This is a genomic window from Chelativorans sp. ZYF759 (genome assembly GCF_012911015.1).
GTDB lineage: Bacteria > Pseudomonadota > Alphaproteobacteria > Rhizobiales > Rhizobiaceae > ZYF759.
Genome location: NZ_WVVV01000001.1, coordinates 114,635 through 172,305 on the forward strand (window position 1 = coordinate 114,635; position 57,671 = coordinate 172,305).

Here is a 57,671-nt window from a genome sequence, read left to right on the forward strand (position 1 = left end):
TCTTTTGATGGACGAGCCTTTCGGAGCGCTCGACGCGCAGACGCGGGGGATGATGCAGGAACTGCTGCTGAAGGTCTGGGACGAGCACAAGGCGACGGTTCTGTTTGTCACGCATGACGTCGAGGAGGCGCTTTTTCTCGCCGACCGGGTGGTCGTCATGGCGTCGCGCCCGGGGCGGGTAAAGTCCGACATCACGGTCGGATTCGAACGTCCCCGCTCATACGAAGTCGTCACGGAACCGGAATTCGGCAAGCTGAAACGCGAGGTGCTTCAAGACATCCGCGAGGAGACCATGAAAATGATGGCAGGCGCGGGAAGCTGACCATGACGACACAGCGACACTCTGACCGTCCGGCATCCTCTACGACTGCGTTCCATGACCTGACAGCAATGACGCGCGACGAGATCTCCTGCCTATTCGTACGTGCCGAGCAGGATCTTGAGCCCTTCGTTGAAAAGGCGCGGCCGATCGTCGACGCGGTCCGAAACGATGGCGATGCGGCCGTCATCCGCTACGCCAGGGAATTCGACGGTGCCGACCTTACGAAGACCGGAATAGTGGTGTCCGATCGGGAGTTTGCCGACGCCTTTGACGCGGTCGATCCGGCTATGATCGAGACGCTTGAGTTCGCCGCCGACAACATCCGGCGCTTTCACGAGGCGCAACGGCCTGGCGAGATGTGGATGAAGGAAATGAGCCGCGGCGTCTTCGCCGGCGAACGCTGGACGCCCGTCGATAGCGCCGCCGTCTACGTTCCTCGCGGCAAGGGGTCCTTTCCTTCGGTCGCCCTGATGACGGCCATTCCCGCAGTTGTCGCCAAAGTACCGCAAATCGTGCTTCTGACACCTGCTGGCTCGGACGGCAAAGCCGACGCGGCGACGCTGATCGCCGCGCGCATCGCGGGCGTCGAGTTGGTCTGCAAGGCAGGCGGGGCGGTGGCCGTCGCGGCCGCGGCATTTGGAACCGCGAGCATACCCCGTTGTAGCCGGTTGGAGGGGCCGGGCAGCCCATGGGTACTGGCTGCCAAACGTCTCTTGCACGGCGTCTTGACCTCGCGCGTGCCCGCCGGGCCGAGCGATAGCATCGTGTTGGCCGACGAGACGGCGGACCCGCGGACGGCCGCGCTGGATCTGCTTATCGAAGCCGAGCACGGCCCGGACAGTTCAGCGTTTCTCGTGACGACCTGCCGAAGGCTCGCTGAAGAAGCGATGGTGGAAATCGATTCCTTGCTCGGTCAAATGAACGCGACAAGGGCTGGCTTTGCTCGCGCGGTGTTGGGTGGAACCAGGGGCGGCATCGTGTTCGCGCCGTCGATCGAAAAGGCGTATGGTTTTGTAAATGACTGTGCTCCCGAACATCTGCAAATCCTGTCCGACAGTCCGTTCGATCATCTTTCAGAGATTCGCAACGCGTCAGAAATCTTGCTTGGCCACCATGCACCGGGCTCGATTGCAAATTACGTGTTGGGGCCGAACGCCGTCCTTCCCACGGCGGGCAGTGCGCGCAATCAATCGCCGTTAGGGGTCGCAGATTTCATGAAAAGCGCCTCCGTCGGCTATTTGACGGAACGCGGCTACACCTCTCTGGCTGGCCACACTCGTCGTTTCGCTCAATATGAAGGGTTCGACGCACACGCAAATGCGGTTTCGTCGTTACGCCCTGCAGGGGCGTCGCGGGACCGCCTTTGAAATCGTCTGCCCGTGATCGCTGCTCGATCGCCCCGTTCTCCGCCAGAAGAGTCCGCGCAGAAGGCTTCGTTTCATCGACCAGGAGTCCAGTCTCAGCCCCTGCCGTCTCACCGCGAAGCATCGCTGCAGATTGAAGAAAACGCCGCTCATCCTAATGCGAGATCATCCACGGCCTCTTGGTCGGGAAGCTCTTGGCGGCCCCGGGTGGGGCTGCCTTTTCCTTCTTAAGGCGCGATGGACCGCAGCATGCGCATCCGGCCCCATGCGAGGAGGATCGCCGAGGCTCGTGCGAGGAACGCTCATTGACGGCGTGGGCCATCATCCGCCCCTGGTCGCGGGCACCAAGCCTCGGTGCAGTGAGCAGTGCCCGCGGCGCTGAAGCGCCGCAGACCGGACAATCGCAAGGCTCGGCGTGTTGCGACATAGGCAGGAGCATTTCAAAGACGCCATGCTCTTCGCAGATATATTCATAGACGGGCATGTCGGCCTCAAAGGTCTGGTGCGACGGGCACGTCGATGGAGCCGTCGAGGAATTTGGTGGGGCCATCCTTGTTGGGCATCAGGTCCCATTCGAAGATGTCGGTCGGCAGCCAGAGCGTGGCGCAGGCATTCGGGATGTCCACCACGCCAGAGATGTGGCCCTGTACAGGAGCGGTGCCCAGGATCGCATAGGCCTGTGCGCCGGTGTATCCGAACTTCTTGAGATACTCGATGGCGTTGAGGCAGGCCTGCCGATAGGCAATGTGTACATCGAGGTAGTGCTGTGTGCCCGTCTCATCGACCGAGATGCCCTCAAAGATCAGATAGTCGTCATATTTGGGCGTGATGGGCGACGGCCTGAAGATCGGGTTCTTGATGCCGTATTTTGCCATGCCGCCCTTGATCAGGTCGACCTTGAGATGCGTCCATCCCGCCATCTCGATGGCGCCACAGAAGGTGATTTCGCCGTCGCCCTGGCTGAAGTGCAGGTCGCCCATGCTGAGGCCCGCCCCCTCCACATAGACCGGGAAATAGATCTTCGACCCGCGGCTGAGATCCTTGATGTCGCAATTGCCGCCATGCTCGCGCGGGGGAACGGTGCGGGCCGCTTCGGCGGCCGCGGCATCGCGCGCTTCGCCCTTGAGCTGGCCCATATGAGCGGTCGGTCCTCCATCCGGCATGGCAGCAAGCGGCGGCACACGCTCGGGGTCGGTGTCGAACAGCGCCTTTTCGCGGCTGTTCCACATCTCCAGCATCTTGCGATCCGGCAGACATCCGATGAGACCTGGATGGATGAGGCCCGCATAACGCACACCCGGCACGTGACGGCTGCGGGTGAACATGCCCTCGAAATCCCAGATCGACTTCTGCGCCAGCGGGAAATGCTCGGTCAGGAAGCCGCCGCCGTTCTGCTTCGAGAAGAAGCCGTTGAATCCCCAGAGGCTCTCCGGCTTCGCTCCGATGTCGAGGATGTCCACCACCAGCAGATCGCCTGGTTCGGCGCCCTTAACCCCGATGGGTCCGGAGAGATAGTGGACCTGCGGTAGTTCCACGTCGCGGACGTCGGCCGCATCGTCGTTGTTCTTGATCTGGCCGCCGGTCCAGTCATAGGTCTCGAGGATGAAGTCGTCGCCCGGCTTGACCCATTCGATCATCGGGATGTCGGGATGCCAGCGATTGTGCACGCCCGGATTGGTGTGGGGATTATCGGCGAGGTCGACCTTCACGAGGACGTCGGTCATGTGAGCACCTTTCTTGCTGTCGAAGCTTCAAACGGACAGGAACCGGGAGACGTACGCCTCGTCGATGCCGGCCCTTGGCGTATCGTGGACGAAGCGCCCGCCTTCCATCACAAGGATCCGGTCAGCGACGTCGAGGGCAAAGCTGAGCACCTGTTCCGACACCACGATCGAGAGACCGCGCTCGTCCCTGATGCGGCGCAGGACACGTGCCATCTCACGGATGATCGATGGCTGGATGCCCTCGGTCGGTTCGTCGAGCAGCAGCACCTTGGGCCGCGAGGCGAGCGCGCGCGCGATTGCCAGCTGCTGCTGCTGCCCCCCTGACAGATTGCCGCCGCGCCTGTCTTTCATTTCGAGCAGAACGGGAAAGAGTTCGTAGATGTCAGGCGGAACCGTCTTCTCGCCGGTGGCCGACAGCCCTGTCTCCACGTTCTCCCGCACCGTCATGGTCGAAAAGATCCCGCGCCCCTGCGGCACATAGCCAAAGCCCAGCGCGACGCGCTTGTGGGGTTTGAGCCTGGATACCTCGGTGTCGCTGATTGCGACTTGGCCCGAACGCGTGGGCAGGATTCCCATCAGGGTCTTCATGAGCGTGGTCTTGCCCATGCCGTTGCGGCCCATGATGGCCACGATTTCCCCCGGCGCGATCCGGGTGCTCAGCCCATGCAGGACTTCGGACTGGCCGTATCCTGCATGAAGGTTGTCGATCGTGAGCATCGCCTTCTCCTTCTCAATGGCCGAGATAGACTTCGATGACGCGCGGGTCGGACTGGACCTTCTCCATCGAGCCTTCCGCGAGCACCTTGCCCTGGTGCAGGACCGTGACCTTGTGGGCGATGTCCTTCACGAAATTCATGTCGTGTTCGATGACGAGCACGGAGCGATCCTTGATGATGCTGTTCAGCAGCTCGGCGGTCTTCTTGCGTTCGGCAACCGACATCCCGGCGACCGGCTCGTCCAGCATCAGCAATTGAGGGTCCTGGATGAGCAGCATGCCGATCTCCAGCCACTGCTTCTGACCGTGGCTGAGCGAGGAGGCCCGAACGTCGAGGAGATCCGAGAGGAAGACCAATTCGGCCACTTCCTCGATCCGCGTCATCACCTCGGCGGAACGCTTGTAGGCGAGCGCGCCGATGACCGTGTAGCCCCCCGGATAGCTGAGCTCGAGATTCTCGAAGACGCTGAGGCCATCGTAGATGGAGGGCGTCTGGAACTTGCGTCCCACCCCCGCATGCACGATCTGATCCTCCCGCATCGACAGGAGTTCCTGGTTCTTGAAGCGGACCGAACCGCTTGTCGCGCGGGTACGGCCGCAGATCAGATCGAGCACCGTCGTCTTGCCGGCGCCGTTGGGGCCGATAATGACCCGGATCTCGTCCTGATCGACGTAGAAGCTGAGGTCGTTCACCGCCTTGAAGCCATCGAAGGAGACGGTAAGCCGTTCCACCGCAAGCAGGAAGTCGGTCGCGTAGGAGGGGGTGTCTGGGGTCATGGCGTCTGCCTCTACTCCGCTGCGGCGGTGGCGATCGGTTCCGCCCGGCCGGGGCGGCGCGGGCGCAGTCCCGGCAAGCGTGGTCGGATGTGATCCTCGTAGAGACCGGCAAGCCCCGTCGGGAAGAACATGACCACCGAGATGAAGAGCGCGCCCATCGCGAAGAGCCAGAGTTCGGGCATCTGCTCGGAGAAGAAGGTCTGCGCGCCGTTCACGATGAGCGCGCCGTATACGGCGCCCAGCAGCGAATGACGGCCCCCCACCGCGCACATGATCACCATCATGATTGAGGGCACGATGCCGATCAGCGTCGGCGACATGAAGCCGACCTGAAGCGTGAACATCGCCCCGCCGATTGCCGCGAAGGCCGCACCGAGGCAGAAGACGAAGATCTTGAAATTGGCCACGTTGTAGCCCGAGAAGCGCACCCGGTCCTCCTGGTCGCGCATGGCGACGAGCAGCCTTCCGACCTTGCCCTTGCGCACCCATTGTCCTGCCAGCAGGCACAGGAAAAGCAGCGCGCCATTGACGAAATAGAGGACCAGCTTGGCGCTGTCGGGCCGGATGTCCCACCCGGCCAGCGTGCGCAGATCGGTCATGCCGTTCACGCCGCCCGTATAGCCCTGCTGGCCGATGATCAGTATCGTCAGGATCGCCGCGATGGCCTGGGTTATGATCGCGAAATAGACGCCACCCACACGCCGGGTGAACATCGCCAGCCCGATCACGAAGGCGAAGGCCGAAGGGACCGCCACTATCGCCACGAGCGTGAAGGGCAGGGACTGGAACGGCTCCCACCACCAGGGAAGTTCGGTGACACGATTCCAGTCCATGAAATCGGGAATGCCCGGCGTGGACTGGATGGCGGTCGCCTCGGGCGTCGATGCTTCCAGCTTGAGAAACATCGCCATGCAGTAGCCGCCGAGACCAAAGAAGACGCCTTGGCCGAGAGACAGGATTCCGCCTGCGCCCCAGCACAGCACCAGGCCGACGGCCACGAAGGCGTAGGTCAGGTACTTGCCGAAGAGGTTGAGCCTGAATGGATCCAGCATTGCGGGGAGAATGACGAAGATCAGCAAGGCCAGCAGCGCGAAATTGACGGCTTCCTCGAGGGTGAACAGGCGATATTGGCGGGTCATGGCAGTTCCCTCACTTGCGGACCTTGAGCGTGAACAGCCCCTGCGGCCGCAGCATCAGGATGATGATCACGGTGAGCAGCGTCAGCACCTTGGCCATGGAGCCTGACAGGAAGAACTCAAGCACCGACTGGACCTGGCTGATGGAAAAGGCCGATGCGATGGTGCCGAAGAGACTGGCCGCGCCGCCGAAGACGACGACCAGAAAGGTGTCGACGATATAGAGCTGGCCAGCGGTAGGCCCGGTGGACCCGACCATCGTGAAAGCCGATCCCGCGATGCCCGCGATGCCGCAGCCGATACCGAAAGTCAGCCGGTCCGTGCGCCCGGTATTGATGCCGACCGCGTCAGCCATGACCCGGTTCTGCATCACCGCGCGAACCTGCTGGCCCCAGGCGGAACGGTAGAGCATCAGGTACACGCCGGCGGCGATGCAAAGCGTCAGGGTCATGAGAAGGAGGCCGTTGAACGGCACCTCCACCAGATCGGTGACCTGCAGCGACCCGCGCATCCATTCGGGGATGCGTACACCGACCTCGCGCGCGCCGAAGACGGAGCGATAGACCTGCTGCAGAATGAGGCTGAGGCCCCAGGTCGCCAGGAGCGTGTCGAGCGGGCGACGGTAAAGATGGCGGATGATGCCCCACTCCACCGCCATGCCCAGCGATCCCGAGGCCATAAAGGCCAACACAATGGCCACAAAGAAATAGACCCCAAACAGCTCGGGCAGGAAGGTCGCGAAGAACAAGGAGCACAGATAGGTCACATAGGCTCCCAGGATCATGAATTCCCCGTGGGCCATGTTGATGACCCCCATCTGCCCGAAGATGATCGCAAGCCCCAGCGCCATCAGCACATAGACTGAAAAGAGGATCAGCCCGGCGAAGCCCTGCATGGCGAAGATCGCGCCGAGTTCGCCCATCGTGTAGCCGTCGAACATGCTTGCGCTCCCTGTTGTCGCGGTCGGGATTTAGGGGATGGATGGCGGGCGGGGGCGCGCCCCCGCCCATCTCGCCGGGCCTACTGGTAGCCTTCGGGGAAGGGATTGGGCTCGATCAGGTCTGCCGTCTCGTAGACGACATCGTACTGGCCCTCCGCATTGGCCCGTCCGACGCGGGTCCGCGACCACAGATGGTGGTTGTCGTGGACCTTCACATAGCCTTCGGGCGCGGTATCCAGTTCGATGCCGGGGCTGGCCTCGCGGACCTTGTCTACGTCGAAGGAACCGGCACGCTCCACCGCCGCCTTCCACAACCAGGGTCCGAGATAGGCAGCCTGGGTCACGTCGCCGATGACGATGTCGGACCCCCACATTTCCTTGAACGCCGCGACAAACGCTTCGTTGTTCGGGTTGTCGAGACTCTGGAAGTACTTCATGCAGGCATAGGCGCCCTCGATGTTGTCGCCGCCGATACCGAGTATCTCGTCCTCCGTCACCGAGATCGTGAGCAAGGTCGGCGCCTCGCGCGTCAGGTCGATGCCGGCTGCCTTGAGCTGGCGGTAGAAGGCGACGTTAGAACCGCCCACCACGATGGCGTAGATGACGTCCGGCCGCTGCAGGCGGATACGATTGATCGTCGAGTTGAACTGGGTGTGCTCGAGCGGGAAGTAATCCTCGCCGACCACCTGCTTGCCGTTCTTTTCGATATGGATGCGCGCGATCTTGTTGGAGGTGCGCGGCCAGATGTAGTCCGAGCCGATGAGGTAGAAGCTCTCCGCGCCCTTCTCGCGCATGACCCAGTCCAGCCCGGCGATGATCTGCTGGGTCGCCTCCTGGCCGGTATAGATGACGTTGGGCGACTCCTCGAGGCCTTCGTAGAAGGTCGGGTAATAGAGGAAGCCGTTCTGCTGCTCGAAGATTGGCAGCACGGCCTTGCGCGATGCCGAGGTCCAGCACCCCATGACCGCGGGAACGCGGTCGTTGATGAGCAGCTTGCGCGCCTTTTCAGCGAAGGTTGGCCAGTCGGAAGCCCCGTCTTCCTGGATGAAGTCGATCTGGCGCCCCAGAATACCGCCCTGGGCATTGATCTGGGCGATCGCCAGCTTCTCGGCCTGAACCGACCCCGTCTCGGAGATGGCCATGGTTCCGGTGATCGAGTGAAGAATTCCCACCGTCGCGGTGGTGTCGGTCACCGCCAGTCCGGTCGTATTGACCTGATCGGTCGGGAAATCCTGCGCGCGCAGGCCTTTCGGCATGAAAAGCGTGGCGGCACCCAGCGCAGCGCCTCCCATCAGCACGTTGCGACGGTTCGTGTGGACGCCCGGCAGAACTGGCGGTGTCTTCTTCATGTCAACCTCTCCTTCTTGAAAAAGGCCACGCAAGCACGGCCTGTGCCCTTTGCTCAGACTGCGTTCCATGCTGCACTGCGGCAATGGGGAGAATTGCGTAGTGAGGTACGCCGAATAGCCGGCTATGCTGCGGTTGCGATCGGACAGGCGAACGTCGCAACGACCGGCGACTTGCGGGCGGACTAGGGGGAATTGTGCAGGTGCGAATACCCGATCCCGACACACCGAGCGAGACCCGGGGGCACATCGGCCGCGCACGCCGCACCTACAACCGGTGGGTGGCCAACGAGACACTTGAGGATTTCGCGCTTCGCTATACGGCGCGACGTGCCCGAAAGTGGTCGATGGGTCGGGTCGCGAACACGGCGATAGGCTCTATCTCATTCCTCGCCCTGGAAGTCATCGGGGCCGCCCTAACCATCGCCTATGGGTTCGACAACGCCGTTCTTGCGATCCTGATCGTTGGCGCGGTGCTTTTCCTGACGGGCCTGCCGATAAGCATTCACGCGGCCCGGACCGGCGTGGATATCGACCTGCTGACGAGGGGCGCGGGCTTCGGCTATATCGGGTCCACCGTCACCTCCCTCATCTATGCGAGTTTCACCTTCATCTTCTTCGCGCTCGAGGCTGCAATCCTCAGCCAGGCGCTGGAATTGTGGCTCGGCATTCCGCTGTGGGTCGGCTACCTCCTCAATGCACTGATCGTCATACCGCTGGTGACCCACGGCTTCGCGCGCATCGGAACCTTCCAGAAGTGGAGTCAGCCCTTCTGGGTCGTTCTGCACCTGACGCCCTTCGTGGCCTTGATATGGCTCGGCGTGGACTGGCAGCCCTGGATCAGCCATGCCGGCCGCATGGGCGGCGATACCATCGATCCGGTGCTGGTCGCCGCGGCCGCAGGCGTAGGCTTTGCGCTGATGGCGCAGATCGGCGAGCAGGTGGACTTCCTGCGCTTCCTGCCCGAACCGAAAACCCGTCGCGAGAAGCTGAACTGGTGGGTGGCGCTGCTGACCGCTGGCCCCGGCTGGGCCGTTCTCGGCACGCTGAAGATGCTGGCCGGGTCGTTTCTTGCCGTGCTGCTGCTCCAAAACGGCGTCCCGACATCGGAGGCAATCGAGCCGACGAAGATGTACCTGGCCGTCTATGAGATGATCGTCGCTCCGGAGATCGCCCTCCTTCTGACGGTGCTCTTCGTCATCCTTTCGCAACTGAAGATCAACGTCACCAACGCCTATGCCGGCTCGATCGCCTGGTCCAACTTCTTCTCCCGCCTGACGCACAGCCATCCGGGCCGGGTGGTCTGGCTGGTCTTCAACGTCGTCATTGCCCTGATGTTGATGGAGTTCGGTGTTTTCGGCGCCCTCGAGAGCACCTTGAGCTTCTACGGGCACGTCGCCACTGCCTGGATCGCCGCCATTACGGCGGATCTTGTCATCAACCGGCCACTGGGCCTGCGCCCGGCCCGGATGGAATTCCGGCGTGCGCATCTCTGCGACATCAATCCCGTGGGTACGGGCGGCACGCTCCTGGCCAGCGTTTGCTCGCTGCTGATCTACATGGGACTGCTGGGAGAGACGGTCGCGGCGTTCTCCAGCTTCGTGGCACTCGGTATCCCCTTCGTCGCTTGCCCGCTAATCGCCCATGCCACGAAGGGGCGCTACTATCTTTCCGGCCACCCGCCGATCGACGCGGGCAATGCGCACCCGGCCGAATGCGGATGCCACATCTGCGATCACGCATTCGATGCCGAGGACATGGTCTCCTGTCCGCACCACCGCGCATCAATCTGCTCGCTGTGCTGTGCGCTGGAATTGCGGTGCGACGACGCATGCCGGCCCGATGCCACGGTCCAGAGCCAGTATGCGCGCTTCGCTTCGGCCATCCTGCCGCCTAGTCTGGCGCGGTTTCATTCCTCCCGCTATGCACATTTCGCGGCCGTCTTCGGCACCTTCATGCTTCTCGTGGGGATCATCCTGCTCCTCGTCTATCAACAGGCGATCCAGGCGGCGCCGGGCGACGACAGGACGCTCGCACAGTCGCTCGGCTTCGCCTTCGGGCTGATCGCCATGGTGGCGGGCGTGGTTGCCTGGCTCCAGACACTCGCGCGCGAAAGCCAGCAGCTCGCCAGCAGCGAGCGCGAGCGCCAGACGCGGCGTCTCATGGCCGAAATCCGCGCCCATCGCCGCACCGATGCCGAGCTGCAGCGGGCCAAGGAACGCGCCGAGGCAGCCAATGATGCCAAGCGCCGCTACGTCGCCGGAATGAGCCACGAGCTGCGCACGCCACTCAATGCCATTCTGGGCTATGCCCAGTTGCTGGAGCATGATCCAACGCTGCCGAGCCGACGCCGGCCGGCCCTGCAGGTGATCCGGCGTTCGTCGGAACACCTTGCCGATCTCATCGAAAGCCTGCTCGACATCTCCAAGATCGAGGCGGGCAAGCTGGAGATCCACCGCGCGGAATGCGGCCTGCGCGACCTGATCGAGCAACTGGTGGCGACGTTCGAGATGGAAGCGCGCGATCGCGGCATAACGTTTCATCTCTCCATCGATCCACGGGTCCCGAGCGTCGTCTATGCCGATGCGCGCCGTCTGCGGCAGATCCTGATGAACCTGCTCTCAAATGCAGTCCGCTATACGCAGGCAGGTCATGTCCGCTTCGCGGTCGCCTATCGCAACGAAGTCGCTACTTTCGTCGTCGAGGACACAGGCGTCGGCATCCCCGCGGAGGCTCACGCGCGAATTTTCGAGCCGTTCGTGCGCCTGCAGGAAGGCAGTCGCGCTGTGCCCGGCACCGGCCTGGGCCTGACCATTTCCAAGCTTCTGGTCGAGATTCTGGGTGGTGACCTCGCCTTCGACAGCGAGCCTGGCCAGGGTTCCACCTTTCGCGTCCGCCTGATGCTGCCGCGCGTCGACCAGGCAACGCCCGTCAAGGTGATGCGGCGCATCTACGGCTACAAGGGCCGCAGGCGCACGATCATGATCGTTGACGACAACGCCGAACACCGAACCCTTCTGGAAGACGCGCTGCGCCCGGTCGGCTTTGACCTCGTGCTGGCGGAGAACGGAGAGGCGGCGCTCAGCGTCGTGAACGCCGTGTCGCCCGATCTGGTGCTGATTGACATCGCCATGCCGGGTATGAGCGGCTGGACCCTGGCCGGCAAGTTGCGGCACGAACACAGTCTTCCCGCCCCCATCGTCATGGTTTCCGCGCATGCGGCCGAACAGCACGCCGTTCTGGCGCAGAGCCAGGATGTGCCGGGACATCACGATGATTTCCTCGCCAAACCCGTCGACATCGACATGCTGTTCTCGCGCATCGAACGGCTCTTGAAACTGGAGTGGGTTCTCGATGCGCAGCCACATCAGGGCGGCGAGCTGGCGAGCCTTATCAAGGCCGATCTCTCCGCTTTGGCCAACGCTCTCGCCATCGGCCACGTGCGCGGCGTGGATGCCGCGCTGACCCAGATCGAGGGCGACGATCCGAATGTCTCCATCTTCGTGACGGAGGCGCGTCGCAGGCTGGATCGACTCGATCTCGCGGGCATCGAGCTCTTGATGGAGAATGTGCGTGATGATGGCTGAACCTCTCAAGGGACGCGACATCGTGCTCGTGGTGGACGACAATCCCGAAACGCTGAGTTTGCTGATCGAGGCCATCGAGTCGGCCGGCATGACGGCACTGGTGGCCCGCGATGGCGACACGGCCCTGACACTGGTGGGCCGCATCCAGCCCGACATCGTCCTTCTCGATGCCGTCATGCCGGGCATGAGCGGATTCGAAGCCTGCCGGCGCCTGAAGTCGCGGCCTGCGGTCGCCGCCGTCCCGGTGATCTTCATGACCGGGCTTTCGGAAAGCGACCACGTGCTCGAAGGCCTGCGCGCCGGCGGCGTGGACTATCTGACCAAGCCGATCAATCCAGATGAACTGGTCGCCCGCATCGCCATACACATCGCCAATGCGCGCATGGTCGAGGATGCCAGGCATGCCCTCGACGCCACCGGCCAGTCGATCCTCGCGCTGCGCAACGATGGTTCGCTCTCATGGGCGTCGCCCGGTGCCACACTCGCCCTTGAAACGGCATTTGCGGGCACGGTGGCGGAAACTCTGGAGAGCAAGTCCTCCGTCCGGCTGTGGGTCGAGCAGATGCGCTCCAGCGCTGTGTCGCAAGCCACGGAGCTCACGCTCGGCGAGCCTGGCAACCGGTGCGTGAAGCTGAGCATGGTCGGGCGTTCGGCGGCCGGCGACCTCCTGGTGCGTGCCGCACCCTGCGACATCGAAAACCCGGAAGCCAAGCTGAGCCGCGAACTGGGACTCTCACTGCGGGAAGGTGAAGTGCTCTACTGGCTCTGCCAGGGCAAAACCAACAGGGACATTGCCCAGATCCTCGATCTCAGCCCGCGCACGGTGATGAAACATGTGGAGCAATTGTTTGCGAAACTGCAGGTCGAGAACCGGACCGCGGCCGCGTCAATCGGGCTGCGCGTGCTGATGCGCATAGTCTAGGTTGGGATTGCAGCCATCTATTCGGCGCGGCAAACCGGACCGTCAGGCTCCAGCTCCGGTGACTTCGACGCTGAATCAATATTGTGACCGACTGACGACGGAGGAGCTCATCGATACTCGACAGCCATGCGGCCAGGGCCTGGAGGAGGGAAGGCTGAATATGATGATGCCTGGGGTCCCGATACCAGCCGTTCCATCTTCCTGGCGTAATACCTGAATGCGGTCATCTGCGAAGGTGATGAGATCTGCCGCCGTGCCCCATCGGGCTTGCTCCCAATCCAGGGATGGGCGTGATCAATGCATACGACACTGCCAAAGCCTTTGCCGTGGCCCCGCCGTGCTCGAACGTTCCCCCGGGCAATACGGGAGATCAGAGACTTCACCGTCACGCAGCAGAAGAGGAGGCATCGGCCGCGGGGCCGTCCGACACCTCCGAGCCTTAGCCTAACGCAATGCGTAGTAGTGGAACATCGTGTGGTCCGGGTCCTTGAACCGCTGCGCCGTACCCACGACTACCGTGCGCGTGAGCCAGTCGTGGGGCCCGATCGGGCAGTCGAAATAGGGCGTGCAGCGGAAGTAGGACGGAACGTCTGGTCCCCAACGGAATGGCCGGTCCTCCTCGGGCGCCTGCTAAACTGCGGAGGATCGATCGCGAAGAAGAGAGCGAACCATGAGCACTTTCCTTTTGGGCGCGCAGACCTTGGCTAGACGCCCTGCCGCCTGGTTGGACTTGATGAAGAGGACGCGGTGCTGTTGCGGCGTACGATCCGGAGGAACGATTGCTGGAGACGATGGAGAAAGGGCGCCGAAAGTGCGGCGACTGGTTCCAACCGAGACCTTCAACCCAAGCTACGCAATGAACTTCTCGCCTCGTCATGCAAATTGTTCTTAAGTCGATGAATATTTCCATCAAATTCGAGTATCTAGCGCCAGTAGATAGCTTGGAATTTTTTCACTTTTTATTTTCCTAAGGGACGCATGAGAGCATGACACTTTCGGGTTTTTCTTATAGGCAGGATTGGTGATGGGCTGCCTTCCCCGCTTAGGAGGAAGGCGATTGCCTTTTGGAGATTTCATGCCCGCCATATCCCGCCGAGACGTCCTCAAAAGTACTGCCGCGTTGGGTCTGGGAGGCATCCTGGGTGGAATCGGTTGGGGCATTGTTGGCGCACGCGCCACAGTTCACCAAGATCAAGCTTCGCCGCTCGGCATTGCCGACGATCTCGCCAATCCTGCCGAACTCCATTCCGTGGACGGACGTCTGCACGCCGACCTTTATATGAGTATAAGCGACCAGACTTTGCCAAGCGGTCCTGCGCAACTGCGGATTTTCAATGACACCCTGCCCGCGCCGACCCTTCGGCTCCAGCCGGGCGATACGCTGGAAGTGGCGTTCGAGAACCGCATGCCGCCCAATCCCGACCGCCGGGACATCACGGTCAATGTGCCCAATCGCTTCAACACCACCAACATCCACTATCATGGCTTCCATGTCAGCCCGCTGGGCAACAGCGACAATGTCTATCTCGAGATCGAGCCCGGCCAGCGATTCAATTATGTGGTGCAGCTGCCGCAGGACCATCCAGCCGGCTCCTACTGGTATCATCCGCATCGTCACGGCTCCGTCTCGGCACAGGTCGCTTCGGGTGCGGCCGGGATGGCCATCATCGGCGGCGCGCTCGACGAGGTGCCGGAAATCGCCGCGGCGGTCGAGCGCATCCTCGTGCTCCAGGCCCCGGTTCCCGGCATCGACGGTGTACTCGATGACGAAGAGCCGATCTGGGCGCTGACGGCCGAGCGGGACTTCCTCGTCAACGGCCAGTTTCGACCGCGCATCTACATCCGCCAGGGCGAGGTTCAGCATTGGCGCGTTCTGCATGCCGGCGACGCGCAGTTCCTGCCGCTGCGGGCCGACGGGCTGGAGATCTACGAGGTGGGCCGCGATGGCAATCCGCTGCAAAGCGCCCAACTGACCGAACTCATCGATCTGGCTCCGGGCAACCGCGCCGACCTCCTGGTCAAGGCAGGAGAGCTGGGCCACTACACGCTCTTGCGGCCGGCCTTCAATCAGGGCACCCAGGCGATGCTCGAATTCGTGATGGCCGACATTTTCGTCATCGCCGCCGACGATCCGCGGGTTGCACCGGGCATCGACTTCGGCACGGAAATCCCCACGGGAGAGCTTCCGGACAACGACATCCTCGTCGACATCGAGGATGACGAGATCACCGGGCACCGCACCTTCGTGCTCGGCGTGTCGGACGTGAAAGGCTACTTTCACGACACGCTCTTCACGATCAACGATCAGTCATTCGATCCCGGCCGCGACGACGTGGTGACGAAGCTTGGGGCCGTGGAAGAATGGACGCTGGTCAATACGACCCCGTTCCCCCATCCGCTCCACATTCACGTGAACCCGTTCCAACTGGTTGAGATCAACGGCGAACCAGCACCCGGCAAGCCATGGCTCGACACTGTTCCTGTGCCAGCCGCGGGATCGGTGAAGTTTCGCACCCGCTTCCTCGATTTCCCGGGACGGTTCGTCATGCACTGCCACATCCTTCCGCACGAGGACACCGGCATGATGATCAACATCAACATCCAGGCCTGAGGGATGCGCACCCTCCTTCACCGGACAGCGCTTGCCACCGGGTTGGCAATCTTGGCCACCGTCGCGCATGCGCAGCAGCCGCCCGAACCGTCCGTTCCAGCCGGTCTGGGTGGCGACATGCCGGCGGCCGCCTCGTCCTGTCTTTCCTGTCACGGGGTGGATGGTCGTCCCGTTCTCATCGACGTGCCCATCATCGCGGGCCAGCAGCCGATTTACCTGCGCAATGCGCTTCGTGCCTACAGGTCGGGCACCCGCACGGGCGGCCAGGCGCTGGTCATGCAGGAGATCGTCAAGACGCTGAGCGACGATGACATGGATGCGCTGGCAAGCTGGTTCGGAGGACAATGACGATGATCAGACCGATGATGGCGGCACTGGTTTCACTGGTGCTCGTGGTTTCTCCCGTTGCTGCGGATCAGCTGATCTACCTGACCGACGAGGAGGGCGAGCGCCTCTTCATGCAGGCCGAGGAGCGGTCTGACTACTTCCCGCTCGCAAGCTATCTCGAGACCGAGCAGATACTCACCTTCTGCGGTCCGGCCACGATCGCGGCCGTTCTCAACAGCCTCGGCACCGAGCGCCCTTCGCCGGTCCGCCTGTTCCCGTGGACCTTGTGGACGCAGGATACGGTCTTCACGCCCGAGAACCAGAACGTGAAGCCCTATGCGGTCGTGGAGCACGAAGGCTTGCTGCTCGACGAACTGACGGCGTTCTTCCGCAATCTCGGCGTGACCGCCGACTATCAGCATGCCGACGAGTTCGACGTCGACGGGCTGCGCGAGATCGTCAGGGAGGTCCTGGCCGACCCCGACCAGCGCCTCGTCGCAAACTATTCGCGTGTGCCGATCAACCAGAAGGGCGGCGGCCATATCTCGCCGGTGGCCGCCTACGACGCGGAGAGCGACCGAGTGCTGATCCTCGATGTCGCGCGGTACAAATACCCTCCCGTCTGGATCACCGTCAGCGATCTGCACGGGGCCATGAGCGCCATAGACCCCGATTCCAATTCCGTCCGCGGTCTGGTGGTGGTCACGAAATGACGATCAGCCGGCGCACCTTTCTCGGCGCCCTTGCAGTTCCGCTCCTGCCGGGCTTTGCATCCGCGCAGACGCTGGGCGGGCAGGAGGCGCGCTTTGCATCCATCCTGCATCAGATCGCCGGCATCCCGGACCTCTCGCCCCTTCTGATCCGGGCAGCCGAAAGCGAACTGACTGAAACCTACGGTGTGCAGGCCCGCTCCGGACTCGTCCGCGCGCTGGGGACCGGTCCGCTGGCGGACCGTCTGGCGCTGGCCGATGCAGGCGTTCAGGAGCAGGTACGCTTCCTCGCAAGACTTCTCTACACAGGCGAAGTCACGCGCGACGGTGTCACGAAGGCGATCTACTATCCGTGGTGCGTCGCCTGGAGATCGCTCACCTTCGCCACGGCCCCGGGCCTGTGCAGTGGCCCCGCCTTCGGCCACTGGGCCGAAGCGCCGGGAACGGAAGCGCGCCTATGAAGGCCTCCGTCGTCATCGTCGGCTCGGGCATGGCCGGCGCGCACCTTGCGCGATCGCTCGCTGCAAAGGGTCTCGACGTCCTGATCCTGGAGGCCGGCCCGCGCCGCAGTCGCGCCGAGAACCTCACGACTTTCTACGAAAACCCCGTCAAGGGCCCGCAGGCGCCCTACCCGAGCATGGACTATGCGCCCCATCCAGAAGATGGCGGCTATGACGATTTCTACTTGCAGGCCGGGCCCGACCGCTTCATCGGCGCGTATCTCAGGCTCTATGGCGGCACAAGCTGGCACTGGACCGGTTTTGCCGACCGCCTGCGCCCCGCCGATTTCCGCATGAAGTCGACCTATGGCGTCGGCGAGGACTGGCCGATCGACTACGACATGCTCCTGCCCTTCTACGAAGAGGCGGAGGCGCGCTGGGGTGTGGCCGGTGATCCGGATCATGTCTGGGGCGCGCCGCGCAATGGCGTGGCCTATCAGATGCCGCCGATCCCGCGCAGCTACATGGACATGCGCGTGACCGAAGCGCTCGCTAAGCTCGGCATGCATTCGGCGCCGTTTTCCCATGCGCGCAATTCCGAGATCTTTGACGGGCGCCCGGTCTGCTGCGGCAACAATACATGCGTTCCAATCTGCCCGATCGGCGCGAAATACGATGCGTCCGTCGACGCGCGAAAGGCCGAGGAAGCAGGTGCGCGCATCGAGACCGAAGCGCTCGTCACCTTCGTCGAGCTCGATGCCGACGGGCTGGTCAGCCGCATCAAGGTCCGCCGGCCCAATGGCGAGACATTCTGGGTCGAAGGCGAGATATTCGCGCTGTGCTGCCATGCCATCGAGAACCCGCGCCTGCTGCTCAATTCCGCGCAGGAGGGCGCGCCGGGGGGCGTTGCGAACAGCTCGGATGCAGTCGGCCGCTACCTTCTCACCCAGGCCAACCAGGATGCCTGGGGCCTGATGCCGGAGCCCGTCTTTCCCTATCGCGGGCCGCAACAGACGGCCGGGATCGTCGAGATGCGCGATGGGGAGTTTCGAACCGAACGGGCGGCCGCCGGCACATCCTTCATGAACAGCGGCTGGTCCGGCAATTCCGACGCGACCGATCTTGCAAAGAAGCTCATCGACGAGGGTCTCCTCGGACAGGAACTTGCCAAGGCCATCAATGACCGCGTCTCGCGCCATCTGCGCCTGAACGCCTCGGCGGAGGTTCTGCCTGAGGCCGGCAACCGCGTCGAGCTGGCCGATGAATTGGACAGCGCGGGCGTGCCCAAGCCCAAGATCACTTTCCGAATGGACGAGTACACCAAGTCCGGCCTGGCGTACGCGCTCGAGGTCAACCGCCGTATCTTCGCCGAGATGGGCGTGCCTGACATGGAGAGCAACGACCCCTATCTGTCCAACGCCATCATCGGCGGCACCACGCGGATGGGCACGGATGCGAGGACGTCCGTCGTGAACACCGACCTCGTCTCGCACGACCACCGCAATCTCTACATCCTGGGCACCAGCAGCCATGTGACGGCGCCGGTCAATGCGCCCTCCCTGACCATTGCGGCACTGGCAATCCGCGCGGCCGATCACATCGAGACTGCCTTGCGTGAAAGGCTTCGATGAAAAGGCTTCTGGCCATCCAGTTCATCGTCCTTGCTGTATTCGTCCTCCTGGGCAACGGCATCCGCTCCGTGGCGATGAGCACGGTGCTGGTCTCGCAGGCTGAGTTCGCAAGCTTCCTCAACATCTCCGCGGAACGCACGGACATGCTGATTGAGGCGCTCATGGGCGGATCCCTGCTGGCCTTGGCGTTGGCGCCGTTCCTGATAGCGCCGGGCAGTGCGATGCGGCTTGCGCGCAATGCCGCCATTCTTGCCGTCGTCTGCTACGGCGCCATTGGCGTGACCATGCATGCCAACCCTGCTCTTCTCACGCGTGAGGCGGTTATCATCTCGGCCTTTGCGTTCGCCGGTTTCGCGGTGGCGTTCTTCGCCCCACTGGCCCAGCTTGCCATCGGCCAGGCAAATGATGAAAGGAGCCGCGGCGCGCTGACCACGCTCTGGACCGCCGCGCAGCCGATCGCGATGCTGGCCACCCCGCAGCTCGTCAAATACGTCGCCTTCGACATCGGCGTGGGCAATTTCTTCTTCGTGCTCGCGGCGCTGCCTGTCGTCTTCCTCATCCTGGTGCCGCTTGTCTTCCCGAGGACCCCGCACGAGGGGGCCGTCGCCGCCACGCCGATCCCGTGGAGGCGTCTTGCCGGGTTCCTGCTTCTTCTTCTGCTGTTCGAAGTGTCCACGATCTCGATTTCGATGGCGGGCATTCTGGGGACCGTGACGCTGAGCTTGCTGGCGGCCATGTCATTGGCGGGATTGGCACTCTTTCTGCGGCGCCGGCATTGGGTTGATCCCAGCTTCCAGCTGCCGGCCGGAGCAGGCACGCTGATGGGGCTCCTCTTTCTCATCCAGATTCCCTCGACCGGGCTTTACGACAGCGCCTATCTCGTCCGCCATCTGTGCTCGACGGCCTTCATCGCGGACCGCGCCACCTTCGGCGCGATCGCCCAGATTTGCGGCGTCTTCGGAGCGGGGGCATTGCTGCTGCGCTGGCCTCAAGGGCAATACTGGCTTTTGTGGCTGTCGCTCGTGCTCGCCCTCCTGGGCAGCGCGATGATGATGCTCTATCCCTACCGCGCCAACGACGAACTGCTGTTCATCGCCTCAAAGGCGCTGCTGAGCGGGGGTGTAGGCATCGGCACGGTCGTGTTGGTGCGGGCCATCCTGGCTGCCTCGGGTGGAAACAGGATGGTGATCATGGCGCCAGCCTTCCTGATCCTGTTTGGCACCGAAGTGGGAATGGAGACGCTTGAGATCATCTTCCAGATCACGCAGCTGGGTGGTTTCGACGCCAACACCGCGTTTGAAAACGTGTTCTTCGCCCAGGTTGTGGCGACGCTGGTTGCAATGGGGGTCCTGGGCCTCGGCAACCCGCGCTTCGGAAGCCGGGAGCCGGCCGAGATAGCCGACATGGGCCACACCAGAAACTCGGCTGCAACGAGTTGAATATGCGCGCCCACATCGAGCTCTTCGCGCGGTCCGAGACCGCTGGCTACCCTACGGAGCAAAGGCTGTTTTGCGCCGCCGCGTCCACGTCGCGCTGCGACAGAGATTCCTGGTTCTGCCTGCCGTTTGCTTCGGTTCGTGGCCGGAAGACGCTGCCGACGCCGATCAGCACCGCTTGGTCGCGGCGGATTTCCGCCGCGGCATCGGGCAGCCCCCACAGTGTCGTGTGAACCACTGACTGCGTCGCGCGTCCAATATCGGCGGCGATGACGACCGGCGTTTGCGCCGGCATGCCCAGCGACAGGAGCCTGGTCGAGATTTCGGGCGCGGTGCGGCCGCCCATGTAGAAGATGGTCGTGGCCGACATGTCGGCGACGCTGCGCCAATCCAAATCCTGCGGAAGGCCTCCATGGCGTGAGTGGCCAGTGACGAAGCGCACGGATTTCGCATGGTCGCGATGGGTCAGCGACACACCCAGGGCAGCGGCCAGCGCGATCCCAGCCGTGATGCCCGGCACGACATCATAGGCAATGCCGGCCTTCTCCAGTTCAGCAATCTCCTCACCCGCCCGCCCAAAAATCATCGGATCGCCTGACTTGAGGCGGACGACGTGGCGGCCGGCGCTTGCGAGCGACACCATGGTGCGGTTGATCTCGTCCTGCTTGCAGCTCGGTCGCCCGGCGCGCTTGCCGACCAGGATGCGTTTGGCCTCGCGCCTGGCCAGTTCCAGCACCTCGTCGGAGACGAGGTCGTCGAACAGGATGACGTCGGCGGATTGCAGGGCGCGGACGGCCTTGAGGGTGAGAAGTTCAGCATCCCCCGGCCCGGCGCCCACGAAGGTCACCTTTCCCTTGACGCCATGTCGCAATGGGTCGGCGATGGCCGCGATGACCTCCTCCTCCGCCTGCCCGTCCGGGGCCGGACCGAAGGCTCGATCCACGAAGGCTTCCCAGAAACGGCGGCGCTGCGCGCCGGGAGCCAGGCGATCCACGACATGTTCGCGCACACGCTGCGCCAGACCAGCCCAGGCCGCCAGGGAAGGCGGCAGCAAGGTCTCGATGCGCCGCCGCACGGCCTGCCCGAGAATGGGCGCGGCGCCAGAGGTCGAGACACCGATGACCACAGGTGACCGGTTGACGATCGAGCCGAACTGGAAATGGCAGAAGGCCGGGCGGTCGATGACGTTGCAGGGCACGCCGGCCGCGCGCGCAGCCTTTTCGAAGGAAGCCGCCTCAATGTCGTCCTCCGCATCCGCCAGCGCGACGGCCGCGTCCTGAAAGCAGTCATGGCCCCAGTCGCGCGCATGATGCACAATCCCGGTTTCGCGGGCGAGGAGCAGGGTCATCTCATCAGACAGCTCGGCGGCATAGAGCGCCACCCGTGCGCCGGCAGCCGCCAGAAGCTCGGCCTTCCATGCCGCCGCCTCGCTGCCACCGGCCACGATTGCCCGCTTGCCCGAAAGATCAAGAAAGACCGGAAGGACGCTGAGCGCGCCAATCCGTGCCGGTCCGGTTTCACTCGGCTGCCTGGAGACGATCTTCATGGAGAAACTTCCTGATTTCGGAGCGGCAGGAGCCGCAATTGGTTCCGGCCTGCAAGTTCCGGCCGATCTCGTCGACGGTGGCCGAACCACGCGCGACCGCTTCTGCAATCTGGTTTTCGCCGACATTGAAACAGGCGCATATGATGCGGCCCGCCGCGGGCATCGGCACCGGTGACCGGCCAGAGAGAAGCGCCAATCGGTCGGCGAGCGAAAGCTGCGTGCGCGTCGCCAGAAGCGAGAGTAGCCAGTCACGCGACGGCAGTTGCCTCGACGGCGCGACGAACAGCGCCTCTTTCAGCGCGCCGTCTTCATCGATGGCCGCCGCGCGATAGCCGTATCCACGCCGGTCCGCATATTCGACCATTTGCGCATGGCCGACCGGATCAAGCAGCCCGCTCGCGAGAAGAATGCCCTGATCGGCCAATTCCGTCCCGCAGAGCTCGTAGACCCAGCCGCCCTCGACCTTGTGCCGGCTCCAATGGACGAATCCGACCGGGCGGATGTCGCGGCGCGTGATCAGCAGCCCCGACCACGCAACCGCTTCACGGCTGATCCGAACCGGGACGTGCTTGAGTTCCGGCTGGCCGGACACCGGGTCGACGACAGGCGCAAAAAGCGACCCGGCCCCAGCGTTGGCGGCGAACTGACCGCTCCAGTGCATGGGCAGGAATGCGGTGCCGGGCTTCTGATCGGCGGTGATGCGGATTTTTGCCCGCGCGGTACCGAAGGCGCTGGCGATTTCGGCGAGGTCGCCATCGACCAAACCATAAGCCGCAGCGTCGCTCGGAGCGATCTCGAGCGACGGTTCAGGGGCGTTGGAGGCCAGCCGAGGCACGTGGCCCGTGCGTGTCATGGTGTGCCACTGGTCGCGCAGGCGGCCGCTGTTGAGCCCGATCGGCCTCGCCTGGGAAGTCGCTAGCGCCACGCCCGCATGCCGCACGGCGACGAAGCGGGCGCGGCCGTCGGCGGTCGGAAAGCGTCCGTCGCCGAGCAGGCGGGCGCGAGGCGCGCCCGTCCGCGCCATCGGCCAGTGGCGCGGTGCGAAGGTTTCGTACCGCGAGTTCGAAATGTCCGCGACATCACCAATGTCGAACAGCCGCGCGCCGTCATTTTCGAAGGTGGAAAGGGCGGCGTGCTCGCGGAAGATGTCGGCGGGGCCGGCATAGGCGAAGGCCTCGCCATGCCCCATGCGGTGCGCGACGTCGCGGATGATGCGCCAGTCCGCGCGCGCTTCGCCTGGCGCCGGCATGAACGGTCGCTGACGCGAGACGCGGCGCTCCGAATTCGTCACCGTCCCGTCCTTCTCGCCCCATCCGGCCGCAGGCAGAAGCACGTCGGCATAACGGGTCGTGTCGGTGCGGGTGACGTCGGAGACGACGACGAAGGCGCATGAATTGAGCGCCTTGCGGACCGCCCCCGCATCGGGCATCGAGACGGCCGGATTGGTGCCCATGATCCAGAGCGCCTTGATCGACCCCCGCGCCACCGCATCGAACATGTCGACTGCCTTGAGACCCGGCTTGCGTGCGATGTCCGGCGCGTTCCAGAATCTTGACACGCGCTCGATGTCGGCTGCGTTGAAATCCATATGCGCGGCAAGCTGGTTGGCGAGTCCGCCGACCTCCCGCCCGCCCATCGCATTGGGCTGCCCCGTAACGGAAAACGGTCCCATTCCCGGCCGGCCGATGCGATCCGTCGCCAGATGGCAGTTGATGATGGCGTTGACCTTGTCGGTGCCGTGCGCCGACTGGTTGACGCCCTGACTGTAGACCGTGACCGTCCGCTCCTTCGCGGCGAAGAGCTCGTAGAAGTGGCGCAGCTCGGCGACGGATAAACCGCACGCCAGAGCGACGTGCTCGAGCGAGGAAACTTCCGCTCGCGCAACGGAGACGGCGTCCTCAAAGCCCGTGGTGAAAGCTGAGACAAACGGCCGATCGATCCTGCCTGCGGCCTCGAGATGGGCGAGCAGGCCGTTGAACAGAAGCACGTCGGTGCCCGGATCGATCTGCAGATGCAGGTCGCATTCCTCGACGGTGGCCGTGCGGCGGGGGTCGATCACGATGACCTTCGTTCCGCGTTCGGATCTTGCCGCCAGCAGCCGCTGATAGAGGATGGGATGACACCAGGCCGTGTTGGAGCCCACCAGGACCACGAGATCCGCTTCCTCCAGGTCCTCATAGGTGCCAGGAACCACGTCCTCCCCGAAGGCCCGCCGGTGGCCGGCAACGGACGACGCCATGCAGAGCCGCGAATTGGTGTCGATATTGCCGGAACCGACAAATCCCTTCATCAGCTTGTTGGCGACGTAATAGTCCTCCGTCAGCAGCTGACCGGAAACGTAGAAGGCGACGGCGTCCGGGCCGTGCTGGGCAATCGTCTCGGTGAATTTGTCCGCCACCAGATCGAGCGCGGCAGCCCAGGACGCGGGCTGCCCGCCGATCTCCGGTTCCAGCAGCCGTCCCTCGATGCCCATCGTCTCGCCAAGCGCCATACCCTTGGAACAAAGCTTGCCGACATTGGCCGGGTGGTCTGGATCGCCGCGGACGGCAATCTGGCCATCCGCGGCGACACGAGCCAGCACGCCGCAACCTACCCCGCAATAAGGGCACGTCGTCCTCACCTCGGTCGCTGGCTTGTCCTGCATCACCATCACTCGGCGGCCATCGCGGCGAGGTCGAGGCCAAGCGAAATGCGGCCATTCACGACCTTCACAGGAATGGTCTTGACCGAGCCTTCGTCCGGACCCTGCGCTTGGCCCGTCTCGAGCGAAAACACCCAATTGTGCAAGGGGCACGTCACCGATGCGCCGTGCACGATACCCTCGCTGAGAGGACCACCGCGGTGCGGACAATGATCCTCGATCGCGTAGATGGTGTCTCCCGCCGTGCGGAATACGCCGATGCGCCCTTGCGGGGTCGCCACGCAGCGGGCACCGCGCAGGGGGATGTCGTCGATCGCGCCGATGTCGAACCAGTTCATCGCCTCACTCCGCCGCCTGCTGCAAGGAAAGGGCCGCCATCGGCTGGAACTCGTGCTTGTCCTTTCCTGACACACGCTCCGACCACGGATCGACCTGCGCGAATTTCTGGGAGAAGACGAACCGGTCGAAATAGGCCTTGCGGCGATCGAAATCGTCGAGCACCTGCCGCCTGATCTCCTCGGTGCCGATACGTTTGGCCCATTTGTAGATGCGTTCCAGATAACGGCCCTGCTCTCGATACATCTGCGTCAGCGCGACGATGACCTCGAGCGCCTCGTCCTCGGTCTTGACCGATCCGAGAATTTCGGTGCCCTTGATGTCGAGGCCGGCAGCACCGGCGAAATGGATTTCGAAGCCCGAATCCACGCAGATGACGCCGACATCCTTGCAGGTCGCCTCGGCGCAGTTTCGGGGACAGCCGGAGACGCCCATCTTGACCTTGGCGGGCGTCCACGAGCCCCACATGAATTTCTCGATACGGATGCCCAGGCCCGTCGAATCCTGCGTGCCGAAGCGGCACCAGTCGGAGCCGACACAGGTCTTCACGGTGCGCAGGCCCTTGGCATAGGCCTGGCCCGAGACGAAACCGGCCTCGCCGAGATCGGCCCACACGGCGGGCAGATCTTCCTTGCGGATGCCGAGCATGTCGATGCGCTGGCCGCCCGTCACCTTGACCGCGGGGATCGCGAACTTGTCGACGACGTCGGCGATGGCGCGCAGTTCCTTCGACGAGGTCATGCCGCCCCACATGCGGGGCACGACGGAGTAGGTGCCGTCCTTCTGGATGTTGGCGTGGACGCGCTCATTGACGAAGCGCGACTGGTAGTCGTCGGCATATTCGTCGGGCCAGTCGGCCACGAGATAGTAGTTGAGCGCCGGACGACACTTCGCGCAGCCGCACGAGGTCTTCCATTCCAGTTCCTGCATGACGGCGGGTATGGTCTTGAGACCCTTCGCCTTGATGAGGCGGCGTACGTCATCATGGCCGAGATCAGTGCATGAACACATCGGCTGCACGGCGGCCGGATTGTAGCTGTCGCCGAGCGAAAGCCGCATCAGCTGCTCGACCAGGCCCGTACAGGTGCCGCAGGAAGCGGAAGCCTTGGTGTGGGCGCGCACATCGTCGAGCGATGTCAGCCCCTTCGACGTGACGGTGGAAACGATCTTGCCCTTGCAGACGCCGTTGCAGCCGCAGATTTCCGCATCATCCGCCAGTGCCGCAACGGCGGCCAAAGGGTCCGCGTTGCCTCCTCCCTGAAAGGCCTGCCCGAAGATCAGCGTGTCGCGCATCTCCGACACGTCGGTCTGCTTCTTCTTCAGGTCGTTGAACCATGCACCGTCGGAGGTCTCTCCGAAGAGCACCGTCCCGATCACGCGGTTCTCCTTCAGGATCACGCGCTTGTAGATGCCGCAGGACGCGTCGCGCAGGACGATTTCCTCGCGATCCTCGCCATCTGCGAAATCGCCGACCGAATAGAGATCGATGCCCGTTACCTTGAGCTTGGTGGGCGTGTCGGAATGGACGAAGCGCTTGTCCTGGCTGCCCGAAAGCGTTGCGGCCGCGGTCCGCGCCATTTCGTAGAGCGGCGCCACGAGGCCGTAAACATTGCCGCCCACCTCGGCGCATTCGCCAACGGAAAGGATGTCGGGGTCGGATGTCACCATCTTCTCGTCGGTGACGATGCCGCGCCCGACCTCCAGCCCCGCCTCCTTCGCCACGGCGACGTTCGGGCGGATGCCGACGGCCATGACGACGAGCGTGGCGGGGATGATCGTGCCATCCGCGAGTTCGACGCCCTCGACCCTCCCCTCGCCGAGGATCGCCTTCGTGTTGGCTTTGGTCAGAACCTCGATGCCGCGCGCCTCGACGGCCTTCTGCAGCAGATAGCCGGCGGCCGCGTCGAGCTGGCGCTCCATAAGCGTCGGCATGACATGCAGCACGGTCACGTCCATGCCGCGGGCCTTCAGCCCGGCGGCGGCCTCAAGCCCGAGCAGCCCGCCGCCGATCACCACCGCCTTCTCCCGCGACTGCGCGGCCAGCAGCATGGCGTCGACATCGTCGAGATCGCGGTAGGTGATGACACCGGGAAGATCGCTGCCGGGCACCGGTATAATGAACGGCACCGATCCGGTGGCGATGACCAGCTTGTCGTAGGCAACCGTTTCGCCGTGCTCGGAGGTAACCGTCTTCGCCGCGCGGTCGATGGCAACGATCCTGTGCCCCTTGTAGAGCATGATGTCGCGCTCGACGTACCAGCCGTCCCCGTGGATGACGATCTCCTCGAAGGTCTTTTCTCCCGAAAGCACGGGTGACAGCATGATGCGGTCGTAGTTCACGCGCGGCTCGGCATTGAAGATGGTGATCTGGTAGCGGTCGGGCGCGGCTTCCAGCAGGTGCTCGAGCATTCGCCCGGGCGCCATGCCGTTGCCGATGATGACGAGCTTCTCCCTCATCGCACTCACTCCGCTGCTTCCACGAAGCGGTGGCGCTCGTAGAGGAATTTCAGGACGGCCTCCCGGCAGCGCAGGTAGTTGCGGTCGGTGGCCAGGGTGATGCGCGATCGCGGCCGTGCGAGCGGGACGTCCAGAATGTCTCCGATGGTGGCCGCCGGCCCGTTGGTCATCATCACGATGCGATCCGACAGCAGCACCGCCTCGTCGACATCGTGAGTGATCATGATGACGGTGTTGCCGAGCCGAGAATGGATTTCCATCATCTGGTCCTGGAGATGGGCGCGTGTCAGCGCGTCGAGCGCGCCGAAGGGCTCGTCGAGCAACAGGATCTTGGGCTCCATCGCCAGCGCGCGGGCAATGCCCACACGCTGCTTCATGCCGCCCGAAATTTCCGCCGGGCGCTTGTCAGCGGCATGCGCCATCTGGACGAGAGACAGGTTCTCCATGATCCAGTCATGCCGCTCAGCCCGCGACTTCTTGCCGGCGAAGACCTTGGAGACGGCCAGCTTTACATTGTCGTAGACGGTCAGCCAGGGCAGCAGCGAATGGTTCTGGAAGACCACGGCCCGGTCCGGCCCGGGGGCGTTGACCTCCTTGTTTTCCAGGAGCACCGCGCCCTCGGTGATCGGTACGAGCCCGGCGACGAGATTGAGCAGCGTCGATTTCCCGCAGCCGGAATGACCGATGATGGAGATGTATTCTCCCTTGTCGATGGTCAGCTTGATGTCGCGCAGGACTTCCGTGCGCTGGGCGCCGCGGGTGAAGGTCTTGCCGATGCGGTCGAGATTGAGATAGGCGGTCATGTCGCTCTCCTCAGTTGGCGGGCGCGCCGCGGGTGACGACGTAGCCGAGCAGGCCAACCAGCTTGTCGAGGACGAAGCCGACCAGGCCGATATAGACCAGCGCCACGATGATGTCGGTCAGGCGCGAGGAGTTCCACGCGTCCCAGATGAAGAAGCCGATGCCGACGCCGCCGGTGAGCATCTCGGCCGCGACGATGGCGAGCCATGACAGTCCGACGCCGATCCTGAGCCCGGAGAAGATGTATGGGGCCGCCGACGGGACCATGATCTTGAAGAAGAACTCGATCTGGTTGAGCCGCAGCACACGCGCCACGTTGCGGTAGTCCTGCGGAATGTTTCGCACCCCGGCGGCCGTATTGATGATCACCGGCCAGATCGCGGTGATGAAGATCACGAAGATCGCGGAGGGACGCGAATCCATGAAGGCGGCGAGCGAGATGGGCAGCCAGGCGAGTGGCGGGACGGTCCGCAGCACCTGGAACAGCGGGTCGAGACCGCGCATCATCCAGACGGATTGGCCGATCACCGCGCCGATGAGAACGCCGACGATCGCCGCCAGCCCGAAGCCGTAGGCAACCCTCTCCAGCGAAACCAGGACGCGCCAGCCGAGCCCGATGTCCTGCGACCCGAAGACGAAGAACGGATCGATGATCAGGTCGTAACTTTCCGCCCAGACGGTCGAGGGCGGCGGCAGCGAGGAGCCCGGCGAGGAGAAGGTGGCCTCCCAGACGGCGAGCAGAAGCACCACCACCAGCAAGGGCGGCAGCAGGTTGCGGGCGAGCCAGGCCATGGCTCCCGCCAGCCTGCGCTTCGGAAGGTCGGGGGTTGGCAGCGCCACGACGCGCGGTGGCGTTGTCGTTTCGGTTTGTCGCGGGAGACGGGCGATCGTTTCGCCCTGCAAGGCCTGTACGGTCATTCAACTTGCCTTCCGATTGGGTGGGGAGGTTGGCGTTCAGGGATGTCGAGCTAGGCGGTGGCCTTGATCTCGAGGCTCTGCAGGTAGGCCTGGGGGTCTGCCGGGTCGAAGACCTTGCCGTCGAAGAACGTCTCCACGCCGCGGCTGTCGCCTTCGGGCAGGTCCGTCAGTCCCAGTCCCTTCGCGGCCTCCAGCCAGAGGTCGGAGCGATTGGTGGCGTCGACGATGGCCTTGACGTCGGTCTCGGCCGGGAAATAGCCCCAGCGGATGTTTTCGGTCATGAACCAGGTGTCGAGGCTCTTCCAGGGATAGGATGTCTCGCCCTTCTCGCCCCAGAACTTCATCAGCAGGTCGGTGCCTTCGGCGGTGCGGCCGTTGCCGTAATTGATGTCGCCCCTGATGCGGCCGATGATGTCCGGCACGGGGACGTTGTACCATTGGCGCCGGCCGATGATCTCGGCCATCTCCTGCTTGTTCTCCATCTCCTCGCACCATTGCTGGGCTTCCATGACGGCCATCATGATGGCCAGCGTGGCGTTGGGATTCTCGTCCACGAACTGCGCGCGCATGCCGAGCACCTTCTCGGGATGATGGGACCACAGCTCTCCGGTGGTCAGCGCGGTGAAGCCGATCCGCTGGTTGACGAGCTGCTCGTTCCAGGGTTCGCCGACACAGAAGCAATCCATGTTGCCGACCTTCATGTTCGCCACCATCTGCGGCGGCGGAACAACGATCAGGCTGAGGTCGCGGTCGGGGTCGATGCCGCCTGCGGCCAGCCAGTAGCGGATCCAGAGATCATGCGTGCCGCCCGGGAAGGTCATGGCGGCAGTAACCTCGCCGCCGGCCGCCTTCTTCCGCTCGAAGGCCTCCCTCAGCGCACCGGAATCAAGCGTGACGCCGGTGTCTGCATATTCCTGCGCAACCGAGATGCCCTGGCAGTCCTCGTTGAGGCTGAGCAGCGTGTACATCGGCAGCGGCTGGTTGTTCTGCATGACCCGTCCGGAGGCGTAGAGATGAACCTTCGGGCGCAGGATGTGACCGCCGTCGATGCCGCCAGAGCCGCTGCCGAGCGCCATGTTGTCGCGCGTCGCACCCCAGGATGCCTGCTTCTCGACCTCCACGTCCGGCACGCCGTATTTGGCGTAGAGCCCCTTTTCCTTGGCGATGATCAGCGGCGCGGAATCGGTCAGCGCGATGTAGCCAAGCCGCGCCCCCGAGACCTCCGGTCCGCCTGCCGCCGCATGCGCGCCATAGGGAAGCAATGCCTTTGCCGCGCCGAGCAGCGCGCCCGTAGCCGCAACTCCCTTGAGGAAGGCCCGGCGATCGGTCCGTGCCACCCTGCCATTCTCGATCTTCTCGCTCATGTCGGTCTCCACTTTGGCGTCATTCCCGCCGCCCGTTGGTCCAAAAGAAAAGCCGCCGGCCAGTCTTGCGTGCCCGTTTCCGGGTGAGCGAAAGACTGATCGGCGGCTTTGCCTGGTGAGGCGCCCGTCCTTGGACGCCGATTTCGTGGGCCTGGGGCCCTCAGCGATAGATATGCAGGAAGCGTGCCACTTTGGCGGCGCCGGAAAAGACAACGTATTTTCAGCGGCTTACTGAGGAGGCCCTATCGGCGCGGCACGACGCCATTGATGACGTGCTGTGCAGCATGTCGATGTGCGCTGCACAATTTCCGGGCATGCCAGTCCATTTCAGGTCGCGGTCGTGCCCGCTCGGGCCTGCTCCTCGATATAGCGATCCAGGGCGTCGGGGTCGAAGATCCGGCCGTCGAAAAAGCCGTCCGGTCCGAGTGTGAGGCTGGCGCCGGCCGACCCGACGGGGGTGGCCGCGGTCAGGGCTCCCTCGACCTTCGCATTCGCCCCTGGCAGCGCCACGCCGAGCGGCTTGAGCGCGCTGCGGTACAGGTCCGGGCGGTAGCATTCGCGCGCTGTCAGGGCATTGGCCTCTGAATGCGCCACATCACCCCAGCGGACCATCTGCGTGTAGAACCACAGCGCGTGGCTCTTCCAGGGGAAGTTCGCGGCCTTGTCGAAGGGCAGGAAAAAATCCTCGACATAACGGAAGACGCCGTCGCCCGGATCGAGACTGCCCGTCAGCGCACGCATCTGGATTTCCGCCGGCTGTCCGAGAAAGGCGGGACGAGCCATCAGGGCGGTGAGTTCGGCGTGGTTGCGATGATCCTGGCACCATCGCGCAGCCTTGTGCAAGGCACGAAGCAGCGCCGCCAGTGCCTCGGCATTGTCCTGCGCCCACATCCTGCGCACGCCCAGAACCTTCTCGGGGCTGTTGCGCCAGATGGCGGCTTTCACGGTTGCGATATGGCCCTTGCCGGTGACGACGGAAGCACTGTTCCAAGGCTCGCCCACACAGTAGCCATCGATGCGCCCCGCCGCCAGCGCATCGGCCATGAAGGGGGGCGGGACGATCACGATCTCGATCTCGCTTTCGGGATCGATGCCACAGCCGGCCAGCCAGTAGCGCAGTTCGTAATTGTGCCCGGAATGCGGATGCGTCACCGCGAAACGCAGCAACCTGTCCTCTCCCCGCCGGCTGTGGATCAACTCCTTCAGGGCAAGCCCATTGCGCGCGGGGTCGAGGGTCGGCTGCGCGCCGAACCGCAACATTCCTTCCCAAACGGCGTTCGAAACGGTCACGCCATTGCCGCCCAGTCCGAACGCAAAGGGGACGATCGTTTCCGAGGCAAGCGGCGTGAGCCCCAGATTGCCGGCAAGCGGCATGGGGCCGAGCATGTGCGCGACATCGAAATGCCCGATCGCGATGCGGTCGCGGATACTGGCCCAGGAGGTTTCGCGGAACAGGTTGAGCTCGATCCCCTCGCCGGCGGCAAAGCCCATTTCGCAGGCCGTCACCAGCACGGCGCTGTCGAAGAGAGGCATGAAGCCGGCATTGATCTGTATGCTGCTCATCGGCTCAATCCTTCCGGTCCGAGAAGCTCGGCGGCGGTGACGAGGCTCTGCGCCACATCCGCGATCTTGCGGTTCTGGTTCATCGCGTTCTTGCGCAGCAGCGCGTAGGCCTCGTCCTCGCTCAGCTTCCTCGACGTCATGAGGATGCCCTTGGCCCGCTCTATAATTTTCCTGTTTTCCAGTTCGCCCCGCGCTTCCTCGAGCTCTCTGGCCATCCTCGAAAAGGCGTTGAAGCGACTGATGGCCATCTGCATGATGGGTTTCACGCGTTCCTTGCGCAGCCCGTCGACTACATAGGCGGAGACGCCGGCCTCGACCGCCGCCTCGATGGAAGCCGAATCCGCGCGATCGACGAACATGGCAATCGGCCGGTTCACGCTTCGCGACAGCTGGAACATGCTCTCCAGCATATCGCGATTGGGGTTTTCCAGATCGATGACGATGACGTCGGGGCCGACCTCGATGATGCGCCGGGCAATGCCCGATACGTCGTGAACGACCGTGACCTGGTCGTGGCCGGCCTCGCGCAATCCATCCTCGATGATGGCGGCACGGATGCGATTTTCATCAATGACAAGAATGTTCAGGGGACGAGCGGTCATCGCCACAACTTCAAGCACGCGCTCTCATTGTGCAATGCAAAAATAAGAGCCGCCGTCGAAGCAGCGGCTATAGGGTGACTGGAAAAATGGGCCCGGGACCGGCCGTCATCGTCGGCCCGCAGATGCGTGGTCCATCATTTCCCAGCCAGTTGGAGGCGCGGCACCTTTCGCGATTTCCCAGCCGGGAAGGGGCTTGAGTCCGCGTGGTGGCGCAAGACACGGCGCGTACGATGTGGATGCCGACGACACAAATCCCGCGTCATCTACCAGACGCCGAAATAGATACCCCGATTCTTGTGTGTGTCCGTCCGCTTCTCAACCTCCTCGTCGGAACATGTCGTGCGCATTCGACGAGTCCGGATCCAGTCGAACAGCTTCGCGCGAAGCAACTCGCGGACGTTTTCGAGCGCTGCATCCTCACCGCGATCGACAAGCTCCTCAGGATCGTCGACAAGGTCGAACAGCTGCGGGCGGTAGCCCTCGTAGAAGATGTATTTCCAGCGTTCGGTGCGCACCATGTAGGCGCGCGATTCCGATGGCGAGCGGTCAAGCTGGAGACGTGCATTACGAAAGGCGTAGTCGCACTCCGAGACCGCCGCGCTGCGCCATTCGTCGGCCGACAGCGCTTTCTCGGCCCGCGTCACTCTCAGTAGCGACTGGCCTTCGAGGATATGCCCGGGCACCTTGCCGCCGGCAAATTCGACAAAGCTCGGCGCCAGGTCGATGGCCTCGACGAGGAGGTCGCTTGCCGTGCCTCGCGTGGCATCGGCCGCTTGATCCGGGTCATAGACGATCAGGGGGACGCGCACGCTCTGCTCGTGGAACATCTCCTTCTCTCCGAGCCAGTGATCGCCCAGATAGTCGCCGTGGTCGCTGGTGATGACGACCATCGTGTTCTCGAACAAGCCACGGTCTTCCATGAAGCGCCACAGGCGCGCGAGGTGATCGTCAATCTGCCGGATCAGGCCCATATAGGCGGGAACAACAAGTCGCCGGACCTCCTCGCGGGCGAAGTTCAGGCTTTCCTCGTGCTGCATGTAGGCCGCATAAACGGGATGAGGATTTTCCCGTTCCGCCTCGTTTCGCACTGCGGGCAGCACGTCTTCGGCCGAATACATGTCGTGGTAGGGTGCGGGCGCGATATAGGGCCAGTGTGGCTTGATGTAGGACAGGTGCAGACACCAGGACTCATCACCCGCATCCTTGATGAAATCCATCGCGCGGTCGGTCATGTAAGCGGTCTCCGAGTGTTCCTCCCGGACCTCCGCCGCCAAGCCCGAATTGCGCAGATACCAGGCCGACTTGACGCTGCCGTCGGCGTCGCGGCCCGCATTGGCGTAGTCGTGCCACGGATTGTCGACATTGTAGCCCAGCGAGCGAAGATAGCTGTTGTAGGGCAGATCCTCGGGCACCATCGCGTCGGGCCAGAGCCCGTCGTCGCGCTCATACGGCTCGAAGCCACATTGACTCGCCAGCACGCCCTCATAGGAATTGGGATCGACGCCGAGGCGCTTCATGCCTTCCATGTCGGCTGCCATGTGCGTCTTGCCGACAAGCGCCGTGCGAACGCCGAGCGGGCGCAGATGGTCGCCCATCGTCATTTCACCCACGCGCAGCGGAACGCCGTTATAGGTCGAGCCATGGGAAGACATGTACCGCCCGGTATAGAAGCACATCCGGGACGGTCCGCAGACGGTTGCCTGAACATAGGCGCGGTCGAAGCGCATACCGCGCGATGCCAGCCAGTCCATGGCGGGCGTCTGCAACGTGGGGTGCCCGTAGCAGGACAGATAATCCGCCCTCAGTTGGTCGGCCATGATGAAAAGGATGTTTCTAGGCTTGCTCATGACGTCCTTGCGGGCAGGTTCAGGTTGGGAAAGGGGCCGCCCAAGGCGGCCCCTTGCTCTTGCGCCGTTTACTGGGCGATCAGGTCCTCGGGAATGTCGAGACCGATCTCCCGGTAATAGCGTTCCGCGCCCGGATGAAGCGGCAGGTTCAGATCCTGAAAGGCGTTCTCAAGCGTGATCTCACGCAGCCAACGTGTCTGTTCGCGGCTCACCTCGACGCCCTCCCAGAAGGCCTTGGTGATCTCGTAGACGGCATCGTCATCCATGTGGGCGCCGGTGCCAACGCCGACGATGGATCCCAGGGTCTGCACGGGCGCATCGTTAAGCTGGTTGGCGCCATAGGCATCGGCGGGTATTTCGCCCAGCACGCCGCCGGGACGATTGAGTATGGTCTGCACCTCCGGCTTCGCAATCTCTTCCTCGGAGAGCCCGATCAGCCGGATCGGATTGGAAATGGCGATCTGCTCGATGACCGGACTGGGCGGGATCGAGGGGTTGATGTAGACGTCGATGCGCCCGTCCTGGAAAGACTGCAGCGCGGCTTCCCAACCAAGCTGGACGGAAGTGTAGCCTTCATCAGGCTTCATACCGGTGACAGCCTCCATGATCTGCCCCATGATGACCGTTGCACCGCCGCCGGGCGGTCCCAGGAATACGCGCTTGCCCGCGGCATCGGAAAGCGAGTGCACGTCGGAATCGCCATAGGTCACGATGTGGTAGAGCCCGAGCGGGAAGGCAAAGACCGCGCGCAGGTTTTCCGACAGCTCCGGTGCCTGTGGGATTTGCGCGTACATGTTGATGCCCCCCTTCATGGAGGCGTGAACGCTGGCCGACCACATAAAGAAGTCCAGCTGCCCATTGGCGACCTCGATGGCATGCTGGGTAGCCGCCCCGGTCGCGTTGACCTGGATCTGCCCGTCGATGCGGTCGCCGACGAGCTGAGCGAAAGTGCTCATCACGAGATAGGGCGTGGAGCCGGGTCCGAGTGTTGCCAGCCGGTAGAAGTCTTGCCCAGCAGCCTGACCGACCGACAGGCACATGGCGACGCCTGCCGCCAGGGCCATAAATCTGTTCTTTCCTCTCATCGCGGTTTCCTCCTTTATCCTTGTTCCGCCTTGTTCAGTTTGCGATCCTGCGCGGTGGCGGATTGCGCCAGGATTAGGGGGGCGGCATCGCGTGAAACGATCAGCGCGATCAGCGCCAGACTAGCGATCTCGACCCACAGCCAAGGCACGAGCACCGCCAGGCCCAGCACGAGCCGAGCGCCACGGCTCGGCAGCCCGATCCGGCCGGCCGCATAGCCGGTGAAAGCAGTCGAGAACATCCAGATCGCGAGCATCAGCCGCAGGGCGATCCAGACGAAGCCGAGCCAGGAAAACTCCGGCGTGACGAGCACGAGAGAGGGGTTGTAGACCATCACGAAGGGGATCACGAAGCCGATCAACGCCACCTTGGAGGCGTCGAGACTGATCATGATCGGATTGGCCTTTGCGATGGGCGCGGCCACGAAAGCCGCGATTGCCACCGGCGGTGTGATTGCCGACAGGACGCCGAAATAGACAACGAACAGATGGGCAATCACGGTCGGGACACCCATCTGCTCAATCGCCGGCCCCATCACCAGCACGATGATCAGATATGCCGGAACTGTCGGCATCCCCATGCCGAGAACAAGCGAACCGAGCATCATCATGATCAGCGCCAAAAACAGCGAGTCCCCCGCCACGGACAGGATGACGCCAGCGAAGCGCAGGCCAAGCCCGGTCATGTTCATGACGCCGATCAGAATTCCGATGGCGCCGACCGCGATGATGATCTGCGCGGCGGCGGCGCCGGCATTTGCAAGAGCAGTAACGATGCGCATCGGGTGGCGACGCAAGTCGGGGTTGAACAGGAGACCCAGCGCCAGCGCGGTCAAGACTGCGTAGAAGCCGGCCAGCGCGGGTGAGCGGCCCATAACCATCAGGGCGACCACGACCCCGAGCGGAACGACGAAGCAAAGCGACATGAGATAGTCGTGCGCCGTCAGGATGGGCCGTTCGGATTTGGGGATCGGCTTGATGTCGCGCCGGACGGCTTCAAGGTGAACCGAAACGAACAGGGAGAGATAGTAGAACAGCGCCGGAACCAGCGCGGCCAGACAGATCGTGAGATAGGGAATGCCCGTTACGTCGGCCATGATGAAGGCGACCGCTCCCATGACGGGCGGCATGAACTGCCCGCCGGAAGAGGCTGCCGCCTCAATGCCACCGGCATAGCGGCCCGAGAAGCCACGATCGCGGATCATGGGAATGGTGATGACGCCGGTTCCCACGACATTGCCTGCGACCGAGCCCGACATGGTGCCGAAGGCACCGCTCGCGGCGATCGCGGCATGGGCGGGGCCACCGCGGGTATGGCCGGTCAGCGCGAAGGCGAATTTGAGCAGCACCGCGCCGGCGCCAATGCCCTCCAGCAGCACGCCGAAGACGATGAAGACGAGGATAAGGCTTACGACGACCGACAGCGGGCCGCCAAACACGCCGTCAAAAGAATACCACGTGACCTGCAGCACCTGCTGAAATGAGAACCCGCTATGCCGCAAAATGCCGGGCAGCACGTCGCCGAATACCGCATAGGCAAGCCCGAGCAGGCAGATGATGAGAAGCGGCAGCCCCATGGCGCGGCGCGTGAGCTCCAGGAGAACGACGAGGCCCAGCGTTCCCAGCAGGATGTCGGTCTGCTGAAACATATAAAGACCGATCTGGAGCGCCCGGCCGATCTCCATGTAGCGCCAGATGGCAGCGAGGAAGGCCGCAAGCAGCACAACGTCGACGAGCAGGCCGAGGTGGCGAAGCGAGCCGCCGCTGGGACGCAGCGCCATCGAGGTCAGGAGAAGAAGAACGCCCGCGATACCGAATGTGCCAACGCGCATCAGCGTTTCATCGAGAATGCCGAGCCCTGCTACATACAGGCCGACGATCGCGACCGTGATGCCGAGCACTCGGGCCGCGAAATGAACGACGCGGAAGATGCCACCGACCGGAGCGGCGTCGCCATCAGTAGCGTTCGACATGAGCTCCTCCCCGAGCACTGTCCTGTTGGACTTCGAGAGCATGTCTCAGGGGAGGTCGACATAGAACCACGAACGCACATGCTTTCCGCCAGGCGGAATCCACGCTACGCTTATTCCATGACACAAAACGAGACAATCCGCGCACTGTCACGCGGTCTTTGCGTCCTGCAGGCGGTTCAGGACGGCAACGGCATGTCTCTGCACGAGATCAGCGGTGCGACCGGCCTGGCCAAGCCGACGCTGCTTAGGATCCTGCGTACCCTGGAGGCGGAAGGCTATGTGCGGCGCGGCCTGACCGACCAGCACTATCATGCAAATGTCCGCTCGGTGCCGACCGAGGAAGAAGTTCAGCGCAGCGTACTCGCCGAAGTGGCGGCTCCGGTTCTCGACCAGCTCTGTCAGGAGGTGTTGTGGCCCTCCGACCTCGCCGTCTACGATGACGGCCATATGTGGGTGCAGGAGACGTCTCGCCGGCGCTCGCCTTTCATGATGAACCGCGCGGTCACCAGGTTTGGGATCCACATGCTGCAGTCGGGGATGGGGCGCGCGTTCCTGGCATACTGCCACCCAGACAGGCGGGACGAAATCCTTCGCCGGCTGGCGAAATCGAACGAGCCACACGACGTATTGGCGCGCAAAACGGGCACGGTTGAGAAGATGCTCAGGGACGTCCGCAGCAAGGGATATGCGACACGTGTCACAGGCTACTTTGTGACCCAGCCGAACGAGGCGCGGGTTGCAGCCATAGCGGTGCCCGTGATGGCCGACGAAGAGGTGCTCGGCTCGGTCAATCTGGTCTGGATAGCCCACGCGGCGAACGAAGAACAGTTCGTGCGGCGGTATCTCGGAAGATTGACGGAGGCCTCGGCAGAGATCGCGAAGCGATTCATCGAAGGTCGTGAAAGTCGCCCTGGGCGGGCTTGAGCTGTCGATCCCGACCGAGACAACCCCTCACATCGACGCTGGCAGGAAAAGCGCGATGGCCGGGAACACGAACAGCAAAGCCAGTATCACCAGGTCGGCGCAGATGAAGGGCACTACGCCCTTGAATATCTGCTCCAGCGGCACCGCCTTGCCCACCACGCTCTTGATGACAAAGGTGTTCAAGCCGACCGGTGGCGTCACCAGACCCACCTCGAGAAGCTTGATGACCACGATCGCGAACCATATCAGGCTCAGCCCCTGTGCCTCGATCAGCGGCACGGTGAGGGGAATGGTCAGCAGGATGATGCCGATCGGGTCGAGGAAGGTGCCAAGCACGATGTAGAGCACGACGATCGCCGCCATGATGGCGAAGAACGAAAGTTCCGAGGCGTCGATCCATGCCAGGAGCGAGCCCGTGACGCCGGTCAGCGCGACGAAGGACAGGAGCATCTTGGCCGAGACAGCTATCGCGAAGACAGCGGCTGTCTGATAGGCGGCATCACGCACGGCCAACCCGAGCGCGCGCCAGGTGAGCGTGCGTGTCGCGAAGCCGAGAACCGTCGCAACCACGACGGAGACGGCGGCTGCCTCCGTCGGCGTGAAGATGCCGAGATAGATGCCGCCGATGATCAGGAAGAACAGGATGAAGAACGGCCACGTTGCCCTGAGTGCCGCGCGGCGCTGTTCGCGCGTGGCGCGGAAAGGATCCTCAGGCGCCGAACTCGGGCTGATTTTCACCCATGCCCACACGATGCCCAGGTAGAAGATGATGGTGAGCATCCCCGGAATAAAGGCGGCGAGGAACAGCTGGCTGACCGATTGCTCTGTGAAGATGCCGTAGATGACGAGCAGCAGCGAGGGCGGGATAAGCGATCCCAGCGTGCCGCCCGCGGCCACCACGGACGTTGCCAGAGCCGGCGAGTAGCCGAATTTCAGCATCTCGGGCACGGCGATGCGCCCCATCGCGGCTGCACAGGCGACGCTCGTGCCAGTGATCGCCGAGAACCCTCCGCAGCCCATCACGGATGCCATTGCGAGGTTGCCTGGTACCGCCGGCAAGCAGATGCGGATGGCGTAGAACAGGCTGGTGGTGAAGCCGGCGCGATGCGCGATGTGGCCCATGGCGATGAACAGAGGCGCCATGAGCAGCGGATAGGAATGGAGAAAGGAATAGGGGTCCGACGCCAGGAAGGATTGCAGCGGCCGCAGCGCGCGCTCCGGATGGAAGCCGCCGCTGGCGGGAAAGGCGAAGTAGGCGAACATGCCGCCCACAGCCGCCGCACCGAGCGCAAAGGCGACGGGTACGCGGATAATGAGCAGCAAAAGCGCAAGGCCCATGCCGAGCGAACCGAGAAGCACCGGATCCATTGGTCAATCCCTCGCCTGCGTGCGGCGGTCTGGCGTTTCAGCGTTCCGCATCGGTCCGGCCATACTGCTGAGGGTGCTTGAAGAGACTGATCAAATCCTCGACGAAGTTGAGGATCAGCCGCGCGCTGAACAGGGCGAGCCCGGCCACGAAGAAGGCTTTGGCCGGCCATGCGGGAATACGCAACAATCCCTCGAAAAAGCGCCCTCGGCTCCAATCGCTGCCGAGCACGTTCCATGCGCCCCACGCGATCAGCCCGAAGATGACGAGGCCGATGGCGTTCGCAATCATGTTGAGGACGAGAATGCCGCGTCGGGGCAGGAAGTTCGTGAAGACCTCGACCTCGATATGGCCTCGTCGCGCCGCCACATAGGCGAGCGGCAGCGCGACGATCAGCGGCATCATGTTTTCGGCCAGAACGATGTTGTCGGGGATCGAGCGACCGAAGAGGCTGCGGCCGGCGACCGACAGGAAGATGACGATGGTGGCGAAGGCGATGGCCGCCATGGCCACGCCCAGCGCTGCCGTCTCGAACAGATGCAGTGTCCGATCCAGAACACCGGCGCCTGCCGGCCGCTGGTGCGGAACCTCGCCTTCGTCTTCCATCATCCCCTCCCGGCGGTCATGCGGCCGCTAGTCGGCCCACGGATAGCCGTTGGCCTCCAGCTCCTGCTGGTAGCTGGCCTGGGCTTCGTTGAAGTGACGCAGAACGCCCTCGCCATCCAGACCTTTGGCGGTCACGGCCTCCATCCAGTTCTGGGCAAGCGTATCGCCCTGCGCCCGCACCACCGACATCACCTCTTCAGGCGGGGTGGAAATCTCGACGGTGTGTCCGTCGATGCCCGCCTCGAGGTCACCCTTCACTTCGTCGCCGAGCGACATCAGCGCCCTGGCCAGGTAATCGGTCGTGTCGCGCCCCACTTCGCGCATCAGGGCTTGCTGATCCTCCGAGAGATCATCCCAGATGCCCTTGTTGACCACACCGACGAGGCCGAGCATCTGTCCGTAATTCAGTTCGACCAGATGGCCTGCGACCTCGTGGAGGCGGTAGGCGGTCACGTTGCTCCAGTAAACCTGGTTGCAGTCTACCAGGCCACTGTCGAGCGCCTGGTAGACTTCGATCTGCGGGAAGGAGACGATCTCGGCGCCGAGCGAGCGGAAGGCTTCGATATAGGGACCCACGGCGCGGATGCGCAGGCCCGAGAAGTCGTCGATGCTGTCGATGGGATTCTTGCAGATGAGCTGCACGGGGCCGGTGTTGAACTGCATGAGATAGACCGCGTCGTGATCGGCGAACTCTTCGATCAGCGCAGGGTTTTCCGATGCCAGGTCGAACATGGCGTGCATTGCGACCCAGTCATCGGAGGTGCCGATCGGCACGTCGCCGACCTCGTAGAGATGGAGCATCTCCGGTTCCCAGGACGGCACGAAAGTTCCGGCATCGACGAAGCCGGACTGAACGGCGCGCATCACGTCACGGCCGGCCACCAGCGCGCCGCCCCACGACAGATCCAACGTAATCTCGCCGCCGGAGCGCTCCTCGATCTGTTCGGCGAAGTATTTGATCGCATCGGCACGGACGCCGCGGTCGGGTCCGTATTCGGCGTATCGGATCACGGTCTGCGCGTTGGCGGCCGCCGTCATCATGGCCGTGGCGACCACCGCGGTCACTATTCCTGTCCTGGCTGCAGTCATGTCATTTCCTCCCTTTGTTAATTTCCTGTTTGCCGGCCGCTCACTCCACCGGCCTGATCAGCTTCGACTTGTACTCGCTGCGCGGCAGCGTGCCGTGTGGCACGAGCGTCACCTTCAGCCGCGCCACGAGCCGCTCGCGCAGGCGGGCCTCGATTCGTTCGGCAAGACCCGACGGCGCCTCGCCCTCCGGGCCGAGTTCCACGTCCACCGGCAGGGGCGGTTCCTGTTTGACGCCCGCGGCGGTCGGGCGGATCAGGATCACCCCGCTGATGGCAGGCGCAAACTCGTTGACCACTTCGCGCACGGCGGTCGGAAAGACGTTGACGCCGCGCACGATCAGCATGTCGTCGGTGCGGCCGATGCAGCGCATGCGCAGGCTCGTGCGGCCGCAGGAGCACGGCGAGGACCACACCTCGACATGGTCGCGGCTGCGGAAGCGCAGGAGGGGCGCGGCCTCCTGGCGAAGATGGGTGTAGACGAGCTCGCCGCGAGCACCGTCCTCCATGGGGATAAGCTGACCGGTATCGGGATCGATCAGCTCGGGATGCACGAGACCCGCGCCGCCGAAATGCATGCCCGTCTGGTGCTCGCACTCGCCCCACAATGAGACCGCGATGTCGCCGATCCCCAGCGCCTCGGTCACCCGCGCGCCCCATGCCTCTTCGAGGCGCTTGCGCATTTTGGGTTCGCCGCCCCCCGGCTCGCCAGCCACGAGCACACGGCTGACACTGGACCGAGCGAGATCGAAGCCGCGTTGAAGGGCGGCCTCCGCCAGGTGAAGCGCGTAAGACGGGGTGACGACGACGGCATCGGGCCGCAAGGTCTGGATGGCGAAAAGCAGCCGGTCGGTGTTACCCGTACCCATCGGAATGTGACACAGGCCCAGACGATCGAAGGCACCCAGCGCCGCGCCAGCTGCGAAAGGTCCGGCATTGTAGCTGGTGATGATCTTCTCGCCTTTGGCAATGCCGGACGTGCCATAGCTGCGCGCTGAAATCGTAACCCAGTTGACGACGTCATTGGCGGTCAGGGGAATGAAGCTCGGGGTACCTGTCGTGCCACTGGTGGAATAGATGCGCGCGATTTCAGCAGGATCGCAGGCGAGATGCGCACCGATCGGGTTCTCTTGCGTCCGCGAGGCGCGCAATTCATCTTTTTCGGTGAGCGGCAGCTGGCCGATCTGCTCGAGGCCGCCCACGTCGTCCACCGTGGCAAAGCCTGCTTGGTTCAGCTTGTCGCGGTAGAAGGCGGAGTGCGCCAACAGCCTCGTGACCTGGGCGCGAAAGAGCGCATCATCGGGGATCGTGGCATCAGTCATGCCCGCTGCTCCTGCGGTGTATAGGTGATCGCATCTTCCGCGCTCGCGGCCATGAGAAAGCCGATGGGCGTCTCCTGCTCTTCGGCGAGATGCCCAAGCAGCCCGGCAGTGCGAGCCAGCAGGGGGATGGCCTTGATCATCCGCACGGGAAAGCCGAGATCGAGCAGAACGGCCGCGATTGCGAGCGAGACGTTGAGCGTGAGCGGCTTGCCCCAAGCTTCCGTCACAGCTTCGCGAAGCGCTTCGGCGATGGCGCAATGCGCCCCGGCGGCGCCCTTTTCGCGCGCCAGCGCCAGGATGCGTTCCGCGCGCGGGTCGAGCGGCCGGTGCAGGGGATGGCCGAAGCCGGCAAGCTTGCCGCGATTGGCGCGGATTTCGTTCGCGACCCGACGCGAAGCTGCCTCCAGGTCGTTGCTGTCGGCCATGTTTTCCCTGACCTTGACCAGCAGGTAGCCGGCATCCTCGGCGGCACCGAGGATCACGCTGCCACAGCCCAGAATGCCTGCGGCAAGAGCCGCCTGCAGCGCGTCGGGCCCGGACGCCAGCGTCATGCGGGCGGCCTGGGCATTCGGCGTCAGCCCGTGCTCTGCGATCGAAATCAGCAGAAGGTCGATGAAATAGCGCTGCTGGTCGCTCGGCAGGACGCCGGTGACCGATAGGTAGAAGAAGTCGGTGAAGGTCTTCTGGCCCATGAGCTCCGTGCAAAGATCGTATCCCCGCACGGTGATCGTCTCGGCGTCCGCCGTGCACAAGCTCGTGGTGGCTGTCCCAGCCTTTCCGATCAGCACTCCGGCTCCTCCCGTCGATTTGAACAATTTTGTCGAACAATATTGCGCACGATTTTGTTGTCAATCCCGGATGCGCCGGTGTAGCTCTTTCTTCATGGACGAAGGACGCGAAACTGACGGACCGGCAAAGGCGACCACTGCCGTCGAGCGCGTGGTGAAGGCGCTGCGCTCGGGCATGACGAACCGCCGCTTTGCCCCTGCCCAGCGCCTGGTGGAGGCGGACCTGACCGCCGAGCTTGGCGTCAGCCGCGGCACGCTGAGAGAAGCGTTCCGCCGGCTTGCGGCCGACGGTCTCATCGAGATCGTCCCCAATCGCGGCGCAATTGTCCGGCGTCTGTCGGCGAGCGATGTGCTGGAACTTTTCGAGGTGCGGCGGCAGTTGGAGGGCTTGTCGGCCCGGCTTGCGGCCAGACGCGTCGCGACGCCGGCCGTGCGCGACCTGTTTGCGCGGGCAACCATGCCCATCTGGTCGGACGCGCCGCGCCGTTTGATTCAAGACTATATGGACGAGAATTCCGCCTTCCACGAAGCGGTGTACGACGCATCTGGCAACCGCCAGCTCGCTCAGGTGAGCCGCCAGCTGCAATTGCCCGCCATCATGAACCAGCTAGACAACCTCCTCACGCCGGCGGCGCTGGAAGCATCTGTCGCCGAACACCGGGCCATCGCGCGTGCCATTCTGGACGGAGAAGAAGACCTGGCCGAAACGAATATGCACAAGCACCTTGAGCGTGCGGCACAGCTGACCAGTGAAGCATGCGGCAAGAATGGGCAACGGAGAATATAGTTCGCCCGCCGCCCCGATCCTGACCACTTATATGCCTCTTCAGGGGCTCGCCGGACCTCTTGCTGTTCGATCGGCGCGGAATGGAAAACGGGCGCCTCTTGGCCGTCGGCCCGACAGCTCCATCCGGTCTCGGATAAGCTGGAGATCGGCCTCGGTTCAGTTGCTGTCTCTTGCCGGGTAAGTGCGCGCTTCGATCGGCGTTGCCTGGATCTTCTCGAGTAGTCCCTTGAGCAGATAGCCCTCGGCGCGGTTGTGTCTGGATTTTGGATTCCAGACCACATGCACATCGATGGCCGGAGGATTGTCGATGGGTGGAAGCCGCCACAGCCGCCCCATCTCGACATCCTCCTGAACCACATGGATCGGCAAAGGGCCGATCCCCAACCCGGCGACGATCATGCGCCGGACTTCCTCGAGGTTGGGCGAGGTGCCTACCACCCTCTCGTCCAGCTGCGCCTGTGCGCGCATCAGGGTCACCGGCCGCAGCGCGTCTGTCAGCTGATCGGTGATGAAGCTGACCGAGGTTTGCCCGGCCAGGTCGGAAAGGCGCAGATCCCCACGTCCGAAAAAGGGATGGCTCGGGCCGCAGAAGAGACCGAAGAACTCGCGAAACAGGCGGCGGTACTGAAGTTTGGGACTGTGTTCCTTGACCAGGCAGATGGCGAAGGAGACGCGCCCGGCCAGGACATCCTCGACCGCCAGGCGGCTAGCGCTGACCTCGAGCGACAATGTTGCCGCAGGGTGCCGAGCGTGAAACTCGCCCAACGTTGCGTCGAGAAGCGGGCACACAACATGACTGGCAATCGCGATGCGGACGTGCCCGCTGACCTCTTCCCGGACGTCGCGGATAAGGGTGCCGAGCCGCAATATCGCGCCATTAATCTCGCGCGCCTCATTGTAGAGCAGGCGGCCGGCCTCGGTCAGTTCGAAACGGCCGGGTTTGCGGTCGATCAGTCGCTTGCCCAGCCGCTGCTCCAGCCGCTTGAGCGCGCTGGAGATGGTGGGCTGCTGCAGTCCCAGTTTCTGCGCCCCACGCGTTACCGAACCGGCTTCCACCACCACGGCGAAGGTACGCAGAAGATTCCAGTCGAGATCGCGGGCGAGCCGCTCGGCGGGAGGGAGTGGAGAGAGGTCCATAGCTCTCATCTATAACGACTATGAGCAGTATCTATTGGCTCAATACCTGACCGTCTGTCAACGTAACGTCACCTGTGGAACGGCACGGGCGGGAAGGCGCATGAGCATCGAAGCCCGCGAGGCACGACAACCCTGGATCCTCTTGTCGCCGGCACTGACGGCGGTCACGCTGCTGCTCTTCGTGCCGCTGATGTTCATCGTCGTCTACTCCTTCTGGCTGCGCAGCGCGGTCGGGGCCGACACGATGGGCTTCCATATCGACAACTGGCAGCGCGCGCTGACCGACCCCTTCTACCGCTACATCCTCTGGAACACGCTGAAGATCGCCGCCATCACCACGGTGCTGTGCGCCTTGCTCGGCTATCCGGCCGCCTATTTCATCGCCCGCTCGCGCGGCAACAAGCTGGTGCTGCTGGTGCTTCTGATGCTGCCCTTCTGGATCAGCTACATCATCCGAACGATGAGCTGGATCAATATCCTCGGCACGTCCGGCGCCCTCAACTCGGCGCTCATGTCGCTGGGGATCACCTCCGAACCCATCCGCATGCTCTACAACGAATACACCGTCATCCTCGGACTGGTGCATTTCCTTCTGCCCTTCATGGTGCTGAACGTGTTCGTTAGCCTGGACGGCATCGACACCAATCTGGAAGACGCGGCGAACTCGTTGGGCGCCACCAAATGGCAGGCCTTCACGGAGGTGACGCTGCCGCTGTCGCTGCCAGGGCTGGCGGCGGGGGCACTCCTGTGCTTCGTCCTGGCGGCCGGCACCTACATCACGCCGCTGATCCTTGGCGGCCCGCGCGACGCCATGTTCGCCAATCTGGTCTATGAGGCGATCATCACGCAGCTGAACTGGCCGATGGGCTCTGCACTGTCGCTGCTGCTGCTGTTCGTGCTCGGGCTCCTGGTGCTCGTCTACAACCGCTATCTGGGCATGTCGCAACTCACCAAGGGGCTGGGCTGATGGGCTGGCAGCTGATCCGCCTCTACGCGATCCTCGTCTACGGCTTCATGTTCCTGCCGGTGGCGGTGGTGGTGCTTCTTTCCTTCAACGATAGCCAGTTCGGCGCTTTTCCGATGACCGGTTTTTCGCTGCGCTGGTTCGAGGCGCTGTGGAACAACGACGCCATCATGAGAGCCTTCCGAACGTCGATCATGCTGGGGCTGCTGACGGCAGTCATCTCGACGACGCTCGGGGTGCTGGCGAGCCTGGCGTTGGTGCGTTATTCGATCCCGGGGCGAAACCTCATCACGACCATGCTGATCGCACCGATCCTGGTGCCGGAAGTGGTGCTGGCGGTCGCGCTGCTCTTGTTCCTGAACTTTCTCGGCATCGGCAAGAGCTTCACCCTGCTGCTCTTTGGCCATGTGATCTTCACCCTCCCCTTCGTGATCCTCGTCGTGCAGGCGCGGCTCGTGGGCATCAGGCGCGATGTGGAGGAGGCGGCACTCTCGCTGGGCGCCTCGCCGCGGCAGACCTTTTTCTCGATCACGCTGCCGCTGCTGATGCCGGCGGTGGCGGCCGGTGCGCTGTTCGCTTTCACCATCTCGTTTGACGACATCACCGGCACACTCTTCTGGAAGCCGGGCGGCGTCGAGACCGTACCCACTCAGATTTTCGCAATGCTCCGGCATTCCATCAGCCCGGAGATCAACGCGCTCGGCACGGTGATGATCGTGCTGACGGTCGGACTGCCGCTTCTCGGGGCGGCGCTGGCCCGGCGCATGGCCATGAAGCGCGGCGGCTGAGAACCGCGCCAAGACACCTTCAGAAGGAGACGGAGAAATGGACAATACGAAACGCTACGAAAGACTGCGGGAACGCTATCGCAACGGCGATCTCGACCGACGTACATTCCTCGGGCTGATCGGCGCGGCCGGTGCCGCCTTTGGCCTGCACACACCCTTTGCCGGCATGGCCCGTGCGCAGGGCGTGAGCCAGGTACGCTTCGACGGCTGGGGTGGCGTCGTTTCGGAAGCCTTCCGCCAGCATGCATTCGATCCCTATACCGAAGCCACCGGCATCACCGTGGTCGATGGTACCTTTGCCGGTGCCGACGAATATCTCGCCCAGGTGCGCGCCAGCCAGGAGGGCGAATACAATATCGCGCATCTGTCGGGCGTCTTCGACTATGCGCGCTATGTCGGCTTCGATCTAGACGTACCGCTCAACATCGACAACATCCCCAACATGCAATACGTCATGCCGAGGCTGATCGAGCCCTACAGGCTGGTCACCCCGGATCATCTGAGCGCGGTGCCCTATAATTACGGCACCACCGGCATTGCCTATAACCGCGCCCACATCTCCGACGAGGAAGCCCGCGAAAAGGGCGCCAGCCTGCTCATCGACGATGCCTATCAGGGAAAAATCGGCGGCTGGAGCGACTGGCGTACGCGTGTCTGGTACGGCGCGCTCCAGACAGGCCAGGATCCCAACAACATCGAGGACATGGAAGCCGTCTGGGACGCCATCCGTACCCACCGTGACCTCGCGCTCAAATATTGGGCATCGGGCGCGGAACTGATGAGCCTCCTGGCCGAGGAAGAGATCGTGGTCACCGAAGCCTGGTCGGGCCGCGTCTACGCGTTGCAGGAGCAGGGTCATGACATCGGCTACATCGATCCGCCCAACGGCTTCGGCTGGCAGGAATGCCTGTTTGTCATCAAGGGAAGCCCGGTCGAGGCGTGCGAGGAACTGCTCGACTTCATGCTGGCGCCCGAAACCTCCATCGCCGTCGCCGAGGGGCAGAACTACCCGCCCGCACTCGACCCGCAAAAGGTCGATCTGGGCGACAAGATCCCCACGCTTCCCGCTTTCGATCCGTCAGGAACGCTGTCGGGACTGACCTTTGCCAATCCCGAATACTGGAACGGCAACGAGGCGGAATGGTCCGAGATGTTCGGTCGCGTGCAGCGCGGGTTCTGAATCGGCTCGGGGTCGCGCCGCCGCCTGGCGGCGCGGCTTTCTCACCAGCACTCAACCCAAGCGAGCCCCGCCGATGAGCGCCGTCACCCTGACTGATATCGTCAAACGCTTCGGTAATTTCACCGCCGTGCACCGCATGTCGCTGGACATTCCCGACGGCAGCTTTGTCACCCTGCTCGGCCCTTCTGGCTGCGGCAAGACGACGACGCTGCGCATGATCGCGGGCCTGCTCGACCCGACCGAGGGTGACATCTCGATCAAGGGACGGCGCATCAATGACGTCCCGATCTACAAGCGCAATCTCGGTCTCGTGTTTCAGAACTATGCTCTGTTCCCGCACAAGACAGTGGCGGAGAACGTGGCCTTTGGCCTCAAATACCGGAAGGTGCCGCGCGAGGAGGCCCGCCGCCGCGTGGCCGAGGCGCTTGAACTGGTGCAGCTTCCCCATCTCGGAGAACGGTATCCGAGAGAGCTTTCGGGCGGCCAGCAACAGCGCGTGGCGCTGGCGCGCGCCATCGTCATCGAGCCCGACGTGCTGCTTCTCGACGAACCCCTTTCGGCGCTCGACGCCAATCTGCGCGAAAACATGCGGGTGGAACTCAAGAACATCCAGTCGCGCATCGGCGTGACCTCCGTCTTCGTGACCCATGATCAGTCGGAAGCGCTGGCGATGTCGGACACCATCGTGGTGATGTCGGAAGGCCGCGTCGAACAGATCGGGGCTCCGGAAGAGGTCTACAACACGCCCGCCAGCGAGTTCGTGGCTCAGTTCCTCGGCGCCTCCAACATCCTGCCTGCACAGGCGCTCGGCATCGAGGGCGGCGAGCTGGGGCTCGAACTGCCCGGATTTCCTCGTCTTGCGGTTCCGGCAAGCCGGGCTCCAGACGTGCAGAAGAGCGGCCCTGCGAAGCTCGTCATCCGCGCCGAAAAACTGGTCCTGGAGAGCCCGGATAGCGAGGCAAACGGTCGCTATTCGGTTCCGGCCATTGTCGAGACCGTCGACTATCAGGGGCAGTCCGCACGCTACTTCCTGCGTGTCGGCGACCAGCAATTGCAGGCCATCAACATGATCGACCAAAGGCCATTTTCTCAAGGCGAGGCAGTCGCGCTGCGCTTTCGCGCCCGCGACTGCGCGGCGCTGCCCGTGGATCCTGCCCCATGAGCCAGAAGCGGAGCCATCTCTTCTATCAGAGCCGCACACGGCGCCCCGTGCTGGCAGAGGCGCGGGGCGTCTATCTCTGGGATGTCGAGGGCAAACGCTATCTCGACGGCTCATCGGGCGCCATGGTCTCCAATATCGGCCATTCCAACCCGCGCGTGCTGGAGGCAATGCGCCGACAGATGGAAAAATCCACCTTCGGCTATCGCCTTCATTTCGAGACAGAGGCCTCCGAGGCCCTGGCCACCCGGACGGCGGAACTCACGCCAGCCGGCCTCGACAGAGTATTCTTCGTCTCCGGTGGCTCTGAAGCGGTGGAAAGCGCCATCAAGCTGGCACGCCAATATGCGGTGGCGACAGGGCAGGCGAGCCGATGGAAAGTGATTTCGCGCACGCCCTCCTATCATGGCTCGACCCTCGGGGCCCTTGCGCTCACCGGCTACGCACCGCTGACGGAGCCCTTCGCGCCGATGATGCGGGAGATGCCCAAGGTGCCCGCACCCCGCGCCTATCTGGATGGGCTGGACGCGGACGATCCCGCGACGGGCGCGCACTATGCGGCGATGCTGGAAGAGCGCATCCTGGCCGAAGGGCCGGACACCGTGCTCGCCTTCATCGTCGAGCCGGTCGGCGGCGCATCCACGGGGGCACTGGTGCCGCCGGCCGGCTACATGCGCGCGGTGCGCGACATATGCGACCGCCACGGCGTTCTCCTGATTCATGACGAGGTGATGTCGGGCGGCGGCCGGACGGGCCGCTTCCTCGGCGCCGATCACTGGGACGTCGCACCGGACATCCTGGCCCTGTCGAAGGGTTTCGGGGCCGGCTACGCGCCGCTTGGTGCCATGGTGGCGCATGAGCGCCTCGTGGGACCGGTGCTCGATGCGGGTGGTTTCCAGCACGGCTACACCTATGCCGGGAATCCGCTCGCCTGCGCGGCCGGCCTTGCCGTGCTGGACGAGATCCAGGCCGAAGGCCTGATCGACAATGCCGCGCGCATCGGTGCGCTGCTGAAGTCGCGGCTCAAGGGCCTGATGGATCGATACCCCTTCATCGGCGACGTGCGCGGCCAGGGGCTGCTGCTCGCCTTCGAACTGGTGGCCGACCGCGAGACCATGCGACCGCTGCCGCGCGAACTCAATGCCTATCTCGAACTCGTCGAACTGGCCTATGCGGAGGGCCTGATCATCTATTCACGCCGAAGCCGGGAAGGCCGAGAGGGCGACCATTTCCTGGTCTGCCCGCCCATGATCGCGACCGAGACGCATGTCGGGGAGATCATCGACATGCTCGGCCGCGCTCTCGACCGCTTCGCCGGGCGCGTCGATCGCCGGTTGGCCAACTGCGCCTGAATGCCCATGTCCAAGATCATCATCTCCTGCGCCATCACGGGTTCGATCCACACCCCTTCCATGTCGCCCCATCTGCCGGTGACGGGCGAGCAGATCGCCGAGCAATCGATCGGGGCGGCGAAAGCCGGCGCCGCCATCCTTCACCTGCATGCCCGCGATCCGAAGACGGGCCAGCCTTCGGCCAAACCGGAGCATTTCGCGGCTTTCCTGCCGACGATCCGGCGGGGCTGTGACGCAGTCGTGAACCTGTCTACCGGCGGCAGCGCGCTGATGCCGCTGGCGGAGCGGATTGCCGGGCCGATGGCGGCGGAGCCCGAGATGTGCTCACTCAACATGGGCACGATGAACTTCGCGCTCTATCCGATGCTGGGCAAGCGAACCGAATGGCAGCACGACTGGGAGGAGCCGTTCCTGCGTGACTCCGACGACCTCGTCTTCAAGAACACGCCGCGCGACATTGTCAGTGTCCTGGACTTTCTGGGCAGGCAGCGCGGCGCGCGCTTCGAGTTCGAGTGCTACGATCTCGGACACCTTCACATGCTGGCCCATTTCGCCGACCGCGGGCTCATCAAGACACCGATCTTCATCCAGTTCGTGATGGGGGTTCTGGGTGGGATCGCGGCCGATCCGGAACATCTCGTACATCTCAAGGCAACCGCCGACCGCCTGTTTGGCGACGCCTATCGTTTTTCCGTGCTGGCGGCAGGGCGCATGCAGATGAAGATGGCGGCGATGGCGGCCAGCATGGGCGGCCATGTGCGGGTGGGATTGGAGGACAATCTCTACATCGCTCGCGGTGAACTGGCGCGCTCCAACGCGCAGCAGGTGGAGAAGGTGCGCATGATCGTCGAGGCGTTGGGACGCGAGGTCGCCACCCCGGCGCAGGCGCGAACCATGCTCGAGCTCAAGGGTGCCGACAAGGTCGCCTTCTGAGCGATGGAAACGAGCGACATGAAACACTTCTTGCAAGCAAAGGCAGCGCGCTGGCCGCGCTGAAGAGCGACATGAAAGCCATCCTCGATGACCGCCAGTACCTGCACGACCCGAAACACTTCATGGCCAATGGCCGCGTCCTGCAGAACCCCGAACAGCCCCGCCGCATCGAGGTCCTTCGAGAAGGTGCGGAAGCAGCCGGATACAGCTTTTCTCCCGCCGATGACCACGGCATGGGGCTGATCGCCGCCATCCACTCACCCGAGTACCTGGTTTTCCTGAAGACCATCCACCGGCGATGGTCACGCATCGCGGATGCCTCCGACGAGGTGATCCCCAACATCCATCCCGACCGGCGCACCGCCTCCTATCCGCGCTCGGCAGTCGGCCAGGCGGGTTTCCACCAGGCCGACACCGCCTGCCCGATCTCGTCGGGAACCTGGGAGGCTGCCTATTGGTCGGCCCAGACCGCGATCACCGCAGCCGCCGCGCTGGCCTCAGGCAAGGAGACGGCCGTCTACGCGCTGTCGAGACCGCCGGGCCACCATGCCTTCGGCGACCTGGCCGGCGGCTTCTGCTTCCTCAACAATTCGGCCATCGCGGCCGAGTGGCTCTTGCGCGCGGGCAGGCGGCCCGCGATCATCGACGTCGACGTCCACCACGGCAACGGCACGCAGGGCATCTTCTACGAACGCGGCGACGTGCTGACCGTGTCGATCCACGCCGATCCGATCCGCTTCTATCCCTTCTTCTGGGGGCATGCGCATGAACGCGGCGAGGGCGCGGGGCTCGGCTGCAACCTCAACCTGCCGCTGCCGCGCGGCACCGGCGACGACGCCTATCTGGCCGCGCTCGACACGGCGCTGGAGCGCATCGCCGCCTTTGGCGCGGACGTCGTGGTGGTGGCGCTCGGACTCGATGCCCATGAGGCCGATCCGTTGAAAGGCCTGGCTGTCACGACCGAAGGCTTTGCCCGCATCGGCGCGGCACTCGGCCAGATAGGCCTGCCGCTTCTTCTGGTGCAGGAGGGCGGCTATCTGAGCGAGGCACTCGGCCGAAACCTGACGAGCTTCTTGGGCGGTGTCGGGGGTTCTCCCGCCTCCTGATCGCACCAGGTCCGACGGGCGATCTGACGGCAGGGGCAGAAGCGCCCCCACGGACTTGACCGACAAATGGTGCAGCCGAAGAGGCGCTAGCCAACATAGGTTGCGGCGCGCTCCTGGCCGCGGATATCGCTGCAACAAAACGATCATCTTCGTTTCATCAGCCTCTTCGGCCTCGAACTGTAATGGACGGAAAAGCGCCCTGGGTTTTCACGGTGCCGTTTGTCCGTCCATGCAGCCCATCACGTCCATGCCGATGGCGAGGATGTGCGAAACGCCCTGTGGCGGTGCGTTTTCCAGTTGCTGGCGCATCATGTCGCGCAGTTCGACAGGCAAGGTCTGGAGGTAGAGTGGCGTCAGCCGTTCCACCTCGTCTGAGGAGAGGTGCGGGCATCCGAGGACGCCGGGAAAGCACTCCTGCGCGCAGGCGCTTGGGGATGCCCCGCCGGCGCCGCCCCCTGCGCCCGATACCGCCCCGCCCCCGCGCTCGGCCTCCCAGTCGCGCAGGATGTCGCGCTGTGTTGCCACAGCCTGGTTCACCAGATCGCCATAGTCCGTCAGCGCCCAGGTGATCGCCGGCAGCCCGGCCCAGACCTGATAGGCCGCCAGTTCGGGATCGACGGGCGGCTGCGTCACGTCGTGATAGGGCGCGGTGAAGCTGCCGGAGACCTGCCCGGTCGAGGGCCGGACGGCACAGGGGTCCTGTCCGGACTGCTGCACGTAGTTTTCGAACAGCTCGGTTGAGAACGTGCCCTTGATCCAGCCTTCGCCGACATCGGTGATCTGCACCTTGCCGGAGGGCGGCGGGTCCGAGAGGCAGGAGCCCGGCACCGGGTGCGGCCCGCGGCTGTGCATGTAGGTGTTGTCGGCCGCGGCCATGATGCCGACGCCGGCGTCGATCAGCGCGTTGTCCCATTTCATCCCGGGCGTGATGCGCCCTTCCGGCGCGCGCAACCGCAACGAGACTTCGGCAAACTCGCTTCCCGCCAGTTCCATGGCCATGGCTGCCATCGCCTGCGGGTTTCCGTAGGTGCCGGCCAGGTCCACCTGCCGCGGCCCGCCGTCCAGAACCAGCAGCGCGCCGGCGCCGAGGCTTGTTCCCATCGCGGTGATCGTGTCGAAGCGCTCGTCATACTGGCTGATGGCGATGTCGATCACCGGGCATGCCGGCTCCCAGATCTCGCAATCCTTGAGCTTCCTGGGTGGCGCGTGGCGCGCCTGCGCGCCAGCCGCTCCCGCCTGGATCGAATTGATGGAGATGTTCTTGCCTGTAGACGCTCCCGAGGACGCGGCCGGAGCACCGGGAGCCGGAGGCGCTGCCTGCGCGGAAGAAGATTGCGGCGAGGGGCTCATGTAGCCGGAGGCCGTAGCCGCGCCGAGCACGAAATCGACCCGGACCTGAACCGGCCTGGTTCCCGCCAGGCTGCCGGAACCGCCCGCCGCGTGCACGTTGGTCAGGATGACGTTCTGATGCGTCATGGTGGTTCGTGGTGCGTAGAGCACGTTCGAATGAAGCTTGCAGGCGCCTGGGCCGCTGACGAGCCCGCTTACCTTCCCGGCCCGCTGCGTGACGCCGTTGGAGCCAAGCGCGACGGCCTGGCAGACATAATTCTCTTCGCCCGGTGTTGCGGCGGCCACATTGATCTCGAACGCAGGTGGAGGCGACGCCGGCGACTTGCCCGAAAGGGAGACGCGAAAGCAGGTCGAAGCAAAGCGATCGATCCAGACGGATGTCGACACCTGTGTCATGGCGGGAGAGAGATCAATGTCCTCGCATTCGTCGCGCCCACGTCGCCCGAACACCACGGCCTGCCACGTTCCATCGTCGAAAATGTTTCCCGCCGCCGAGAAGACGCCGTGCTTGGTCATGAACGGAAGATCGGCGAATTCGGCAATGAACTCGGCATAGGCTTGCGGAAGCCCGCCCGGGAAGCGCCGGCCACTGCCACCCTTTGCCGGCAGTCGCTTGAGACTGTCGTGCACCCATTCCAGCACGCCCACGGGTGTAACTGGATCCGCGAGGGTCGGAGAAAAGATAAGATCAAAAGTCCGAAGCCCGATCGATTCGGTGGCGATGAAACGCCAAAAGCTCGATGTCCGGTAATTCTGAAATGTGTAGCTCGCGTACTCGTCCTTTTTCGGGTCGGGGAACCGTGGAAAGCCGGTGATCGGGTCCATATGCAACGGCCCGCCATAGCTGCGCGCTCCCGCTATCCGGTCTCCGACCGCGTAGTGCCGCGGATCATTCCTGAACCCGCCGATTCCGTGGGCTGCCAGGAATGCGGCCGCGTCTGTAGCGCCTTCCATGATCCAGTCGTAGCGGTGCTGCGATAGAGTTCCTTCGTATTTTCCACCCTCCTTGAACACCTTTACAGCAGAGGGATAGGAATACTGGATGGTATGAAACATTTCATGGGCGACCGCGTGCACAAATTCGACCTCGTTTCGTCGATATTCGGCGATGTTGAGAATCAGATAGGCGAAATTCGTGTAACTCGGGAATCCTGTGCTTCCTCGTACAAACGCGCCTCCATATTTTGCAGACGGCGCATATCTCAACTGTATCTTGCGTCTGCCGGTTTCATCCACATCCGAGGTCGATGGCGGGAAACCTGCTGCGCGGTATTTTTCGTAGAGCCGGTCCATGACCGAGCCGATCGCAAATGCCTCCTCCCTTGTCGCGGCGTGGATCATGCTTGTTGGGCTTGTAAGGCTGGTATCGCGATCAAAAACGAAATATTTCGACTGGACAGGCCAGTCTGCCAGCGCCTGCGTGGACGGGCTGACCAGCGCCGCCACGGTACAGATAAGTCTTATGACCCACCGCATCCCCGTCACCCGTGCCAGGTCCATGTCGCATTCGTGCGCGACGTGCATTTGCCGTCGCCGCCGCCCATGACCGCCATCAGTTCGGCGGGAAGCTGGAGCGAGAAATGGCTGACCTCGCGCAGTTCGGTCTCGGACACCACGGTCAGTTCGTAGCGCGCTTCGACGCTGCCCATCTGCCCCATGGATTGCTGCACAAGCTTCGCCTGCCAGCCGCCGGGTCCGGTCTTCTCCCATTCGACCCGCATAGCGGCATCCTCCATCAGCGGCGCAGGATGGAACGGATCGGCGAAGGTGATGTCGCGCGAGTTGGAACGGCCCTGCATGCCGGCATTTCGGATCTGGTCGGCGATCATCGCCGGGCATCCCTGCAGTGCCGTATTGCCGATCGCGACCGTCCAGGTCCCGTCGCGCGGCTTGATGTCCCGGCCGGAAGCGGCTTCCGGTTCGGCCTCCTCCAGATAGTCCACCACCTCGACCGGCACCTCGGCGAAGCGCCAGAGGTTCTGGTCGGCAAGCCGCATCATCCACTGGCCGGCCTGGCGCGGCGCGTTGACGGTGGTCGACGGCATGTGCGGGAGGAAACGCTGCCCGGTTTCCAGAATTTGGTTCTCGCCGGCGTTCGGCCGGATGAAGCCGAGAATCGGCTTTTCGGGGATCGCGCCGCGCACCGAGACCTCGACGCGCGAGCCGGCGAGCACCCTTGGCGCGACGGAGATCACGGGCGCGCCACTGGCGCCGCCCGCGTCCACGGTGTTGCCGCGCGCGCCAATGTCGAGATCGACGCTGGCCATCTGCCGTTCGCGGCCTGCTCCGCGCGCGATATGCACCAGCCGGTGCGGGCCGGACAGACCTTCGGGTGTGCGCAGGTAACCCGTCATCGCCTCAAAGACCGAGGCGCGCGCAAGTTCGCGCCCATCCGGCGCCAGGATGGCGATCGCGTCGTCATAGGCCATGCGGCCGTGCAGATTGACCGAGAGCGGCCGACCCGGAAAGGGTTGCCCGTTCCAGTCGGTGAAGCGCATGTCGGGGTCGGGTTCGACGCGGATTTCCGATATGCCCTGCACGACCCGGTCACCCTCTCGCAACAGGGCGATGCGATAGGCGCCCGGCTCGGAAGGCATCGTCACCGAGCCGTAATAGCCGCGCCCAAGGTCGCGATTGCGCGAAAGGATGGTCGTTTCCGACAGCGGGCCATTGGCCGGGAAGATCGCGAGCTCGTCGCTTTCAAGCGATTCGTCGCGCCGCACGATGAACACCGTCTTCTGGCCGGCGGCGTAGGGCCCGCGCGGGTCGATCGTCGCACCCGCCTTGTGCTCGAAGACGTTGCCGCCGGTCGCGGCCGCGTCCTTGTCGATGCGCGCATGGAGACCGGCCGTCATCATCGCGAGCCGCGTCGAATCCGGCGCGTCGGCAAAATGGCAGACTCCCCCGATGAGGGTGGATTCGCACGGGCCGTTGGAAGCCAGCCATTGATGCGGGTTGAACTCAAAACGCTCCTCGTCGTCGCCGCCGATACGGAAGAATGAGATGCGCGGGTTCTCCTGCGGGATCTCGCCGGCCGTCGCCGACACGAAGGACGCCTCTCCCATCGCCCAGCCGGCCGGCACCACCATGCGCAGCCCGGTGTCGGGATCGAAATAGTTGCAGTTGGTCGTGCCGTCACAAAGCACGGCGACGTCGATGCCGGCTTCGAGCACCGTGTCTTGTTGCGGCGCGCTGGCGGTCTCCAGCTTCAATGACGAGCGGATTACCTCGAATGCGCCGAGATAGGCCACGTCGGCGCTTTCGGCACGGCAGAGCTCGCCGGCCGGCGTCTCCACGCAAGGTCCGCTGGAGGCCATCCATTGGCGCGGGTTGAGCTGGATATAGTCGAATGAGGCGCCGTTCGGCTTCTCGAAGGTCGCCGAGGGAAGGCTTGCGCGGGCTCCCGCGGCCGTCTCGTAGAAAAAGGGAGGCTGGATCTTCCAGCCACTGGGCAGCGTCAGCGCCAACCCGGTGACGGTGTCGTGATAGGTGCAACCTGCGGGATGTTCGCAGCTCTTACCCTCGAATTCGTCGTGCGCGGTCTCGATGACGAGAGGGATGACGAAGTTTGTCTGACCGCCTACTGCAACCTCGATCTCGCCCTTGAGGACGAAGTCCTCACCGTCCCCCTGGACGTCGTATCGGCCGGGTGCGAACGCCGTCGTGTAGCTGCCCATGTAGTCGTTCATGGCGAACTCGACGTCCT

At 63.8% G+C, this 57,671-nt stretch carries 46 protein-coding genes and 1 pseudogene (2 of these 47 running past the window's edge); 19 read left to right on the forward strand and 28 right to left on the reverse strand.

The features are described 5' to 3' along the window. Positions 1 to 322 carry the 3' end of an ABC transporter ATP-binding protein gene (locus tag GRZ55_RS00515; protein WP_368856564.1) on the forward strand. It extends 401 nt beyond the left edge of the window, so only the last 322 of its 723 coding nucleotides appear in the window; its start codon lies off the left edge, out of view; its stop codon occupies positions 320 to 322. Beyond that, a complete protein-coding gene (gene hisD / locus GRZ55_RS00520; RefSeq protein ID WP_246734474.1) occupies positions 319 to 1,689 on the forward strand; it encodes a histidinol dehydrogenase in 1,371 nt (456 codons plus the stop codon). Before GRZ55_RS00515 ends, hisD begins: the two co-directional genes overlap by 4 nt. 151 nt (positions 1,690 to 1,840) lie before the next feature. On the opposite strand, the gene GRZ55_RS00525 is transcribed toward hisD, so the two are convergent. The 7 genes from GRZ55_RS00525 to urtA all read right to left on the reverse strand — a co-directional run bounded on the left by GRZ55_RS00525 (position 1,841) and on the right by urtA (position 8,234). Continuing rightward, on the reverse strand, positions 1,841 to 2,170 hold the full coding sequence (locus GRZ55_RS00525; RefSeq protein WP_169284925.1) for an FmdB family zinc ribbon protein: 330 nt from the start codon (positions 2,168 to 2,170) through the stop codon (positions 1,841 to 1,843). A 7-nt stretch (positions 2,171 to 2,177) separates the two neighbouring features. Further along, complete coding sequence (gene fmdA, locus GRZ55_RS00530) at positions 2,178 to 3,410, reverse strand: formamidase (RefSeq protein WP_169284926.1); 1,233 nt, start codon at positions 3,408 to 3,410, stop codon at positions 2,178 to 2,180. 27 nt (positions 3,411 to 3,437) lie between these two features. Next, positions 3,438 to 4,127, reverse strand: coding sequence for an urea ABC transporter ATP-binding subunit UrtE (gene urtE / locus GRZ55_RS00535; protein WP_169284927.1), 690 nt, complete (start codon positions 4,125 to 4,127; stop codon positions 3,438 to 3,440). 13 nt (positions 4,128 to 4,140) lie between these two features. Then, a complete protein-coding gene (urtD, locus tag GRZ55_RS00540) occupies positions 4,141 to 4,902 on the reverse strand; it encodes an urea ABC transporter ATP-binding protein UrtD (protein WP_169284928.1) in 762 nt (253 codons plus the stop codon). Between the two features lie 11 nt (positions 4,903 to 4,913). Further along, positions 4,914 to 6,041 carry an urea ABC transporter permease subunit UrtC gene (gene urtC / locus GRZ55_RS00545; RefSeq protein ID WP_169284929.1) on the reverse strand — a complete coding sequence of 376 codons (1,128 nt, stop codon included), beginning with the start codon at positions 6,039 to 6,041 and terminating at the stop codon, positions 4,914 to 4,916. Positions 6,042 to 6,051: 10 nt separating this feature from the next. Beyond that, on the reverse strand, positions 6,052 to 6,978 hold the full coding sequence (urtB, locus tag GRZ55_RS00550) for an urea ABC transporter permease subunit UrtB (RefSeq protein WP_169284930.1): 927 nt from the start codon (positions 6,976 to 6,978) through the stop codon (positions 6,052 to 6,054). A gap of 80 nt (positions 6,979 to 7,058) precedes the next feature. After that, positions 7,059 to 8,234 (reverse strand): urea ABC transporter substrate-binding protein, encoded by a 1,176-nt coding sequence (gene urtA / locus GRZ55_RS00555; RefSeq protein ID WP_246734475.1) that lies wholly within the window; start codon positions 8,232 to 8,234, stop codon positions 7,059 to 7,061. A 293-nt stretch (positions 8,235 to 8,527) separates the two neighbouring features. On the opposite strand from urtA, the gene GRZ55_RS00560 reads away from it, so the two are divergent. Further along, positions 8,528 to 11,911, forward strand: a complete 3,384-nt coding sequence (locus tag GRZ55_RS00560; protein ID WP_368856565.1) for an ATP-binding protein — start codon at positions 8,528 to 8,530, stop codon at positions 11,909 to 11,911. Then, complete coding sequence (locus GRZ55_RS00565; protein ID WP_169285543.1) at positions 11,904 to 12,833, forward strand: DNA-binding response regulator; 930 nt, start codon at positions 11,904 to 11,906, stop codon at positions 12,831 to 12,833. Before GRZ55_RS00560 ends, GRZ55_RS00565 begins: the two co-directional genes overlap by 8 nt. Before the next feature lie 444 nt (positions 12,834 to 13,277). Here GRZ55_RS00565 and GRZ55_RS23725 read toward each other — a convergent pair. Then, positions 13,278 to 13,406 (reverse strand): annotated as a pseudogene (locus GRZ55_RS23725) (hypothetical protein); the annotation flags it as partial. 502 nt (positions 13,407 to 13,908) lie between these two features. Here GRZ55_RS23725 and GRZ55_RS00575 point away from each other — a divergent pair. The 6 genes from GRZ55_RS00575 to GRZ55_RS00600 are packed head-to-tail and all read left to right on the forward strand — an operon-like array spanning position 13,909 to position 19,991. Then, a complete protein-coding gene (locus tag GRZ55_RS00575; protein WP_169284932.1) occupies positions 13,909 to 15,444 on the forward strand; it encodes a multicopper oxidase family protein in 1,536 nt (511 codons plus the stop codon). Between the two features lie 51 nt (positions 15,445 to 15,495). Continuing rightward, on the forward strand, positions 15,496 to 15,792 hold the full coding sequence (locus tag GRZ55_RS00580; protein ID WP_210257165.1) for a c-type cytochrome: 297 nt from the start codon (positions 15,496 to 15,498) through the stop codon (positions 15,790 to 15,792). Positions 15,793 to 15,794: 2 nt separating this feature from the next. Continuing rightward, positions 15,795 to 16,484 carry a phytochelatin synthase family protein gene (locus GRZ55_RS00585; protein WP_169284933.1) on the forward strand — a complete coding sequence of 230 codons (690 nt, stop codon included), beginning with the start codon at positions 15,795 to 15,797 and terminating at the stop codon, positions 16,482 to 16,484. Beyond that, complete coding sequence (locus tag GRZ55_RS00590) at positions 16,481 to 16,942, forward strand: hypothetical protein (protein WP_169284934.1); 462 nt, start codon at positions 16,481 to 16,483, stop codon at positions 16,940 to 16,942. Before GRZ55_RS00585 ends, GRZ55_RS00590 begins: the two co-directional genes overlap by 4 nt. Then, positions 16,939 to 18,552 carry a GMC oxidoreductase gene (locus GRZ55_RS00595; protein ID WP_169284935.1) on the forward strand — a complete coding sequence of 538 codons (1,614 nt, stop codon included), beginning with the start codon at positions 16,939 to 16,941 and terminating at the stop codon, positions 18,550 to 18,552. The genes GRZ55_RS00590 and GRZ55_RS00595 overlap by 4 nt, the downstream gene beginning before the upstream one ends. Continuing rightward, entirely contained in the window at positions 18,549 to 19,991 is a 1,443-nt protein-coding gene (locus GRZ55_RS00600) for a hypothetical protein (protein WP_169284936.1), read from the forward strand. Before GRZ55_RS00595 ends, GRZ55_RS00600 begins: the two co-directional genes overlap by 4 nt. Before the next feature lie 46 nt (positions 19,992 to 20,037). Here GRZ55_RS00600 and cysG read toward each other — a convergent pair whose 3' ends face one another. The 12 genes from cysG to GRZ55_RS00660 form a co-directional block, all read right to left on the reverse strand. After that, the gene (cysG, locus tag GRZ55_RS00605) at positions 20,038 to 21,534 is read right to left on the reverse strand and encodes a siroheme synthase CysG (RefSeq protein ID WP_169284937.1); all 1,497 of its coding nucleotides are present in this window, start codon (positions 21,532 to 21,534) and stop codon (positions 20,038 to 20,040) included. Further along, positions 21,506 to 24,178, reverse strand: coding sequence for a nitrate reductase (locus GRZ55_RS00610; protein ID WP_169284938.1), 2,673 nt, complete (start codon positions 24,176 to 24,178; stop codon positions 21,506 to 21,508). Before GRZ55_RS00610 ends, cysG begins: the two co-directional genes overlap by 29 nt. 5 nt (positions 24,179 to 24,183) lie before the next feature. Next, a complete protein-coding gene (gene nirD, locus GRZ55_RS00615) occupies positions 24,184 to 24,513 on the reverse strand; it encodes a nitrite reductase small subunit NirD (RefSeq protein ID WP_169284939.1) in 330 nt (109 codons plus the stop codon). 4 nt (positions 24,514 to 24,517) lie between these two features. Beyond that, the gene (nirB, locus tag GRZ55_RS00620) at positions 24,518 to 26,968 is read right to left on the reverse strand and encodes a nitrite reductase large subunit NirB (protein WP_169284940.1); all 2,451 of its coding nucleotides are present in this window, start codon (positions 26,966 to 26,968) and stop codon (positions 24,518 to 24,520) included. Positions 26,969 to 26,973: 5 nt separating this feature from the next. Next, positions 26,974 to 27,771 carry an ABC transporter ATP-binding protein gene (locus GRZ55_RS00625; protein WP_169284941.1) on the reverse strand — a complete coding sequence of 266 codons (798 nt, stop codon included), beginning with the start codon at positions 27,769 to 27,771 and terminating at the stop codon, positions 26,974 to 26,976. Positions 27,772 to 27,781: 10 nt separating this feature from the next. After that, entirely contained in the window at positions 27,782 to 28,687 is a 906-nt protein-coding gene (ntrB, locus tag GRZ55_RS00630; protein WP_169284942.1) for a nitrate ABC transporter permease, read from the reverse strand. A gap of 50 nt (positions 28,688 to 28,737) precedes the next feature. Continuing rightward, positions 28,738 to 30,051: a CmpA/NrtA family ABC transporter substrate-binding protein gene (locus GRZ55_RS00635; RefSeq protein ID WP_169284943.1), complete on the reverse strand. Its 1,314-nt coding sequence runs from the start codon at positions 30,049 to 30,051 to the stop codon at positions 28,738 to 28,740. 327 nt (positions 30,052 to 30,378) lie between these two features. Next, entirely contained in the window at positions 30,379 to 31,614 is a 1,236-nt protein-coding gene (locus GRZ55_RS00640; RefSeq protein WP_169284944.1) for a CmpA/NrtA family ABC transporter substrate-binding protein, read from the reverse strand. After that, the gene (locus GRZ55_RS00645; RefSeq protein ID WP_169284945.1) at positions 31,611 to 32,216 is read right to left on the reverse strand and encodes an ANTAR domain-containing response regulator; all 606 of its coding nucleotides are present in this window, start codon (positions 32,214 to 32,216) and stop codon (positions 31,611 to 31,613) included. Before GRZ55_RS00645 ends, GRZ55_RS00640 begins: the two co-directional genes overlap by 4 nt. A 263-nt stretch (positions 32,217 to 32,479) precedes the next feature. Continuing rightward, complete coding sequence (locus GRZ55_RS00650) at positions 32,480 to 34,063, reverse strand: alkaline phosphatase family protein (protein ID WP_169284946.1); 1,584 nt, start codon at positions 34,061 to 34,063, stop codon at positions 32,480 to 32,482. A gap of 68 nt (positions 34,064 to 34,131) precedes the next feature. Continuing rightward, entirely contained in the window at positions 34,132 to 35,148 is a 1,017-nt protein-coding gene (locus tag GRZ55_RS00655; protein ID WP_210257166.1) for a TAXI family TRAP transporter solute-binding subunit, read from the reverse strand. 14 nt (positions 35,149 to 35,162) lie between these two features. Then, positions 35,163 to 37,118 (reverse strand): TRAP transporter fused permease subunit, encoded by a 1,956-nt coding sequence (locus GRZ55_RS00660; RefSeq protein ID WP_169284947.1) that lies wholly within the window; start codon positions 37,116 to 37,118, stop codon positions 35,163 to 35,165. On the opposite strand from GRZ55_RS00660, the gene GRZ55_RS00665 reads away from it, so the two are divergent. Further along, on the forward strand, positions 37,059 to 38,042 hold the full coding sequence (locus GRZ55_RS00665) for a helix-turn-helix domain-containing protein (protein WP_169284948.1): 984 nt from the start codon (positions 37,059 to 37,061) through the stop codon (positions 38,040 to 38,042). The genes GRZ55_RS00660 and GRZ55_RS00665 overlap by 60 nt on opposite strands. Positions 38,043 to 38,069: 27 nt before the next feature. Here GRZ55_RS00665 and GRZ55_RS00670 read toward each other — a convergent pair whose 3' ends face one another. The 5 genes from GRZ55_RS00670 to GRZ55_RS00690 are packed head-to-tail and all read right to left on the reverse strand — an operon-like array spanning position 38,070 to position 43,209. After that, a complete protein-coding gene (locus tag GRZ55_RS00670; protein WP_169284949.1) occupies positions 38,070 to 39,410 on the reverse strand; it encodes a TRAP transporter large permease in 1,341 nt (446 codons plus the stop codon). 37 nt (positions 39,411 to 39,447) lie between these two features. Then, a complete protein-coding gene (locus GRZ55_RS00675) occupies positions 39,448 to 40,017 on the reverse strand; it encodes a TRAP transporter small permease (RefSeq protein ID WP_210257167.1) in 570 nt (189 codons plus the stop codon). Between the two features lie 24 nt (positions 40,018 to 40,041). Next, positions 40,042 to 41,103, reverse strand: coding sequence for a C4-dicarboxylate TRAP transporter substrate-binding protein (locus GRZ55_RS00680; protein ID WP_169284951.1), 1,062 nt, complete (start codon positions 41,101 to 41,103; stop codon positions 40,042 to 40,044). A gap of 40 nt (positions 41,104 to 41,143) precedes the next feature. Beyond that, positions 41,144 to 42,421 carry a phenylacetate--CoA ligase family protein gene (locus GRZ55_RS00685; protein WP_169284952.1) on the reverse strand — a complete coding sequence of 426 codons (1,278 nt, stop codon included), beginning with the start codon at positions 42,419 to 42,421 and terminating at the stop codon, positions 41,144 to 41,146. After that, a complete protein-coding gene (locus GRZ55_RS00690; protein ID WP_169284953.1) occupies positions 42,418 to 43,209 on the reverse strand; it encodes a citryl-CoA lyase in 792 nt (263 codons plus the stop codon). Before GRZ55_RS00690 ends, GRZ55_RS00685 begins: the two co-directional genes overlap by 4 nt. A gap of 94 nt (positions 43,210 to 43,303) precedes the next feature. On the opposite strand from GRZ55_RS00690, the gene GRZ55_RS00695 reads away from it, so the two are divergent. Next, complete coding sequence (locus GRZ55_RS00695) at positions 43,304 to 43,996, forward strand: GntR family transcriptional regulator (RefSeq protein ID WP_169284954.1); 693 nt, start codon at positions 43,304 to 43,306, stop codon at positions 43,994 to 43,996. A gap of 156 nt (positions 43,997 to 44,152) precedes the next feature. Here the strand turns inward: GRZ55_RS00695 and GRZ55_RS00700 are convergent, their stop codons facing one another. Beyond that, positions 44,153 to 45,133: a LysR family transcriptional regulator gene (locus tag GRZ55_RS00700; protein ID WP_169284955.1), complete on the reverse strand. Its 981-nt coding sequence runs from the start codon at positions 45,131 to 45,133 to the stop codon at positions 44,153 to 44,155. Positions 45,134 to 45,233: 100 nt separating this feature from the next. On the opposite strand from GRZ55_RS00700, the gene GRZ55_RS00705 reads away from it, so the two are divergent. The 7 genes from GRZ55_RS00705 (at position 45,234) to GRZ55_RS00735 (ending at position 52,615) form a co-directional block, all read left to right on the forward strand. Beyond that, entirely contained in the window at positions 45,234 to 46,100 is an 867-nt protein-coding gene (locus GRZ55_RS00705) for an ABC transporter permease (protein WP_169284956.1), read from the forward strand. Then, positions 46,100 to 46,885: an ABC transporter permease gene (locus GRZ55_RS00710; protein ID WP_169284957.1), complete on the forward strand. Its 786-nt coding sequence runs from the start codon at positions 46,100 to 46,102 to the stop codon at positions 46,883 to 46,885. The genes GRZ55_RS00705 and GRZ55_RS00710 overlap by 1 nt, the downstream gene beginning before the upstream one ends. Before the next feature lie 37 nt (positions 46,886 to 46,922). Then, positions 46,923 to 48,065 (forward strand): extracellular solute-binding protein, encoded by a 1,143-nt coding sequence (locus tag GRZ55_RS00715; RefSeq protein ID WP_169284958.1) that lies wholly within the window; start codon positions 46,923 to 46,925, stop codon positions 48,063 to 48,065. A gap of 73 nt (positions 48,066 to 48,138) precedes the next feature. Continuing rightward, positions 48,139 to 49,227, forward strand: a complete 1,089-nt coding sequence (locus GRZ55_RS00720; protein ID WP_169284959.1) for an ABC transporter ATP-binding protein — start codon at positions 48,139 to 48,141, stop codon at positions 49,225 to 49,227. Next, on the forward strand, positions 49,224 to 50,576 hold the full coding sequence (locus GRZ55_RS00725) for an aspartate aminotransferase family protein (RefSeq protein ID WP_169284960.1): 1,353 nt from the start codon (positions 49,224 to 49,226) through the stop codon (positions 50,574 to 50,576). The genes GRZ55_RS00720 and GRZ55_RS00725 overlap by 4 nt, the downstream gene beginning before the upstream one ends. Next, a complete protein-coding gene (locus GRZ55_RS00730) occupies positions 50,577 to 51,509 on the forward strand; it encodes a 3-keto-5-aminohexanoate cleavage protein (RefSeq protein WP_169284961.1) in 933 nt (310 codons plus the stop codon). Positions 51,510 to 51,580: 71 nt separating this feature from the next. Further along, positions 51,581 to 52,615, forward strand: a complete 1,035-nt coding sequence (locus tag GRZ55_RS00735) for a histone deacetylase family protein (protein WP_169284962.1) — start codon at positions 51,581 to 51,583, stop codon at positions 52,613 to 52,615. A 207-nt stretch (positions 52,616 to 52,822) separates the two neighbouring features. On the opposite strand, the gene GRZ55_RS00740 is transcribed toward GRZ55_RS00735, so the two are convergent. Together GRZ55_RS00740 and GRZ55_RS00745 are read right to left on the reverse strand one after the other, a co-directional pair. Further along, entirely contained in the window at positions 52,823 to 55,489 is a 2,667-nt protein-coding gene (locus GRZ55_RS00740; RefSeq protein ID WP_169284963.1) for a hypothetical protein, read from the reverse strand. After that, positions 55,447 to 57,671 carry the 3' portion of a VWA domain-containing protein gene (locus GRZ55_RS00745; protein WP_169284964.1) on the reverse strand. 1,726 nt of this gene lie beyond the right edge of the window, so only the last 2,225 of its 3,951 coding nucleotides appear in the window; its start codon lies beyond the right edge, outside the window; the stop codon is at positions 55,447 to 55,449. The genes GRZ55_RS00740 and GRZ55_RS00745 overlap by 43 nt, the downstream gene beginning before the upstream one ends.

Bases quoted from the DNA above. Each gene is read 5' to 3' on its own strand.
- GRZ55_RS00525 (WP_169284925.1), bottom strand. From the start codon at position 2,170: ATGCCCGTCTATGAATATATCTGCGAAGAGCATGGCGTCTTTGAAATG.
- fmdA (WP_169284926.1), bottom strand. From the start codon at position 3,410: ATGACCGACGTCCTCGTGAAGGTCGACCTCGCCGATAATCCCCACACC.
- urtE (WP_169284927.1), bottom strand. From the start codon at position 4,127: ATGCTCACGATCGACAACCTTCATGCAGGATACGGCCAGTCCGAAGTC.
- urtD (WP_169284928.1), bottom strand. From the start codon at position 4,902: ATGACCCCAGACACCCCCTCCTACGCGACCGACTTCCTGCTTGCGGTG.
- urtC (WP_169284929.1), bottom strand. From the start codon at position 6,041: ATGACCCGCCAATATCGCCTGTTCACCCTCGAGGAAGCCGTCAATTTC.
- urtB (WP_169284930.1), bottom strand. From the start codon at position 6,978: ATGTTCGACGGCTACACGATGGGCGAACTCGGCGCGATCTTCGCCATG.
- urtA (WP_246734475.1), bottom strand. From the start codon at position 8,234: ATGCCGAAAGGCCTGCGCGCGCAGGATTTCCCGACCGATCAGGTCAAT.
- GRZ55_RS00565 (WP_169285543.1), top strand. From the start codon at position 11,904: ATGGCTGAACCTCTCAAGGGACGCGACATCGTGCTCGTGGTGGACGAC.
- GRZ55_RS00575 (WP_169284932.1), top strand. From the start codon at position 13,909: ATGCCCGCCATATCCCGCCGAGACGTCCTCAAAAGTACTGCCGCGTTG.
- GRZ55_RS00585 (WP_169284933.1), top strand. From the start codon at position 15,795: ATGATCAGACCGATGATGGCGGCACTGGTTTCACTGGTGCTCGTGGTT.
- GRZ55_RS00590 (WP_169284934.1), top strand. From the start codon at position 16,481: ATGACGATCAGCCGGCGCACCTTTCTCGGCGCCCTTGCAGTTCCGCTC.
- GRZ55_RS00595 (WP_169284935.1), top strand. From the start codon at position 16,939: ATGAAGGCCTCCGTCGTCATCGTCGGCTCGGGCATGGCCGGCGCGCAC.
- GRZ55_RS00600 (WP_169284936.1), top strand. From the start codon at position 18,549: ATGAAAAGGCTTCTGGCCATCCAGTTCATCGTCCTTGCTGTATTCGTC.
- cysG (WP_169284937.1), bottom strand. From the start codon at position 21,534: ATGAAGATCGTCTCCAGGCAGCCGAGTGAAACCGGACCGGCACGGATT.
- GRZ55_RS00610 (WP_169284938.1), bottom strand. From the start codon at position 24,178: ATGCAGGACAAGCCAGCGACCGAGGTGAGGACGACGTGCCCTTATTGC.
- nirD (WP_169284939.1), bottom strand. From the start codon at position 24,513: ATGAACTGGTTCGACATCGGCGCGATCGACGACATCCCCCTGCGCGGT.
- nirB (WP_169284940.1), bottom strand. From the start codon at position 26,968: ATGAGGGAGAAGCTCGTCATCATCGGCAACGGCATGGCGCCCGGGCGA.
- GRZ55_RS00625 (WP_169284941.1), bottom strand. From the start codon at position 27,771: ATGACCGCCTATCTCAATCTCGACCGCATCGGCAAGACCTTCACCCGC.
- ntrB (WP_169284942.1), bottom strand. From the start codon at position 28,687: ATGACCGTACAGGCCTTGCAGGGCGAAACGATCGCCCGTCTCCCGCGA.
- GRZ55_RS00635 (WP_169284943.1), bottom strand. From the start codon at position 30,051: ATGAGCGAGAAGATCGAGAATGGCAGGGTGGCACGGACCGATCGCCGG.
- GRZ55_RS00640 (WP_169284944.1), bottom strand. From the start codon at position 31,614: ATGAGCAGCATACAGATCAATGCCGGCTTCATGCCTCTCTTCGACAGC.
- GRZ55_RS00645 (WP_169284945.1), bottom strand. From the start codon at position 32,216: ATGACCGCTCGTCCCCTGAACATTCTTGTCATTGATGAAAATCGCATC.
- GRZ55_RS00650 (WP_169284946.1), bottom strand. From the start codon at position 34,063: ATGAGCAAGCCTAGAAACATCCTTTTCATCATGGCCGACCAACTGAGG.
- GRZ55_RS00655 (WP_210257166.1), bottom strand. From the start codon at position 35,148: ATGAGAGGAAAGAACAGATTTATGGCCCTGGCGGCAGGCGTCGCCATG.
- GRZ55_RS00665 (WP_169284948.1), top strand. From the start codon at position 37,059: ATGAACGACGCGGAAGATGCCACCGACCGGAGCGGCGTCGCCATCAGT.
- GRZ55_RS00660 (WP_169284947.1), bottom strand. From the start codon at position 37,118: ATGTCGAACGCTACTGATGGCGACGCCGCTCCGGTCGGTGGCATCTTC.
- GRZ55_RS00670 (WP_169284949.1), bottom strand. From the start codon at position 39,410: ATGGATCCGGTGCTTCTCGGTTCGCTCGGCATGGGCCTTGCGCTTTTG.
- GRZ55_RS00675 (WP_210257167.1), bottom strand. From the start codon at position 40,017: ATGATGGAAGACGAAGGCGAGGTTCCGCACCAGCGGCCGGCAGGCGCC.
- GRZ55_RS00680 (WP_169284951.1), bottom strand. From the start codon at position 41,103: ATGACTGCAGCCAGGACAGGAATAGTGACCGCGGTGGTCGCCACGGCC.
- GRZ55_RS00685 (WP_169284952.1), bottom strand. From the start codon at position 42,421: ATGACTGATGCCACGATCCCCGATGATGCGCTCTTTCGCGCCCAGGTC.
- GRZ55_RS00695 (WP_169284954.1), top strand. From the start codon at position 43,304: ATGGACGAAGGACGCGAAACTGACGGACCGGCAAAGGCGACCACTGCC.
- GRZ55_RS00700 (WP_169284955.1), bottom strand. From the start codon at position 45,133: ATGGACCTCTCTCCACTCCCTCCCGCCGAGCGGCTCGCCCGCGATCTC.
- GRZ55_RS00705 (WP_169284956.1), top strand. From the start codon at position 45,234: ATGAGCATCGAAGCCCGCGAGGCACGACAACCCTGGATCCTCTTGTCG.
- GRZ55_RS00710 (WP_169284957.1), top strand. From the start codon at position 46,100: ATGGGCTGGCAGCTGATCCGCCTCTACGCGATCCTCGTCTACGGCTTC.
- GRZ55_RS00715 (WP_169284958.1), top strand. From the start codon at position 46,923: ATGGACAATACGAAACGCTACGAAAGACTGCGGGAACGCTATCGCAAC.
- GRZ55_RS00720 (WP_169284959.1), top strand. From the start codon at position 48,139: ATGAGCGCCGTCACCCTGACTGATATCGTCAAACGCTTCGGTAATTTC.
- GRZ55_RS00725 (WP_169284960.1), top strand. From the start codon at position 49,224: ATGAGCCAGAAGCGGAGCCATCTCTTCTATCAGAGCCGCACACGGCGC.
- GRZ55_RS00730 (WP_169284961.1), top strand. From the start codon at position 50,577: ATGCCCATGTCCAAGATCATCATCTCCTGCGCCATCACGGGTTCGATC.
- GRZ55_RS00735 (WP_169284962.1), top strand. From the start codon at position 51,581: ATGAAAGCCATCCTCGATGACCGCCAGTACCTGCACGACCCGAAACAC.
- GRZ55_RS00740 (WP_169284963.1), bottom strand. From the start codon at position 55,489: ATGCACGTCGCGCACGAATGCGACATGGACCTGGCACGGGTGACGGGG.